Here is a 43,296-nt window from a genome sequence, read left to right on the forward strand (position 1 = left end):
TCATTCAACCCTCCTTCGGCTTTTCCGGCCGAAATAGAATCGAGCTTCGCCGCAAAGCGCAACCCAGATGTGTGAATGCGATAGCTTCCCCTTGTGGGAGAGGGGAAGAGCAGCTCACTCCGCCGGCCGATCCGCCGGATAGGGCGTGCCGATCAGGATCGCCATGCCGGCGCCGAGGAACAGCACGATCGCCGCCATGCCGAGCCGCGCCGAGCCGCTGGCCAGGGTGATCGTGGCCACCATGAAGGGTGCGGCAAAACTCGTTGCCCGGCCGGCCAGCGCATAGATGCCGAAATAGCGCCCCGATTCGGCTGCTGTGACGCTGCGCGCCATATAGGAGCGCGACGATGCCTGGACCGGCCCGAAGGCAAGCCCGATCAGCAGGCCGTAGAAAATATAGGCCTTTTCCGCCGCCGTGCCGAACAATCCGCCGCCATCCAGTCCGGGCATCACCCAGGCGCCGAAGAGCGTATAGCCAGGTCCGGTCGAGACGATGCCGATCGTGGCAACGCTCAGCATGACAAGCGAAATCATCACTATGGTCTTGGAACCCAGTGCTGTGTCGAGGCGTGCGGCAACCAGGCAGCCGATGATGGCAACGACGTTGAGGATGATGCCGAACAGGCCGATCTCGGTAATCGACCAATGGAACATCGCCGCCGCAAACGTTCCGCCTAGCGCCAGCAGCGCGTTGACGCCGTCCTGATAGATCATGCGGGCGACGAGAAAGCGAAAAATGCCGCTGCGCTTGCGCACTTCGGCCAGCGTCGACTTCAGTTCCGACAGGCCCTCGCGTACCGCCGGCCCGATTGGAATGCCTTTGATCGCATCAGGCGTGAAGAAGAACATCGGCAGAATGAACAGGAAATACCAGGCCGCCGACAACGGTCCGGTGGCGCGTGCGTCCTCGCCTAGCCTGGGGTCGAGGCCGAAGATCGGGTCGAGCCCAACGACGGTCTTGCCGGTTTCAGGCGAGCCGGCCATGACGGTAACGACGAAGATCAGTGCGATCATGCCGCCGAGATAGCCGAGCCCCCAGGCCATGTTCGAGATCCTGCCGATGTCGCTCTTCGGCACCAGGCGCGGCATCATCGAATCATTGAACACGGTCGAGAATTCCGCCGCGACCGACGCCAGCGAGAACAAGGCCACGACCAGAAAAAGATTAGAGCCGGGCGCGGCGAACCACAGCAGGGTGAGGCAGGTGATCTTGACCGCGGCGAAGAAGGCTATCCACGGTTTGCGTGGTCCGGTCTGATCGGCGATCGACCCGAGCACCGGCGACAAAACGGCAATGACAACGCCGGCGGCGGCAATGCCGTAGCCCCAGGCCGCTTGCCCGGTCTCCGGATTGCTGGCCATGCGCGAGACGAAATAAGGACCGAAGATGAAGGTGGTGACGACCGTAAAAAACGGCTGTGCCGCCCAGTCGAACAGCATCCATCCCCAGATGCCGCGTCCCGATGCTCGCTGCACTGCCATCTCAGCCATGTCCCCTCCGCTGGAGCTTGCTCAATGCCGATCGAATCGGAATGGCGCTCCGTCTTCTTGTTGAGCACGATCTTGTCCAAAAGCCGATCGTCACTTTTTGTGATCATGCTCCGGCGCTCCCCAAAGCAGCGCGCCATTTGCTCTATGCCTCAGCCCTTCCCGGCAATCCCGTGTGATGTGAAGACGTCTCACAGCCCTGTCAGGTCGCTCATCAGGCCAGACGCCACCGACAGCCTCGACACGGTGATGTCGCCGCCCTCGGTCAGAGCCTGCAGCCGCTCGCGGATGCGGCCGACCCGTTCGCCGCCGGCCTCCAGCCATGCTGTCACCGGATCCGCCGCCTCGGCATGGCTGGTGAGTGCCGCCACGGCGATGCCGCGCCTGGCCGCGCCGATCGTGTCGGTGGCGCGAGAAAGCGCCAGTTGATCGTAATAATCCGAGGGCGTGATCGAGCGCGCCGCATCTTCGACGCGCGGGATGCGGAAGACATCGCTGACTGCAAAAAACGCCTTGGCGGCAGCGACAATGCCGGCATTTGCCGTCCGCGCCGTCAGCGCAATGTCGGGGATGAGTTCCGCCACATCGGTCAACGCCAGTTGCTCGGCAAGGCTCTCGGGCGCGCCGCCCTTTGACAGGCCGTGCCGCCGCTCCTCGATCCGCTCGCGCGAGAAGGCCGGCAGCAGCGAAACGAGCTTCGGCTCCAGCGCCTTGCGCGCATCCTGCAACTCGGCGATCCGCTGGCCGAGCGGTGCCGTGCCGGCATCGTTCTTCAGGTACCAGCCGCTCGTCACATAGATCAGCCGGCTGACCGCCTGATAGAGGTCGAGCTGGATCTGTCCGTCGATCTGGTTGTCGAGCGCGTCGATCTGCCGGTAGAGCGCCGGCAGCGCAAAGCCATCCCGCACCACGGCGAAGGTGCGCACGACATCGGCCGCACTGCGGCCGGTCGTTTCCTGCAGCCTGTTGACGAAGGAGGGGCCGCCGCGATTGACCAGATCGTTGGCGACGACACGGGCGATGATCTCGCGGCGCAGCCGATGGCCGTGGATTTCCGCAGCATATTTCTTTGCCATGCGGTCGGGAAAGTAACCCATCAGGTCGCGGTCGAAATGTGGATCGTTCGGTACGTCGCTGGCGACGATATCGGAAAACAGCACGATCTTGGCATAGGCAAGCAGCACGCCGAGCTCGGCCCGGGTCAGCGGCTCGCCGCGCGCCTCGCGCTCGGCAAGGGCCGCCGGCGACGGCAGCGCCTCGACGGCACGGTCGAGCAGTCCGCGCGCCTCCAGCGCCTCCATGAAGCGGCTCTGATGGGCAATGTCGGCAAGGCCGCGCTTACGAGCAAGGGACAGCGCTAGCGTCTGCTGGTAATTGTTGGACAGCACCAGGGCGCTGACCTCATCGGTCATCTCGGCCAGCAATTTGTTGCGCGCTGTCCGGGTCAACGATCCCTTGCGCATGGCGGAAGCCAGCGCGATCTTGATGTTGACCTCGACGTCTGAGCAGTTCACGCCGCCCGAATTGTCGATGGCATCCGAATTGCATCGGCCACCATTCAATCCGAACTCGATGCGCGCCCGCTGCGTGACGCCGAGATTGGCCCCCTCGCCGATGACCTTGGCACGCAGCTCCAGCGCGGTGATCCGGATCGCGTCATTGGCACGGTCGCCCACGTCCTGGTTGGTCTCGCCCGATGCCCTGACATAGGTGCCGATGCCGCCGAACCACAAAAGGTCGGCCGGCGCCTTGAGGATGGCACTCATGATCTCGACCGGCGTGGCCGTTGTCTTGCCGAGGCCGATCGCTGCAGCCGCGGCGGCCGGCAAGGTGATCGACTTCTGGCTGCGCGAGACGATGATGCCGCCTTCGGACAGCTTCGTCTTGTCGTAGTCCTGCCAGCTTGAGCGGGCGAGAGCGAACATACGCCGGCGCTCGGCCATCGAGGCGGCCATGTCGGGATCGGGATCGATGAAGATGTCGCGATGATCGAAGGCGGCGATCAGCCGGGTCTGCTCCGACAGCAGCATGCCGTTGCCGAACACGTCGCCCGACATGTCGCCAACGCCGACGACGGTGAACGGCGTGGTTTGGATGTCGCGGTTCATCTCGCGGAAATGCCGCTTGACCGCTTCCCAGGCGCCCTTGGCGGTGATGCCCATCTTCTTGTGGTCGTAGCCGGCCGAACCGCCGCTGGCGAAAGCGTCGTCGAGCCAGAAGCCGTGCCTTTCGCTGATGGCGTTGGCGATGTCCGAGAAGGTCGCCGTGCCCTTGTCCGCGGCGACGACGAAATACGGATCATCCTGATCGCGCCGCACGACGCCGGCCGGCGGAATGACGCCGTCCAGGCCGATATTGTCGGTGATCGACAACAGGCTGGAAACGTAATTCTTGTAGGCGGCCGTGCCGGCCTCGAAAATGGCGTCGCGCCCAGCGCTCATCGGCAGCTTTTTCGGGTAGAAGCCGCCCTTGGCGCCAACCGGCACGATCACCGCATTCTTGACCTGCTGTGCCTTGACCAGGCCGAGCACCTCGGTGCGATAGTCCTGCGCACGGTCCGACCAGCGCAGGCCGCCGCGCGCGACCGGGCCGAAGCGCAGATGCACACCCTCGACCTCGGAGCCGTAGACGAATATCTCCCGCCATGGCCGCGGCGCCGGCAGCCCGTCCACCGATTGCGAATCGAGCTTGATCGCCAGCGATTGGCCTTTCTCTTTTGTATCGGCAACGAAATGATTGGTGCGCAGCGAGGCTTCGATCAGTTTCAGATAACGGCGGATGATGGTGTCGTCGTCGATGTTGGGAACGTCTTCCAGCGCATCCGTGATCTTGGCCTTCAGATGTTTGGCCTGGACGACGCCTTCCGTTTCAGCCGCCGGGCCGAGGCGGGCAACGAACAGCGCATGCAGGCCGCGGGCGATCTCGGGATAACGGTTGAGCGCGGCGGCGATGAAATCCTGGCTCTGCGGGATACCGGCCTGCTGCAGATAGCGGCCATAGGCGCGCAGGACAGTGATCTCGCCCGACCACAGGCCGGCGGTCTGGGCAAGGCCGTTATAGCCGTCATTGTCGACATCGCCGCGCCAGACGGAAAGGAACGCATCCTCGAACAGCGCGCCGCCATTGCCGAGGTCGATCGGCCTGCCGTAGCTGTTCTCGAGTTCCATGTCGTGGATGAAGACCATGCCGGGCTGATCACCATTGATCATGCCGGATTGAATGTCGCCGACCTCGAAAGTGCGCTCGCTGATGACGCGGAAACCGATGTTTTCCAGCACGGGCACGCGCCGCGACAGCGCCACCGGGCTGCCATGGTGATAGATCTTCAGCGCCGCCTGATGCGGCTTCTGTTCGGCGTGACGGTAATAGTCGATGGCGATCGGATTTGACGCATCGAGCCTGGCGATGCGCCGGGCGTCGGCCAGCGCCACTGCCGGCGGAAAACTGTCGCGATAACTTTCCGAAAAACGCGAGGCGATGGCCGTGAGTCTGGCATCGGCGCCGGTCTCGGTCGCGGTCTCGCGCAGTGCATCGTCCCAGGTCCGTACGATGTCGCGGATCGCCGCCTCGATCGTCGCCTGCTCGACCTTCGGCGTCTTGCCGCCGGAGCGGCCGATGATGAAATGGACGCGCGCCAGCCCGCCTTCCGGGAAGGCCGGATAATAGGCCGATAGCCGGCCCTCGAAGACGGTCTTCAGGTAGGTGCCGATCTTCTCGCGCACGACGCTGTCGTAGCGGTCGCGCGGCACGAAGACGAGCACGGAGACGAAGCGGTCGAACTGGTCGACACGCACCAATGCCCTGACGCGCGGCCGCTCGATCAAGCCCAGTATAGCTTCGGCATGCTTGCGCAGGATTGGCACCGGAACCTGGAAAAGCTCGTCGCGCGGATAGCTCTCCAGCACGTTGATCAAAGCTTTGCCGGAATGGTCGCTTGGATTGAAGCCGGATTTGGCAATGACGGTTTCCGCCTTCGAGCGCAGGTAGGGGATTTTCATCACCGAGCGCGTGTAGGCAGTCGAGGTGAACAGGCCGACGATGCGGAGCTCGCCTGAAAGCACGCCTTTGCCGGTGTAGGTCTTGACGCCGATGTAGTCGAGGTAGATGCGGCGGTGCACCGATGACTTGGCGTTGGCCTTGGTGACGATCAGCGGTTCCGGCCCATGCAGGAAGGCACGGATTTCCGGCGTCGTGCTCACCGCTTCGGTGCCGCGCCTGAGCACCAGCACGTCGGGATCGGAAAGGATGCCGAGGCCGGGCTTTTCGGCGCGCTCGAGCATGCCGCTCGTCTCGCCGCCGGTGTAGTTGAATTCGCGCATGCCTAGAAAGGTGAAATTGTCGTCGCGCAGCCATTCGAGGAAGGCGATCGCCTCGGTGACATGGGCCTTGTCGAGCGGCACTGGCGAGTAGCGGAATTCCGAGATCGCCCGGTCGAGACGGGCGAGCATCGGCTTCCAGTCGGTGACGGCGGCGCGCACCTGGCCGAGCAGCTTGGTCAGGCGCGCGGCCAGGCCTTCGGCCTGCTCGGCCGAAAGGCGGCCGATATGGACATGGATGACGCTCAGCCGGTCATGGCTGTGGTCGCCCTTGGCATAACCGCCATCGCCGAGGATTTCCTCGACGCCGTTCTTGCCGTGCCTGACGACGATGACCGGATGGGTAACCAGCAGCGGCTCGCCGGCGCTTTCTGTAATCTCGCCGAGGACGGAATCGAACAGGAACGGCATGTTGTCGTTGACGACGGTGATCACCGTCATCGGCCGGCCCTGGCGGACGACACCGGAATCGACGTCTATGGCAACGACGCAGTCGTCCTTCTTGTGCCTGGCGACGGCGCGACCGGCGAGTTCGGCAGCGCGTTCGAGATCGATGACATCGTAGGCGGTGACATCTTCGGCCGGAGCTCGGGCCAGCAAGTAATCGGCAAGCCTGCCGGGCTTTTCGCCGCCCGCGGCTTCACCCCTCGTCAAGCCGGCCTTTTTCAACCGGCTCGCTGACTTTACGCTGGCCATGAATCCCTCCCGTCACATGTTTTTGCGGCTATGCTAACAGATGACCGGTATTTGGCGACAAAGGTTTGACGGCTTGCGACGAAATGTCGGAATTCACCGGCAGCCTGGCGAAAAACGAGGAGAAATCCGCCATGACGGACAAAATCACCGCGCTTGACCTGGCACCGGCGGAACTGAGCGACGCGACCGAGGCTTATTTCGCCAAATGCCGGGAGAAGCTCGGCCTCGTTCCCAATGTGCTGCTCGCCTATGCCTTCGACGAGAAGAAGCTGCGCGCTTTCACCGACATGTACAATGATTTGATGCTGGGTGAATCCGGCCTGTCGAAACTCGAGCGCGAGATGATCGCGGTGGCGGTCTCGTCGGTCAACCATTGCTATTATTGCCTGGTCGCGCATGGCGCGGCGGTGCGCCAGCTTTCCGGCGACCCGGCCTTCGGCGAGATGATGGTGATGAATTTTCGCGCCGGCGAGCTGTCGGACAGGCAACGCGCCATGCTCGAATTCGCGGTGAAGCTGACCGAACAGCCGGCAAAGATCGTCGAAGCGGACCGGTCGGCGCTGCGGCAAGTCGGCTTTTCCGACCGCGACATCTGGGACGTCGCCTCGACCGCGGCGTTCTTTAACATGTCGAACCGGCTGGCATCGGCAATCGATATGCGGCCGAACGATGAATACCACGCGATGGCGCGATAGGGCACCGCCATTGCGAGCCGACCGCACATTATATTAGCTACTTCGCATTCTCGTTGCTTGTTTGCCGGTTTGGTCCGATGATCGGCATGCGGCATGCGGCATGACCGCATGCCGGTTCGATGCCGCCGATCAAAGGAGGAGAACATGGCGAAATTTCTCTACGTCTATCACGGCTCGGGCAAGATGCCGACCGAGGAGGCCGAACGGAAGGCAGCAATGGATGCCTGGAACGGCTGGTACGGCAAGCTTGGCTCAGCCGTGGTCGACGGTGGAAATCCAGTCGGTATGTCGAAGACCGTGCTGCCCGGCGGCAAGGTCGAGAACAATGGCGGCAGCAATCCGACCGCCGGTTACACCATCATCGAAGCAAATGACATCGACGATGCCGTCGGCAAAGCCAAGGATTGTCCTATCCTGACGGACCCGGGTTTCAGCGTCGAGATTGCGCCGATAATCGAAATGGGTTGAGACGCCCGGCTCAAGACCGCGCGGCGATCGCCGCCGCAGCGCCGGCCATGGTACCGGCGCTGACGCGGTTGGCGATCTTCATCGCCCGCTTGCTCCTCAAGAGCTTGCGCGCCTGCGATGCGGCGAGCACCCATGTCAAATCGATGGCGACCAGGACCACGGCCATGGTCGCCGTCAGCTCGACCCAGCCGACCATGCTGACCGAACCGAGGTCGATGATGGTCGGCAGCAGCGCCAGATAGAACATCATGATCTTGGGGTTGCCGAGCGTCACCGCCATGCCGGCAAAGAACAGCCTGGCGGGCGAATCTTCGCGTGGCAGCGAACCTTCCTTCGCCTCGACCGGTGCCGTCCACATCTTCCAGGCAAGCCAGCCGAGATAGGCGACGCCGACCCATTTCACGACGACAAAGGCGAAGTGGAACGTCTGCGCCACCACGGCGAGGCCAAACACCGCCAGCGACAGCCAGATCGCTTCGCCGATCCACATGGCAAGCAGGAACGGAAACACGTCGCGAAAGCCCTTTGCGATGACCCGCGCCACAAGAGCGGCGATCGACGGGCCGGGCGAGCCGGCGGCAACAAGCAGGGCGCCGGCAAAAATCAGCAGCGACGTGAAATGCATGACGCGGTCTCGTGTGAAATGTTTGGGTCATTCAACATAACCCAACTGTTCCGGCGACGGTAGCGTCTACCGAAAGAAGGCTTGTCGGCCAGGCGCCTCACGGCTAGAGATGTCGTCCCGAAATCCTTTCCGAGCTTCACTTTGCCTACGTAACCGCCGGTCTCGTCAACTCCCCCAACACAGAGCAGGGCGTCGCACTCGCGATGCCCGTTTTCACCTCACGTGTTCCTCAGGGTGGCGGTTCGAGACCGGTTTGGCACTGCTGAACCGCTGTCGCGCATAGCCACCCGCGACACCTGATTTCCAACTGCCGCAGTCTCCCGCCACGCCGTGCCCGCAAGGGTTCTCGATATCGCCGATCTGACGAACTTCCCGACGGGAAGGGCTTTTCGGCATGTCTTCGACACTGCGTATCCGCTGGGCGATCGCGCCCAAAACCGCACCTCGACCTCACCTCAATTGCAATCGCTGCGGCGGCCTGAAAGCCTATCGCTGCAGCGGCAAATTCCGGGTCAATGCCAATGGCAAGCGCATTGACGCCTGGTTGATCTACCGCTGCATCGACTGCGACAATTCCTGGAATTTCGGCATTCTGGAGCGCTGCAGCCGCCGCGATATCGAACCGGCAATATTGCAGGCGCTCGAAAGCAACGATCCGGTCCTGGCGCTGCGCCATGCTTTCGATGTTGCCGCATTGCGAAGCAGGATCGGGCGCGTTGAGGAGTTTCCTGAAGCCGCCGTTCATAAGCAGGTGCTCGGGGACAGGCCGGAAAACATCAGCACTCTCGAACTTCAGCTCGGGCTCGAAATGCCGACAGCGCTGCGGCTCGACCGGTTGCTGGCCAGCGAACTCGGTGTCCCGCGATCGCGGCTTCAGGTTTGGGAAGAGAAGCGATTGCTGGTGGTTGGTCCGGACGGGGCCAAAGCCTTGCGCCGGTCGGCGCGGGCGGGAACGGCGATCCGCATCCACCTGTCTGGCGAACCAGACCGGGACGATATCATTTCGGCTGCAGGTGGATGAGGCGACGGCAAGGGAATCCGTAATCAGAGACAGTTGCGGCCAGGGGTCAGTCGCCCTCTTTGGAGGCCGAGCCAATCAAACCCTTGGCCGCATCGAGATCGCTGTCGGCGACTTGCACATGGATCAAGCCGAGCCTGCCAGTGTCGAGAAGATAATTCGCGAGAGCGTAAATTCCATACGCGTCGAGCATCGACACGCAAACTTCGGCCTCGGGTCGATTGTCGTATATGACAGCCGTGACGAGTTTACCGCTCATTGCGCGATATTGCCCTCTACGCCGCGCCGACCACTTTCGCCGACTTCTCAAAACGCTTGCGCTCGTTCGGGTCGAGATAGAGCTTGCGCAGGCGGATGGTCTTCGGCGTCACCTCGACCAGCTCGTCGTCCTGGATCCAGGCCAGCGCGCGTTCCAGCGTCATGCGGATCGGCGGCGTCAGCTTCACCGCCTCGTCCTTGCCGGCGGCGCGGATGTTGGTCAGCTTCTTGCCCTTGAGCACGTTGACTTCGAGGTCGTTGTCCCTGGAATGGATGCCGATGATCATGCCCTGATAGACCTTGACGCCGGGGTCGATGACCATCGGGCCGCGGTCTTCCAGGTTCCACATGGCGTAAGCCACCGATTCACCCTGTTCGTTGGAGATCAGCACGCCGTTGGTGCGGCCCGGCAATTCGCCCTTGTAGGGTTCATAGGCATGGAACAGCCGGTTCATGACGGCGGTGCCGCGCGTGTCGGTCAGCAGCTCCGACTGGTAGCCGATCAGGCCGCGCGTCGGCGCGTGGAAGACGATGCGCTGGCGATTGCCGCCCGAAGGGCGCAGCTCGACCATTTCGGCCTTGCGCTCCGACATCTTCTGCACGACGACGCCGGCATGCTCCTCGTCGACGTCGATGACGACTTCCTCGACCGGCTCCAGCAATTCGCCGTTCTCGCCCTTCTGCATGACGACACGCGGCCGCGACACGGCGATCTCAAAACCTTCGCGGCGCATCGTCTCGATCAGCACGGCCAGCTGCAACTCGCCGCGGCCGGAGACGAAGAACGAATCCTTGTCCGGCGATTCCTCGATCTTCAGCGCGACATTGCCTTCGGCCTCGCGCAGCAGGCGGTCGCGGATGACGCGGCTGGTCACCTTGTCGCCCTCGGTGCCGGCCAGCGGGGAATCGTTGACGAGGAACGACATCGTCACGGTCGGCGGATCGATCGGCTGCGCATGCAGCGGTTCCGTCACCAGCGGGTCGCAGAACGTGTCGGCGACGGTGCCCTTCGACAGGCCGGCAATAGCGACGATGTCGCCCGCCTGCGCCTCGTCGATGGGCTGGCGCTCGAGCCCGCGGAAAGCGAGGATTTTCGAGATACGGCCGGTTTCGACCTGGGTGCCGTCATGATGCAGCACCTTGACCGCCTGATTGGATTTCAGCGTGCCGGATTCAATGCGGCCTGTGATGATGCGGCCGAGGAACGGATTGGCTTCCAGGATGGTGCCGATCATGCGGAACGGGCCGGGATGAACGGTCGGCGCGGGCACGTGCTTGATGACGAGGTCGAACAGCGGCGCCAGAGCCTGGTCCTTTGGACCTTCGGGGTTTTCCGAGACCCAGCCGTCGCGGCCTGAACCGTAAAGGATCGGGAAATCGAGTTGCTCGTCGGTGGCGTCAAGTGCGGCAAACAGGTCGAACACCTCGTTGACCACCTCGACATGGCGGGCATCCGGCCGGTCGATCTTGTTGATGACGACGATCGGCTTTAGTCCAACCTTGAGTGCCTTGCCGACCACGAATTTGGTCTGCGGCATCGGCCCCTCAGCGGCGTCGACCAGAACGATGGCCGAATCCACCATCGACAGGATGCGCTCGACCTCGCCGCCGAAGTCGGCGTGGCCGGGCGTGTCGACGATGTTGATGCGGGTATCCTTCCAGTCGACCGAGGTCGCCTTGGCCAGGATGGTGATGCCGCGTTCTTTTTCGAGATCGTTCGAATCCATGGCGCGCTCGGCGACGCGCTGGTTGTCGCGGAACGAGCCGGACTGTTTCAGAAGCTGGTCGACGAGGGTGGTTTTTCCATGGTCGACGTGCGCGATGATCGCGATATTGCGGATTTTCATGTTTCGGTCTCGGGAGCGTTGCAGGCAGCAGGCCAAAAGGCGCTGCCTCTTTCGGTTGGGCGGCTCATACAGGGTTTTTCGCAATTGCGAAAGAGGAGGCGAGCCACCAAATAAAGTCACCAAATCTTAAATGTCTTGGTGTGAAGTGGAATTATTAACCAAGGCGGAACCTTTCATGGTCCGGACAGTTCGAATTTCATGATCGAGATAGGCATCAAACTCAGGCCGATTTTGGCATGTACCGCGCTCGCCGTCCTCCTCGCGGCAGGCGCGGCGCAGTCAGCGGCGTCGTTCAAGGAGACGCGGTCTGCTTTGCCGTCCGACAAGCGGTCGGCGGAGCAGCTTTTTGCCGATGCACCCGACGGTGTCGACCCGGTGGTGACTGGGCCGGTCAGCGCAGCGTTCAAGCAGCGGCAGCAAAATGCCGGATGCGACAGCGCCGTCTGGCCCAACATTCCCGTCGTCTGCTATCCCGATTGATACACGTCCTACCCTCGGGCTGGCCCGAGGGTAGTGGCGCAGTTGCTCACGCCGACCGCACCGGATCGAGCGTGACCTTGTAGAGTTCACTGTCGTCGCGATCCATCAGCCGCACCGTCAACTGCTCGGTGGCGCCATCGATGTCGACGAGCCCGAAGAACTGCAGGCCAGCCGACGGCGGCAGGTTTTGACCCTGTTCGGCAGTCGGCGCCTTTATGAACTTCAGCTCCGGGCCGAATGTCATGTCGAAACCATTAGGCCCGAACGTGCCGGAATGGATCGGACCCGAAACAAATTCCCAGAACGGATTGAAGTCCTGGAACTGCGCCTTGTCCGGATTGTAGTAATGCGCGGCTGTGTAATGCACGTCTGCGGTGAGCCAGACGGTGTTGCTGATACCCGCATTCTTTATATAGCGAAGAAGGTCGGCAATTTCCAGCTCACGCCCCTTGGCCGGGCCATTGTCGCCATTGCTGACCGCCTCGGCCCCTACCTTCTTGCTGCCGTCATTCCAGACGACGAGGCCGAGCGGCATGTCGGCGGCGATGATTTTCCAGGTTGCGTTGGAATTCGCCAGTTCACGCTTCAGCCACTTGATCTGCTGTTCCCCGAGAATGCGCGATTGCGGCGTCATCGTCTCCTGCATATCCGGACCGTTGGGGCCGCGGTAGGAACGCATGTCGAGGAAGAACACGTCGAGCAGCGGACCATAGGCGATCTTGCGGTAGACGCGACCGGGCTCCGACGGCTCGTAACGGATCGTCGTCATTTCGTGGAAGGCGCGCGCCGCACGTGCCGCCAGCACATGGATGGATTTTTCAGTGTAGCGATCGTCGGCGCTCAGGTCTTTCGAGTCCGACCAGTTGTTCAGCACCTCGTGGTCATCCCACTGATAGAAAGTCGGACAGATGGCGCTGAGCGCCAGCACATGCCTGTCCATCATGTTGAATTTCCACTGCCCACGGTATTCGTCCAGCGTCTCGGCAACCTTGCGCTTCTCGTCGATCAGCACTGTGTTTTTCCATTTGCCGCCGTTGGGCAGGTCGACCTCGTCCTTCATCGCGCCATCGGCATAGATCGTATCGCCCGAATGCAGGAAGAAGTCGGGCGTGTGCTTGGCAATGGTGGCGTAGGTCTTCATGCCGGTCTCGTCGATGCCCCAGCCTTGGCCGGCGGTGTCGCCCGACCAGGCGAAACGAATGTCGCGCTTCGACGCAGGCGCCGTGCGGAAGCGGCCGACGATTGGCTCTGAAACGGCATTGATGTCGGCAAGATCGGCCGCGACCATGCGGTAGAAGATGTCCTGGTCGGAGGCGAGATCGGTAAGCAGCCGCTTCACCGTATTATCGCTGGCCGGCGAGGTATCGAGCGGCGCCAGGCGGACGGCATTGGCGAAGCTTTCCGTCGACGACACTTCGAACATGACGCGCGACGGCCGGTCGGTGCGCGTCCAGACCATGCCGCTGGTGGCGTCGACGTCGCCGGACTGGATGCCATGGGTGAAGGCGGGACGCTGATTGGCGCGCGAGTAATACGGAAGGGCGAGACCCGAGACGCCGGCCAGGCCAACGGCGCTGGCCGACGTGACGAAAGCGCGCCGCGTCATCGAAATCTTGTTCATGGCTGTCTCCTGGATGGCGTTGAACGTCGCCGCCAAGCTCCAGCTTCAATGTTTCAGGCACATTTCGAAACGATGAAGGTTTGATAACAGTGAACAGGCTGGTGAATCTCCCTCCTTGAGGGGGAGATTCGCGCTCAGCCGTCGCAGCTCAAGCCGCCTGCGGTTCCGGATCAAACGCCGGGCGGGCGGTGTTGATCAGCAGCGAGATGCAGGCGGCGGCTATTGCCGTCATGCCGGCGATCAGGAAGGCAAGCTCGTAATTGCCTTGCAGCTCGCGCATGGTGCCGCCGAAAAAGGCCGCCGTTGCCGCACCCACCTGATGGCCGGCGACGATCCAGCCGAAGACGATCGGCCCGCTGCGGTCGCCGAACGCCTCGTTGGAAAGCCGCAGCGTCGGCGGCACCGTGGCAATCCAGTCCAGTCCGTAAAACACGGCGAAGATGATCAGGCTGGTCGCCGAGAAGCCGGAATAGGGCAAATAGATCAGCGACAGGCCGCGGATGCCATAATAGACGCCGAGCAGCTTGCGTGGGTCGAACCGGTCGGTGAGCCAGCCCGACAGTGTCGTGCCGATCAGGTCGAAAATGCCCATCATCGAGAGCAGGCCTGCGGCCTGCACTTCGCCGATGCCCATGTCGCCGCAAAAGGCGATCAGGTGCGTGCCGACCAACCCGTTGGTGGTGAAGCCGCAAACAAAGAAGGTGGCGAACAGGTACCAGAACACACGCGTACCGGCGGCGCGGCGCAACGTGCTCAGTGTATGCGCGAGGAAATTGCCTTGCGCGGCCGGCGGCGCCGGCGGCACGTCGTCGGCCTCGGCACCGTAACGCACCATGCCAATCGCGGCCGGACGCTCCGGCACCAGCATATAAACCAGCGGCACCAAGGCGGCGGTGGCCACGGCAATGGCAATGGCGACCGGCTTCCAGCCGCCCGACTGGGCGAGCGAGGCGAGCAGCGGCAGGAAGACCAGCAGCCCGGTGGCGCTGGAGGCCGACATCAGTCCCATCACCAGGCCGCGATTGGTCTTGAACCAGCGGTTGACGATGGTCGCGCCGAGCACGGTGGCGACAGCGCCCGAACTGATGCCGGAAAACACGCCCCAGGTGAGGAGCAGATGCCATGGCTTGGTCATCAGCAGGCTGAGCGCGGTCGATCCGGACATCAAAAGCAGCGCGGCAAGCAATGTGCGGCGCAGCCCGATCCGCTCCATCAGCGCTGCGGCAAAGGGCCCGGTCAGGCCATAGAGGAAGATGCCGGTGGCCGCCGCCAGCGAGACGACGTCGCGCCGCCAGCCGAAACTGTTCTCCAGCGGCAGCATCATGACTGCCGGCGCCGAACGCAGGCCCGCCGCGATGAGCAGGCAGAGGAAGATGACGGCGACCACGACGAAAGCGTAGCGCTGGCCAAACGGACGGGATTGAGCTATCATGTTACTGACCGGTACGTTGCAGGAGCGCGAAACATACGTACCGACCGGTAACATTGTCAACCAGGCAATCGGCAGACCAGGCATGAAAAGCATTGAACCAACGATCAAGGCGAATGACGCACCGCCGCCTCGCGCCGCCGAACGGATCCTCCAGGTGGCGCGCGACCTGTTCTATAGGCAAGGGATCAGGGCGATCGGCGTCGATGAGATCGTGCGGCGTGCCGGCGTCACCAAGCCCAGCCTCTACCGCAGCTTCCCGTCCAAGGATGAGCTGGCCGCATCCTACCTCCGGCACTATGACCTCGAATTCTGGGAGCGTTTCGACGAGGCGGTGGATGCCCATCCCGGCGATCCGCGCGCGCAGATCGTCGCCTTCCTGACGCGTGTCGGCAAGCGCACGCAAAGGCCCGACTATCGCGGCTGCGGCATGACCAATGCCGCGGTCGAATATCCCGAACATGGCCATCCGGCCCGCGTCGTGAGCGAGGCCAACAAGCAGGAACTGCGCCGGCGCCTGCGCGCCATGGCGGCAGCGATGGGCGCCGGCGACGCCGACACGCTGGGCGACGGGCTGCTGCTGCTGATCGAGGGCGCCTATATTAGCGGCCAGCTGTTCGGTGCCGGCGGACCGGCGCAGTCGGTGGCCCGCAACGCCGACCTTCTGATAGAGGCAAGCTTGAAGAAATAGTGTTCCGTTTACCAGACCACTGTGAGCAGCCTGGCTTCGTCTAGGCTGCTGTTAAATTTGACGGTACGCTGCGGCAGCCGAACCGAGTTGTCCGCCATGCGCGCTCTTTTGATCCTGCTTGTCCTCGCCGGTTTCTGCCAGGCGGCCCGGGCCGGCGAGATATCCAGCGTCTATACCGATCTCGATTGGGAAAAGGACTGCGTCACCTATGCCCAGGCGGAAGAAGGCGACGGCGACTGGGCCGATCTCGCCTGTTCGGGCTACCGCGGTTACCCGGTGCTGGTTTCCTATGACGACGCGCGGGAATCGCTGTTCTACGGCTTTCCACCTGGCGATATGACCACGGTCTGGGAAAGCTTTTCCGGCCTCAATTCGGCTGGACCCAAAGTCGAGTGGCGGATCGAAACCAACGGCAACACTGCCATTCCCTTCGCCGTCATTCATCGTCGCTCGATCAGCGATACCGAGGGCGAGAACAAGTCGACGGAAGTGCTGATCGTCGCCAAGGTTGCCCAGCCTGACGCCCACGAAGGCTGCACGATCGGCCTTGTGCTCGCCACCGGCAATCCCGCCGCCAACGATCAGGCGCGCAAGCTTGCCGACGAAAAGGCACGCACCTTCGCCTGCGGCAAGGACAAGCGTGAACTGCTTGGCAACACGCCCGCTTTCGGCCGCGTCGACAACTGATTATTTGCGCCGGTCAATTACTTGCGCTTGGCCCGCTCGATTGCCTCGACGATCATCTTCTTGGCATAGGCGGCATCGTACCAGCCCTCGATCTTGACCCATTTGCCGGGTTCGAGATCCTTGTAGTGCTCGAAGAAGTGCTGCACTTGCTGGCGGGTAATGTCAGGCAGCTGCGTGTATTCGTGGACGTCCTCGTAGCGCAAGGTCAGCTTGGGTGAAGGCACCGCGATCACCTTTTCGTCCTGGCCGGCATTGTCCTCCATCACCAGCACGCCGATCGGCCGCACATTGATGACGCAGCCCGGCACCAGCGCGCGTGTGTTGCAGACCAGCACGTCGATCGGGTCGCCGTCGCCCGACAGCGTGTGCGGCACGAAACCGTAATTGCCGGGATAGCGCATCGACGTGTGCAGGAAGCGGTCGACGAACAGCGTGCCGGCTTCCTTGTCCATCTCGTACTTGATCGGCTCGCCGCCGATCGGCACCTCGATGATGACGTTGACGTCCTCGGGCGGGTTCTTTCCGCTGGCAATCGCTTCGATACGCATCGCTTTATCCCTCTCTCGATTGAAGATCGATAGCGGGCGGCGGCGAATGGTGCAATGCGGCGAATGGTACTGGGGAGATCGTCCGACCGGGAACCGGCCGGATCATGCGCTGGCCGTCATTCCCAGACGAAAGCGACCTTCTTCAGCGCCTTCTGCTCGAAGATCTCGACGCCCTCGGCAACATCGCGGCCACCGGCGCCGGCATAGAAGGCAAGCGCGTTCTGATTGTCTTCCAGCGCCCAGACCACCATGCCTTTCAGGCCATGGTCGGCCAGCCGTGCCCGTGCAGCCGAGAACAGCCGGCTGCCGAGCCCGATGCCTTGATATTCCGGCCGCAGGTAAAGTTCGTAGATCTCGCCCTGCTGCCTGAGTTCGCGGGCGCGGTTCTTGCCGATCGTCGCATAGCCGGCAATTTTGCCGCCGATTTCGACGACCAGGACGGTGGCGGCGCGGCGAATGGCATTCGCCCACCAGTCGGCGCCGCGACGGTTGATCATCGATGTCAGCGTGCGGTGCGGGATGATGCCCGAATAGGCGCCGCGCCAGGCCTCGAGATGCACGTCGGCGATGGCGGCTGCATCGCGCGGTTCGGCTTTCCTGATGTCGATGCTCAGCGTATTCATGATTGGTTAACCATAAACCCGCCGCGCCCGATTGCAAGAGTCCGGTCAGCCGCCGCGATGCTTTCACACAGCCGAACGGTGCGTCCTTGAGACGCTGCAAACTGCTTTCAGCGAGATCAAATCTCGACCAGATGGTCGTCCAGTTCGTTGCTGTCGCCGGTCGAGACCGGAAAATGCTCGGCCAGTACCGCGCCGACCGCTTGGATCGCCTTGACGAAGCCCTCGGCAAGCCGATCGTCGCCGGCATGCGCCGTAAGGTCGCGGACGACACCGTCCCAGACATGCTGGCCGACAAGAGAATCGATGCCGCTGTCGGCGACCACCTCGGCGTAGCGCTCCGCGATCGAGACGAACACCAGCACGCCGGTGCGCGCCGTGGTGCGGTGGACGTTGCGGGCAAGGAACTGCTTCATCGCATTGGCGTGGGCGGCCTGGTAGCGCAGCCGCCTCGGCACCAAATGGATGCGCAATGCGGGCAAAGCCCACAACAGGATGAGCACACTGGCAAGCGCCAGAAGCTCGGCGATGACGAAATGCGGCAAGCGGATCGACAGCCACCAGGCTTCCAGCCCGTAACCGACGCCGAGACTGACGACGAGCATGCCGAGCATCGCCATGAAAGCGGCCGGGAAGAAATAGCCGTCGCTGGCATGCGCCACGACGCAGTAGATCTCACCGTCGGTCTTTGATTCGGCAGCGCGGATCGCATCGGCGATGCGCTCATGATCCTCGGGGCTGATCGGTCGTGTTGCCATGATTGATGTCTCACCAGCTTCCTGAAGAACCGCCGCCGCCGGACGAACCGCCGCCGCCTGAAAACCCGCCGCCGGAACTTCCGGACGACCAACCGTTGCCGGAACTTCCAGACGACCAGCCACTGCCGGACGAGGTCCCCGACGTCCAGCCACCGCCACCGGAGGATGACGAACCTGGCCCACGGCCGTAGCGGAACGTCATGCCCAGCCACTTGTACACGCCCGGCGACAGTTTCGTGCCGAAGATCGGCGGCAGGAACGCCATTGCCAAGCCGCCGAAGAACATCGTCGCCCACAGGACGATGAACAGCATGAAGATAGGATCGACAGGATTGTCATTCGCCGGATTGCGCTTGCCGCGCGCCTCCAGTTCTTCGGGATTGCCTTCCAGCACCATGATCATGTCATCGACGGCCTTGCTGATGCCGCCGGAGAAATCGCCGGCACGGAAGGCCGGCACCATGTCGTTTTCGATAATCAGCTTGGTGTGCAGGTCCGTCAGCGTGCCTTCCAGCCCATAGCCGACCTCGATGCGCATCTTGCGGTCGTTCGGCGCCACCAGAAGCAGGACGCCGTTGTTCTCCTTGGCCTGGCCGAGTTTCCAGGCGCGGAACAGCCGGTTGGCGTAAGGCTCGATTTCCTCGCCGTCGAGGCTGGGGATGGTCGCGACGACGATCTGGTCGGAACCCTTGGTCTCGAACTCGGCAAGCTTCTGCGTCAGCGCCGCCTCGGTCGCGGCATCGATGATGCCGGCATTGTCGACAACCCGTCCGGTCAGCGCCGGCAGCTCGGCCGCGAAAGCCGCGAAGCCGACCAGCAGCACAGCCATGGCCATAAGCGCGGTGCCGATCATTTTGATGAAACGGCCGGATTCCACCGGGCTGATGGCGTGTCTTGTCATCTCGTCACCAACTTCCCGAAGAGCCGCCGCCGCCGGACGAACCGCCGCCGCCGGAAAACCCGCCACCGCTTGAACCCGACGACCATCCCCCGCCGGAACCTCCCGACCAGCCGCTGGACGACCGCCGGTTTGGCTCGAAGGTCATGCCCAGCCAGCGATAGCGGCCGGGACCGATCTTCTGGCCGAAGATCGGCGGCAGGATGGAGGCTGCGAGGCCGCCGAAAAAGATGATTGCCCAGATGGCTATGAAGATCGTGAAGAACAGATCGTCGCTGTTGAACGGCGGCTGCTGGTTGCGCTCGCCGCGCGCCTCCAGTTCTTCGGGATTGCCTTCCAGCACCATGATCATGTCGTCGACGGCCTTGCTGATGCCGCCTGAGAAATCGCCGGCACGGAAGGCCGGCACCATGTCGTTTTCGATGATCAGCTTGGTGTGCAGGTCGGTCAGCGTGCCTTCCAGCCCATAGCCGACCTCGATGCGCATCTTGCGGTCGTTCGGCGCCACCAGAAGCAGGACGCCGTTGTTCTCCTTCGCCTGGCCGAGTTTCCAGGCGCGGAACAGCCGGTTGGCGTAAGGCTCGATCTCTTCACCGTCGAGGCTGGGAATGGTCGCGACGACGATCTGGTCGGAACCCTTGGTCTCGAAATCGGCAAGCTTCTGCGTCAGCGCCGCCTCGGTCGCGGCATCGATGATGCCGGCACCATCGACAACCCGTCCGGTCAGCGCCGGCAGCTCGGCGGCAAGGGCGGTGAGCGGGAGGAGGAGAAAGGTTAGAACGAAGCCAAAAAAAATCAGGCCGGCGTTTCTTCCCATCCCCCTCTGTGGGGAGATGGCCGGCAGGACAGAGGGGGGCGCGACGGAATACAAGGCCAACAGGCCCAGGCTCAACAGGCGCCGTTCACCCGCCTTGCGTGGTGTTGGTGCCGAAATCGACCTTCGGCGGCTGCATCTTATCCTCCTCGATGGTGAAATTCGCAAACGGCTGGTTGCCGCGGAACCACAAGGTCGCCCAGATCACCGACGGGAAGGTCCTTAGCGTCAGATTGTACTCTCTCACTGCCTGGATATAGTCGCGGCGGGCGACCGTGATGCGGTTCTCGGTGCCTTCGAGTTGTGCTTGCAGCGCCAAAAAGTTCTGGTTGGCCTTGAGATCGGGATAGTTCTCCACCACTGCCAGCAGGCGCGACAGCGCGCTGGTCAGGCCGGCCTGGCTGTCCTGAAATTTCTTGAAGGCTTCCGGATTGTTCAGCGTTTCCGGCGTCACGGTCACCTGCGTCGCCTTGGCGCGCGCTTCGACCACAGCATCGAGCGTATCCTTCTCGTGCGCGGCGTAGCCCTTGACCGTGTTGACCAGATTGGGGATGAGATCGGCGCGGCGCTGGTATTGATTCAACACCTCGCTCCATGCTGCCTTGGCGTTTTCCTCAGCCGTCGGGATGGTGTTGTAGCCGCAGCCGGCAAGCAGCGGCAGCATGACGGCCATGACCAGGAATGCAGCTAAATTACGGAAGATTGGCGGTGAAGAAAGGCGCTGGGCAAGCATGATAAGGTCCCCTCGATAGCATTGGCAGGCGAAGCATTAGCACAATCCTTGCGTAAGAAAACGACTTCGGCCGAGAAGTGTTACTGGTTTCTGCCATTCACCGTCGGGCCCTGTGACAGACGAGGCGAAAGGGTTAAGCTCGGCATGAAACGGGACATCACCATGGCGAAACGCCACGACAGCGACGCGGAATCGCGCCGCATCATCGAACGGGTGGCGCGCGAGACCGACCCGGGCGGCACCTCGTTCTTCGCACGAACAGCCAGAGGTGCGCGCGACCACGTCACCGCGGCCGATGCCGACCGGTCGGATCCGATCGAATACTGGGGCACCCGCATCGGTCGGGCAGCGGGCTTGCTTATTGCCATCGGCCTGTTGATCTGGCTCGTGCTTTTCGTCACCAGGGGCGGTTAGGAAAAATCAATGAGTGCCGAAAAAGCCGACGCGCCGCGCGCGGTCATCGTCGTCTCCAGCCATGTCGCACGTGGCTCGGTCGGCAACCGTGCCGCCGTCTTTGCGCTGGAGACGCTCGGCTTTCCGGTTTGGGCGGTGCCGACCGTCATTCTGCCCTGGCATCCGGGCCATGGCCGGGCCACCCGCATCGTGCCGCCGCTGGACCAGTTCAAGGCGCTGATGGCCGACCTCGAGCGAGCACCGTGGCTGGGCGAGGTCGGCGCCGTGCTGTCCGGCTATCTCGGCGAGGCTGGCCAGGCCGAAGTCGTCGCTTCGCTGGTCGGCGCGGTCAAGGCGAAGACGCCGGACGCCCTATATATCTGCGACCCGGTGATGGGCGATTCGGGCGGGCTCTACGTACCTGAGCCGACCGCAATCGCCATGCGCGACCGGCTGATGCCGATCGCCGATATCGCCACGCCCAACCGCTACGAGCTGGAATGGATGGCCGGAGCGCCGCTGCCCGACCTGAAATCGGCAATGGCTGCAGCCCTGCAAGCCGGCCCACCGGCCATGCTGGTCACTTCGGCACCAGCGATGATGGCCGGCGGTACCGGCAATTTGCTGCTCGCCGGCAGAGAGGCACTGCTTGCCGAACACCGGCTCATCGACAAGCCGCCGAATGGGCTCGGCGACCTGACGGCGGCCGTCTACCTGGCGCGGATCCTGTCCGGCCAGCCGGCGGCCAAGGCGCTGCAATCGACCACCGCGGCGGTCTACGAGATCCTGGCGCGCACCGCCAAGCGCGGCGGCGACGAATTGCAGCTCGAGACCGATGCCCAGAGCCTGTCGCACCCGATGGCGATGGTGCAGCTTCGCCATCTCCTGCATCCGGAACGGGACCGCCGAGCGTGACGCAGGCCGAAGACGCCGCGCGCCAGGATGTTGCGCCCGACGATGTTGTGCCCGCGGATGTTACCCTTGTCGGCGTCGACGGTTGCAAGGCCGGCTGGATCGCCGTCCGCCGCGATCCCGGTGCGGCACCGTCGACAGCTGTTTTCCCAAGCTTTGCGGCGTTGCTCGACCAACTGCCCGCCGATGCGATAGTAGCGGTCGATATGCCAATCGGCCTGCCCGATTTCTCCCAAAAAGGCGGTCGCGGCCCGGAGGCGCTGGTGCGGCCGCTGCTTGGAGCCCGGCAGTCCAGTGTCTTTGCCATCCCCTCCCGCGCCGCGCTCTACGCGGAGGTCGAAGCCTACACCACGGTCGACGCCTGGTACGCCGCACATCGCAAGGCAAGTGAGGTAGCCAAGACGACCTCAGATCCGCCGCGCGGTGTCTCGATCCAGGCCTTCGGCATCTTCGCCAAGATCCGCGAGATCGATTCGCTGCTGATCGCGCGCCCCGGACTGCGCAGCCGCGTCTTCGAATCGCATCCGGAAGTTGCCTTCTGTAAACTGAACGGCGACCGGGCGATGCGCCTGCCAAAGAAGATCAGGGGCAACATCAATCCGGCCGGCATGGCCGAACGCAAGGCGCTGCTTGCCCGGCATGGTTATAGCCAGGATTTTCTCGACCAGGCGCCGCCGCGCGGCGCGGCCGCCGACGATTTCCTCGATGCCGCGGCGATTATGCTGGTTGCCGGACGCATTGCCAGAGGCGAGGCAATGCCGTTTCCGGATCCGCCGCTCGCCGATCGTTTCGGCATTCCCGTCGCCATTTGGGCCTGAGGACCAGGGCGTCAGGAGCGTGATCTGAGCGCCTCGTTGAGTGCCCACATATCCTTCTCCTCGGGCGCGGTCTCCAATCCGAGCACGGGAATTTGCTTGCGCAAATGGTCGTGGTGGGTGCGCACGCCATATTCGAGATCGGAGAAGTAAAAACCTCCGAAGGCTTCGGACAGCATGGATTCGTTGGACCATATCGAAAGCTGCACATCTTCGGCCAGCGTGTCGCGGTCGATCCGGTAGGATAGGTAGCGGGCAGCCGCCTGCTCCCTGGTCTCGTCGCGATAGCGGTAGATGGCGCCGCGCAGCAGCGTCTCACCCGTCGACAGCGGGAATTCCTGATAGAACTGCACCGATTCCGGCATGATCGACAGCGCGTTGTTCGGGAAGATGCCGTAGTAGATCCAGGCCTTGCGCAGGTGCTTCGGCAGGTGCTTTGCCTCGGGTGCGAGCTTGATATATTGCGCGACGCTCCAGCGCCGTCCGGCATGCGGGTTGTACGTGGCGAACGAGCGCGACACGCCGTTGACGAACGGCTCGTCGAAATAGGTCGCGCCGTAAAGATCCTGCAGCGCCGGATGCGCCATGGCGACGTGGTAGCCTTCATTGTCGACGTCGCGCACGGACTTCCAGTTGACCGGCGTCTTTTGGGTCCAGATGCCCCAGGACGGCACCATCTCGGCGACGCCGTAATGGGCAATCTCGGCTTCGATCGGCTTCAACAGCTCGGCCACCGATGGCTGAGGGCCGCCCTTGCGGAAGCGGATGAAGATGAAGCCCATCCAGATTTCGAGCTCGAGCGGCATCAGGCCGAATTCGGTCTTGTCGAGGTCGGGGAAGGAACGCGGACGGGCAGCGCCGCGCAGCGTGCCGTCGAGATTGTAGACCCAGCCATGAAAGGGGCAGACCAGCGCATTCTTGCAAGTGCCCTGGCTGTCGGCAACGACGCGACTGCCGCGGTGGCGGCACATATTGTTGAAAGCGCGCACAACGCCATCCTTGCCGCGCACGACGAGCGCCCGCTCGCCAACCACATCCATCGTCAGATAGTCCCCGGCGTTGGGCACGTCGCAGACATGGCCGGCGATCTGCCAATGGTTGCGGAAGACGTGCTCTTTCTCGAGCTCGAGCAAGGCGTCGGAATGATAGCTCCAGCCCGGCAGGCCCCGCCGATCCCAATCGTTGGGGATTGCCACGTCACGCAGATGCGGGTTCATAAAAGCTCTTTAGTTATTGAATGCTCGTTCAATAAAAGCATATTTTCCATTGAAATGCAATGGCTTGCGAAAATGGAGCGAATTCTTGACGAGAAATCGAGCGAGATTTGAGAGCCGCGTCCGAACGATCGAAGCCGGGAAAATCCCGGGAATTCCAGACGTTAATCCCCTTACGCTTGTTGAGCGCCCGACGCTCCGTGGGCCTGGAAAGGCGACGTGGATCTGGTGCCGTGGGTAGCGGAAAACGACCACGGAATGCCACCGGTGCTGCCAGCTACGCCTGATCGGTTTGCCCGGGAATGGCCGCGGGCTTGGTTTCATGCCGGTTACACAATCGTTAATCCATCATCGTTGGCCGGTTACAAGGTGCGATTAAGTTCGTTTCAACAGGGAAAAGAAGAAGACCGAAGGAAACGACGATGCCTACGAAAATCCAGATCACCGATACCGACCTTCGCCAGCAGGGTCCCCAGCGTAACGACCGGCGCCCGAAGCTGGCGCTGCGCCAGCGCGCCAGTGATCATCCAATGGCGATGTTCATGCTGTTGGCGGCTGCCGCATTTGCCGGCATGGCGTTGACGCCGACCGTCGGTCCGGCCTTCGCCTCACTAAACCCGCCGGCCAACCTCATCGATGGCGCGATAACCACCACCAAGACGGCGCGCCTGGCGATGCCGGAGATAGATTTTGCCTGCAAGGGGCAGGCCTGGGGCGCCGAGAGCCTGGATTGCCTGCGCGTCATCGCTGCCCAGTCGGGCAAGGCACGACCGGTCCGCATGATCGCCAATGCCGCCCCGCTGGCTGATACGCCGAACGTTTTTTGATTTTTTGCGAGCGCCCTCCAGCACTCCAGTCAGGCTCCCGCCGCAATGTCGGCCGGGAGCCTTTTTTCTTCCGGGGGGAGATCGCGGAGTCTAGCCGCCCAGAGCGGCCTGCTCGGCAATGGCCGAGAGCACGCCGCGCACATCCAGCGTGCTGAACGGTTTTTCGAGGATTGGCGGCCGCTGCTGCGCCGGCAGCGCCTCGATCTCGCCTTTCGCGCCGATCAGATCGCCGGTGACAAGCACGAAGCGCCGCGCCAGACCCGGCATTTCGGCGAGTAGCTCGCGATAGGCGGCTATGCCGCTGGTACCGGGCATGCGCAAATCGGAAAACACGATGTCCGGCGGCACATGGCCGCTCAGCGTCGCGGCGGCCGAGACCCAGGCCGGCACAATCCGCGACTTGATGCCCATCAGTTCCAGAATATCGGACAGCGACGCCGCGACATCCGGCTCATCGTCTATGATCAGCGCGTGACGCAAGCCGCTCGACCGCGACGGAGCTTCGCCGGCGGCGGCCGCGCCGGCAGCGATCGCCGGCAGCTGCACGACAAAACGCACACCTCTCGGCGAAACCTCCTCGAACCAGATATTGCCATTGTGCCGCTCGATGATCGATTTCGAGATCGACAGACCGATGCCGGTACCGACGCCGACCGGCTTGGTGGTGAAATAGGATTCGAATATGCGTGAGCGTATCGCTTCCGGCACGCCTGGTCCGTTGTCCTCGACCGAGAATCCGGGATTGCCGCGGTCGCTGCGAAAGGTCCGGACCTTGATCCGGCGGTCGCCGGCAACGCCGGCCAAGGCGTGCTGGCTGTTGATGAGGAAGTTGGCGGCCACCTGCGTCACGTGGTCGGCATCGGCCATGGCCAGCAGCGGACCGCTGGCGAAATCGGTGTCGATGATGATGCCGCTCGACCGTGCACCATAGGCGGTCACTTCGAGTGCGGCGCGGATCACCTGGTTGAGATCGGTTTCGGCCTGTGCCGCCGGGTGCAGGCGGACCATCGACAGGAAGCTTTTGACGATACGGCCGCAGCGCTCGGCAGCGGCGCGCACCTTTTCGGCGCGCACCTTGGTCTGCGGATCGGCGGCGAATTCGTGCAGCAGCGTCGACTGGGCGACAACCACGGCCAGCGGATTGTTGAGCTCGTGCGAAACGCCGGCAAGCAGCGAGCCCATTGCCGCCATCTTCTCGTTCTGGTGCAGTTTTTCGCGCTGGCGGTTGATTTCCTCCTCAGCCCGCAACTTGTCGCGCAGGTCGCGGATGGAGCCGAAGATCAGCTGGCGATCGGCGACGCGCATCTCGGTTGCGGTCAGCTCGATCGGAAAAACCTCACCGGCGGCATTCTGGGTGACCGTTTCAAGCCGTTGGCCGACCATCGGCGCGCCGCGGCCCGACATGTATTCGGCACCCGACGCATAGCCCTTGCGGTAATATTCCGGCACGACCGTATCGAGCAGGTCCTTGCCGAGGATATCGCTGCGCCGATAGCCGAACATCTTCTCGGCGGCCGGATTGAATTCGATGATCGAGCCGGTCTCGTCGATGACGATGATGGCGTCGAGCGAGGCCTGCAGCATGGTGCGGCGAATGACGTCGCTGGCATGCGCGTCGGAGGGCGACCGTTCGATGGCATCGCCGATGGCGAGTGCCACCATGTGCAGCGCCGCCTCTTCCTGGTCGGTCCATTCGCGTTCGTGGATGCAGTCGTTGACCGCCAGCGTGCCCCACAAATTACCATGCGAAAAGACCGACACCGACAGGAACGACTTGATGTTCTGCTTTTCGAAATCCGTCCGCAGAAAGCCTTCGAGATCGCGTGTGTGCCCGGCGAAGATCTTGCCTTGACGCTCGTCCTCCGCCAGCCGTTCCAGCAATGGGTCCGAATCGACGACCGACTGCACGATGACTGTCGGTGACGCCAGTTCGCGGCCAAACCGGGGGGCAATCCAATAAGCGGCGACCGACTGGGCGAAGCCCTGGCCTGGCAGTTCGCGCAGGCGAAACAGGATGCCGCGGTGACAATCCATGGCTTCGCACAGCGTTTGGAGAATACCCTCCATCTCGCGCTGCCAGTCGCCGGCTTCGCGTAGCCGGCGAACCACATGCACGGCCGCCATCGCCGCGCCCTGCCTGGCGCCCTGCACGTCCGCGCGTGTTGTTTCAGCTGTCATGGTCAGCCGTCATTTCCTGGCCGTGGCTTGCTCAAGCCGCCGGGCCTTAGTTGTTTTCCCCGGCTGGCAGCGAGAAGATATAGCCTTCGCCGCGCACCGTGCGCAGGAATTTCGGATTGGCTGGATCTGCCTCGATCTTCTTTCTCAGCCGCATGATGCGGATGTCGACGGCGCGGGACGATTCCGGGTCCTCGACGAAACCGATCGCCTCGGAGATCGCCGCCCGCGTCAACAGCCGGTTGGCGCGCGTCAGGAACACCTCCAGCACGTCGAACTCGCTCTTGGCCATGTCGATGACCGCGCCGTTGGCGCCGGTGACGAGCCTGCCGTCGAGATCGGCGTGAAAGGGTCCGAAGCTCACGGACCGGCGGCCGCCGGATGTTTCAGCCTTGGCCTTTTGTGGCTCGGTCGGCTCAGGAACGCGACGCAGCACGCTGCGCACCCTGGCCAGCACTTCGCGCAATTCGTAAGGCTTGACGATGTAATCGTCGGCGCCGAGCTCCAGTCCGACGATGCGGTCGAGCGCGGTACCGGCGGCCGTCGCATAGATGATTCCGATCGGCATTTTCGACCGCATCCAGCGGCCGAGCGACAGGCCGTCCTCGCCCGGCATGGCGATGTCGAGAATGGCCAGATGGAAAGACTGGGTTTCCAGGAGGTCGCGCGCCGCCGCCGCACTTTCGGCCGTAGCGACATCATAGCCGCTGGCGCCGAGATACTCGGCGACCGCGTCCCTCAGGTCGGGCTCGTCCTCGACAATGACAATTCGTGCCCGCACGATGCTTTCGCTCCCGCTTTCAGCGGAAAGTAGATTGGGTATAAACATGATGTCCAGCACTCTTCTTGGGTTGCCGCATGCGGGGTAGAAAAACATGGCTGCACGATCCGTTATCGCGCTTGTTTCCGTCGCTGAAGTAATCGCGACCGATCTCGCCGATCATCTCGAGCGGCGCGGGCATGACGTCCGCGCGGCGCGACAGCCGTGGGAAGCCGAATCGCTGCTTTCGGAAAAGGGTATCGATGTCGTGGTTGTCGGCGACAGCGTCAGCCAGGCGGAGGGGCGCGACCTGCTCAGGCGACATGGCGGCGAAGGTGGACCGGATTTCATCCTGATCTGCCGCCCGGCCGATCTGGTCGACAAGGTTCTGGCACTCGAACTCGGCGCCGCCGACGTCGTCGAAAGCCCGCTCAATGTCAGGGAGCTTGCCGCTCGCATCGGCGGCCTTCTGGCTCGGCGCGGCAGGAGCGCCGGGGAACTGATCGTGCTGGAGAACGCGACCGTCGATCTCCGATCGGCAATTGTCATGCACCGCTCGGGCACGGAAGAACAGCTGTCCCCCGGGCAGGTGGCGCTGCTCAGGCTGTTCCTGGCCAGCCCGCGCAAGGTGCTGACGCGGGACGACATCATCGCCGCCGCGCCCGCCGAAAATGCCGAAGCCTTCGATCGGTCGATCGATTCGCGCATCGTGCGGCTGCGCCGCAAGCTCGATACCGAAACCATCACCACCATACGGGGTGCGGGTTACCGGTTCGATCCGCCGACGCAATTCGCCGATTGAATGCAGGACGGCCACCCTTTTGTCTTGAGCATCGGGTTTTCGCAAAACCGGTTTTCCACTCTTGGAGTCCCGATGCTCTTTCCTCAGCGCACCACGAGAAGCGACGGGCCGGACGGCATATCACTGTTCGTGCTGACTTCGCCGGCATGGGCACGTTCCTTCAGCAGCACGGTGGCGAGGCCGGCAATGCCGAGCAGGCCCTGCACGTAGAGCAGGGCGGAAAGCACGGAAGCAGCGAATTTCGTTTTCATCCTGTTCGTTCCTCAAGATTGGAATTTGCGGGCACTTCAGGGGAACCCCCGAAGCGCCCGCGCCGCCAGCGGAGCCCCCCGTTGCGGCGCGGGCCTTCGGTCCTCTCGGCTGCAAGTTGCCGGAGGCGCCGCGCATCCTCAACGGCCCTAAGCCGCCCCCGCCAGAGGGGCTTGAGCCGGCCGACGCGCAGGCTGGAAACTGTCCAGACCAATCCAGACCGTAGCGAAAACAGTGTTGGCTTCCGATCGTTCGTTGCCGGCTGTTTTCGTTAGGTCAACTTTCTCTGTTCGCTGTATCCGGATCATGCCGCCGAAGCCGCGCTTTGTTGCAGCTTGGTTTCGGAGTCAGGTGAATTCCTCTCAAACGAAAAGAAATCGCGTATTCGTGCCGCGGTTTGGCCGATCCGCCTAGGCAAACACGCCGCCGTCATGACGACGTCGTGCAACTGCAAGCCGCTTTGCACGGACCTTTTCTGTTAACCACGGGAAACAGAATCGAAACACAAACGAGCATCTAGCGAAATCGGCTTGAAACATGACGTCCCGATAAGCCGGTCATCGAATTGAGCCGGCCCCGACCGGCAGAATAAGGGGGACATCATGTGCACTGCCATTTCCGCCAAGCTCATCAACATCGCCGCCGCCGTCATCACCGGTACTGCCTTGCTTGTCAGTGCCGGCAACGGCGCAGCCCACGCCGCCAACAAGATCGTCGCGCGTGTGTCGCTGTCACAGCAGACCATGGAAATCCTGGTCGACGGCCGGCCGACATTCGCCTGGAAGGTCTCGACCGGCGACAGGACGCACGTCACGCCGACCGGTTCGTTCAAGCCGACCCGCATGCATGAAATGTGGTATTCGAAGAAATACGACAACGCCCCGATGCCGCATTCGGTGTTCTTCAGCGGCGGCTACGCCGTACATGCGACAAGCGCCATCAAGCGCCTCGGCCAGCCGGCCTCGCATGGCTGCGTGCGTCTGCATCCAGACAACGCCGCCGATTTCTACCAGCTCGTCGAGGTCTTCGGCCCGGCCAACACCAGCATCGTCATCGTCAAATGAGCGATGCCTCTCGTCGCTCTCAAAAAAGGCCGGAGATCCGGCCTTCTTTATTAGCGGAATCTAATCTGGCATTACCGGCATCAGCTTCGGATCCGGCTTTTCGGCATGATGCGGCAGGTCCTTGCTGGCGATAAAGGTGTAGAACATCGGCACCACGAACAGCGTGAACATGGTTCCGACCAGGATGCCGGTGAAGATCACCAGGCCCATCGAATAGCGTGCCGCGGCACCAGCGCCGCTGGAGATGATCAGCGGCACCACGCCGAGCGCCATCGCCGCCGTCGTCATCAGGATCGGCCGCAGCCGCACCCTGGCGGACGCGATGATCGCATCGCGCCGCCGCATGCCGTGCATTTCACGCTGCTGGTTGGCGAACTCGACCAAAAGGATGCCGTGCTTGGTGATCAGGCCGATCAGCGTGATCAAGCCGACCTGGGTGTAGATGTTGAGCGTGCCGAGCCCGATATTAAGCGGCACGATCGCGCCGAAGATCGAGAGCGGCACCGCCATCATGATGATCAGTGGGTCGCGGAAGCTCTCGAATTGCGCCGCCAGCACCAAGTAGATGACGAGCACAGCCGCCGCGAAGGCGATGATGATCGTGTAGCCCTGTTGCTTCTCCTGCCGCGACTGGCCGGTATAGTCGATGAAGAACGTGTCGGGCAGGCTTTCCCTGGCAATGTCCTCGATGGTCTTCAGCCCGTCACCGGTGGTGACGGTGGGCAATGGCAGAGCGGAAATCGTGGCCGAGTTCAACTGGTTGAACTGCTCGATGGCGGCCGGCGACGCGTTGGTCGAGATCTTCACCACCGCCGAGAGCGGCACCATCTCGCCCGACACGCTGCGCACGAAATACTCGCCCAGCTTTTCGGGATTGTCGCGGAATTGCTGCGGTACCTGCGGGATGATGTCGTAGCTGTTGGATTCGCGGTCAAATTGCGCCACCTCGGCGCCACCGACCAACAGGGTCAGCGTCCGGCCGATGTCGGCGATCGGCAGGTTGAGCGCCGCTGCGCGGTCGCGGTCGATCGTCACCGTCACTTCCGGCGCGTCGTAGGACATCGAATTCTGCACGGCGAGGAAGCGACCGGAGGCCTGCGCCTTGTTCTTGATGTTCTCGGCCGCCTCGTAAACCTGGGAGGCCTCGCCGGTCGAGCGCACCACCATTGTGATTGGCAGGCCGCCGCCGGAGCCGGGCAGCGTCGGCGGCGCGAAGACGAAAGCCTCGACGCCTGCCACCTTGGCAAGGCGGGCAGTGATGTCTTCCTGAAGTTCCTTCGAGCTGCGCGCGCGCTCGGCCCAGTCCTTGAACGCAAAGCCGACGAAAGCGCTGTTCGTCGGGCCTTGGAACGCGACGGCGGAGAACCGCGCCCTGGTTTCGGGGATATCATTCACCAGCCCGAGAATCTGATTCACATAGGTCTCGGTGTAGTCCGACGTCGCATAGCGCGGCGCGTTCACAATAGACAGCAAGAAGCCCTGGTCTTCTTCCGGCGCCAGTTCGCTCGAGGTCTTGGTGAACATGAAACCGGTCGTGGCGACCAGCGCGAGGACGATCATCAGCGTCACCGGGCGATAGTTCAACGAACCGGTGACCAGCCGCTCATAGACGTGTTCGACGCGCCCGAACGTATTGTCGACGATGCGCTGGAAACGGCTGTGCGAGCCGGACCTCAGGATACGTGCCGACATCATCGGCGTGATGGTGAGGGCGACGACACCCGAAAGCACCACCGAGCCGGCAAGCGTCACCGCGAATTCGCGAAACAGTGCGCCTGTCAGACCGCCGGTGAAGGCCAGCGGCGCGAACACCGCGGCCAGCGTTATCGTCATGGCGACGACGGCGGACGAGATCTCCCGCATGCCATTGAAGGCCGCCTGCATCGGCGACAAACCGTCTTCCTCCATGTGGCGGTGGATGTTTTCCACCACCACGATGGCATCGTCAACAACCAGTCCGATCGCCAGCACCATGGCCAGCAAGGATAAGAGGTTGATCGAATAACCCAAAGAAAACAGCAGGAAACAGACGCCGATCAGCGACAGCGGAATGGTCACGATCGGCATCAGCACCGAGCGGAACGAGCCGAGGAAGAGCAGGATGACGACGATGACGATGGCGACCGCCTCGCCGATGGTCTTGAACACCTCCTCGATCGACGCGCTGATCTGCTCGGTCGAATCATAGACGATCTCGATCGTCATGCCGAGCGGCAGCGTCTCCTGGATGGTCGGCACGATCTTGTGGATCGCCGCCGCGGTGGTCAGCGGATTGGCGGCCGGCGTCGGAAAGATGGCGAGAAAGATGCCGGGCTTGCCGTTGAAGGTGACCCTGGTGTCGGTGCTCACCGCGGCGAGCTCGACGCGGGCCACGTCGCGCAGTCTCACCACATTGCCGTCTTTCGAGCGGAGCGGAAGGGCAGCGAAAGCCTCCGGCGTCTGCAGGGTCGAGCGAACCGTGATCGAGGAAGCCACATATTTGTTTTCGGTATCGCCGGGCGCGGAGAGGAAATTCGATTCGTTGATGGCCGTCAGCACTTCCGCCGCCGTCACGCCGCGCGCCGCCAGTTTGATCGGGTCGATCCAGACACGCATCGAATATTCGGCGGCGCCGAAAATCTGCACGTCGGCAACACCTTCGACCGTCGAGATACGCGGCCGCACGACACGCTCGATATATTCGGTGAGCTGTTCCGGCGTCATGTTCGGGTTCTGCATCGAGATGTACATCATCGCGAACTGCTGGCCGGTGCCCTTGACGATCACCGGGTCTTTGGTTTCGTCCGGCAGATCGCCGCGAACGCTCTGAACCTTCGACAAGACTTCGTTCAGCGCGACGTCGGGGTCGGAGCCGAGCTTCATCTGCACCGTCACGGTGCTGGAGGACGGCCGGCTCGACGACGTGACATAATCGATGTTTTCGGTCGAAGCGACGGCACGCGCGATCGGCGCGGAAATGAACCCCTGGATCAGGTCGGCGCTGGCGCCGGGATAGGCCGTGGTGATCGTGATGGCCGTTTCTTCAACCTCTGGATACTGGCGGATCGAAAGGTTGAAGATGCCCTGAAAACCCAGAAGCAGGATCATGCAGGCAAGCACGGTCGAAAGGACCGGGCGGCGGATGAAGAGGTCGGAAAAGCTCATTGCTGGGCTGCCTGCTGGTTCCCTGGCTTGCTCGGATCGATCGTGTTGTCGACGGCAACGGACATGCCGTTGGAGAGCCGGTTCTGGCCGGCGGTAACGACTTCGTCGCCGGGCTCGATACCCTCCAGGATCTCGACCAGGCCGGCGTTGTGGCGGCCTGGCTTGACGAACACCTGGGCGAGCACGAGCTGTGGCTTCTGTTCTTCCGCTGCCGGTTTGGCTTCCGCTGCCGGTTTGGCTGGGGTAGCGGCCGGCTTTTCTTCGGGTTTTGCCGCGGGTGCTTCGGCTGCGGGCTTGGCAGCATCTGCAGCCGACTTTTCCTCCGGCTTCGCCTCGGGAGCCGCCCCGTTGGCTTCGCCGGATTTGGCCGGGCGCACCACGAAGACGAAGTCACCGTACAGGCTGGAAGTCAGCGCCGTCTGCGGCAGCGCCAGCACGTTGTTCTCCTCGGGCAGTTCGACGCGCACCTGGACGAACTGACCGGGTGTCAGCTTGCCTTCCGGATTGCCGACCTCCGCCCTCACCGTCACCAGCCGGCTGGTCGGGTCGATCTTCGGATCGATACCGCGGATGCTGCCGGCGAACGGCATGTCGTCGCCGCCGACGCCGAGCCGTACCGTCTGTCCGATCTTCAGCTGCGGAAGCTGCTGCTCCGGCACGGTGAAATCGACACGCATCGTATCCATGTCCTGCAAGGTCACGACGGCGGTGCCGGGTGTGAGATACTGCCCAAGGTCGATTTTCGGAATACCGACGGTGCCCTTGAAGGGCGCCGTCAACTGCTTTTGGTCGAGCACCGCTTGCAGCTTGTTTACCTGCGCAGCGGAGACCGATGCCGCTGCCTGTGCCGTGTCGAGCGTAGCGTCGGTACCGACCCCACGCTTCTGCAGCTCGAGAGCGCGCATCAGCGTCGTCTGGTCGGATGTGGCTTGCGCCTTCGACGCCACGAGATCGGCTCGCTCGACTTCATCGTCGAGCTGCAGCAGCACGGCGTTGGCGGCGACTTTCTGATTGGCATGGAACAGGATGTCCTTGACGATGCCGGCGGTTTCGACCGTGAGGTCGACACCGCGCACGGCACTGACAGTGCCGATCGCCTCGATGCCGGGCGTCCAGGACATCGGTTTGACGATGACCGTCGACACGGTCGTGGCCGGCGGCTTCATGGTGGCGAAGAACTGTTTGATCGCATTGTCGCGAAACAGGTTGAAGCCGACGATGCCGCCGCACACCAGCACGAGCAGAATGAAGGCGATGATGAAGCGCTTGATCACGAACAGTTCCCTCGGCCATGGCCCAGCATAACGGTCGGACGACCGGAACACATACCTGTGACTGGTCCCAATTTCAAATGACGGCGATCTTACTGTACCGTCTGGACGGTCTTGTCAATTCCGCCTAAGCTAATGAATGGGGAACGCTTGATGAAGGCCCGCAGAGCAAATTCGCGCGAGAAAATTCTCGCCGCCGCCGCCGCCGTGGCGCGCGAGACGGGTCCTGGCAGCCTGTCGCTGGATGCGGTCGCCAGCCGTGCCGGCGTGTCGAAGGGTGGTCTTCTCTACAATTTCCCGACCAAGGCGAAATTGATGCAGGCGCTGGTGGAGGATTACCTCAGTGCGTTCCAGCAGGCGCTTGAGGCCGCCCGCACCAACGGCGTCAGCGGAGAGAGCCCGCTTGCGGCCTATATCAGGCTTTCGGCCGAGCATGCGGAGGAGTCGAAACCGTCGGCGTCCTGGATTTTTTCGGCGATTGCCGAGGATCCCGATTTCCTGACGCCGATAAAATCGTTCAGGCGGCAGCTGTTCCAGCAGCTGAAGGGGGAGACTCCTAACCTCAGGGCGCTGCTGGTCTGCTATCTCGCCATCGAAGGGCTTCGCAGCATGAACCTGTTCGGCTCGGACATTCTCTCCGCCGAAGAGCGCCGGCTGCTGATATCGACGCTGCTGGAGATAGCGGAATAGTCCAGGAATGCGCCGGCCGGGTTCAGTTGCCTCGGTCGCTTCGATCGCCCGTTTGCGTCAACCCAAAGTGCCTGCCGTCACACAGGCTTCATTGTACCGACATAGCGTCCTCCCATTCTTTGCTGCAACGCAGGAGGAGTGGGATATGGTCGATATTGTTTCAAGCGAGGCAGGAATTCCAAGGCCGGAGCATCCGCTTGACCGGCCAAACGGCACCGGCAAATGGTTTCTGCCGGCCTTTGCCACCATCATTCTGGGCAGCCTTGCCTATGTCGGCTACGCGCTCAGCCAGGACCTGACCAGCACCGTCGCGGTGCCGTGGATCCTGCTTGGGCTGGCGCTGCTGATCGCGCTCGGCTTCGAATTCGTCAACGGTTTCCACGACACCGCCAATGCGGTGGCAACCGTGATCTACACGCATTCCATGCCGGCCGAGCTTGCGGTGATGTGGTCCGGCTTCTTCAACTTCCTCGGCGTGCTTACCGCCAGCGGGGCGGTCGCCTTCGGCATCATTTCGCTGCTGCCGGTCGAGTTGATCCTTCAGGTCGGGTCGAGCGCGGGGCTAGCCATGGTCTTCGCGCTGCTGGTCGCAGCGATCATGTGGAACCTCGGAACCTGGTATCTCGGCCTGCCTGCCTCGAGCTCGCACACGCTGATCGGTTCGATCATCGGCGTCGGTCTCGCCAACCAGTTCATGGCCCCGGCCGGCTCCGTCACCAGCGGCGTCGACTGGTCACAGGCATCCAATGTCGGCCTGTCGCTTCTGATCTCGCCGCTGGTCGGATTCGGCCTGGCCGCGCTGCTGCTTCTGCTGATGAAGCTGCTGGTCAGGAACCGCGAGCTCTACGAGGCGCCCAAGTCGAGCGCGCCGCCGCCACTGTGGATCCGCGCGCTGCTTATCTTTACCTGCACCGGCGTCAGCTTTGCCCACGGCTCCAATGACGGGCAAAAGGGCATGGGCCTCATCATGCTCATCCTGATCGGCGTGGTGCCGACCGCCTTCGCGCTCAACCGCACACCGGACGTGAACTATCTCGAAGCTTACAAGTCCGCGGCGACGCAGGTCGAAACGGTACTCGGCAAATACGTCAAGCCCAGCGTCGCCGTGACCGACGCGGCGACCGTGGTCGGTGACGCCGTTCGCACCAAGACATGGAAGGACGAGACCACGCCTGCCCTGCAGAGCTTCATCCACGACACCAGCGCCATGTTGTCGCCCTATCCGTCCGTGGAAAAGCTGCCGACAACGCTGGTCAGCAACGCCCGCAACAACATCTATCTTATTGGTGAAGCGCTGAAGCTGATAGACAAGAAGAAGCTGCTGCCGATGGAGGCAGACGACCTGAAGGCGGTGACGACCTATCATAAGGCGGTCGACAACGCGACGAAGTTCATCCCGCTCTGGGTCAAGGTCGCCATCGCGCTTGCGCTCGGCCTCGGCACCATGGTCGGCTGGAAGCGCATAGTCGTCACTGTCGGCGAGAAGATCGGCAAAAGCCATCTGACCTATGGTCAGGGTGCGTCCGCCGAGCTTGTCGCGATGGCGACGATCGCATCGGCCGACTATCTCGGCCTGCCGGTCTCGACCACCCATGTGCTGTCCTCGGGCGTTGCCGGCACCATGGCGGCGAATGGTTCGGGCCTGCAATGGTCGACGGTGCGCAACATGCTGATGGCCTGGATACTGACCCTTCCGGCCTCCATCTGTCTTGCCTTCGTGTTGTTCGTCATCTTCCGCCAGGTGTTCTGAGCGGGGGCAGGGTTTTGACCAGAATGTCGCGGCGCCGGCCCCGGCGCCGCCCGGATCACCTGAACGTGCATTGTTTCGGCGGCGGCCATGAATGACGCATCGCATCTGACATTGCTTGCCGCGGACGATCAGCACCATACTCCTGGGCTGGTCTGGGCCTATCATGCCGCTCCCGGCAAAGCTCCCGAACCGCTGGCGCCCCGAGACATAGAGGCCGCGCTAGCCTCAGCGGACGGCTGGGTCTGGCTGCATGTCGACCTTGTCGACCGGCGCGCCCATTCCTGGGTCAGCCACGCCTGCGCGCTGCCGGCGTCGGCTCATGCAATCCTCGAAGGACATGAGGACAGCCTGGTGCTGGCGCATGAGAATGGCGTCGTCCACGGCATTTCGGCCGACCTGCATGGCGAGATCGCTCATCAGTCGACGACCATCGGCAGATTGCATTTTGCGGTCTCGGAGCGGCTGCTGGTCACCGGCCGCCGGCATCCGCTGGCGGCGGTGGAGGAAGTGCACACTGCCCTTGCCGCGGGGCTGCGGCCGGCCACGGCATTCGAACTGTTCGAAACGCTGGTCATGGCTTTTTGCAAGACCACCAGCCTGCGGCTCGCCGCGGCGACGAAGCGGCTGGATGCGGTCGAGGATCATCTCGTGACCGAGCGGCTTGCCGACGAAAGACGGCAGCTGAAGGATGTGCGCCGCCTTGCCGTATCCCTGCATCGGCCGATCTCGGCCCTGGCGGCCCTTTTCCAGGATGAAGACCGTTCCGTCTGGAACCTTTCCGCCGGCGCACATGAAGTTTTGCGCCGGCTTGCTGCGCGCCTTGAACGGCTCGACCGCGAGGTCGTCATGATCAACGACCGGGCAAGGCTGCTGCAGGAGGAGCTTGCGGCTGAGCTTGCCGACGAATCGAACCGCAGCCTCAAGGCGCTGGCGGTGATGAGCGCGCTGCTTTTGCCGGGAACGCTGATCGTCGGCATTTTCGGCATGAACACGGGCGGACTGCCATTTGCCGAGAGTCCTAGCGGCTTCTTCCTGGCGATGCTGCTGGCGGTTGGCGCGACCGGCCTGTTCTACTGGCTTCTGCTGCGCGCCGGCGCCAATCTGCGGTTCTGAGGCCGATTAATGGCGCCGTTCGTTCACCCGTATGCAAAGTACGGGCTGGCACGTCGAAACCACGCCATCCCGCCCTCCGAAAATCGGTTCCGATTTTCGGGCCGATGCGCTAGAGCCTTTCGGGATTGAACCGTGCCTTTAACCCGGAAAGGCTCCCATCGCTGCCCATGCCTCACCTTCCCGAGCATCTTCTCACCGGCTACCGCAACTTCATGAGCGGTCGGTATCTCACCGAAAGCGGGCGTTATCGCGCGCTGGCGCGGGAGGGCCAGGCACCGGAAACGATGATCGTCGCCTGCTGCGATTCCCGCGCCGCGCCTGAAGCGATCTTCGATGCCGGGCCAGGCGAGTTGTTCGTGCTGCGCAATGTCGGCAATCTGGTGCCGCCCTATGCGCCCGACGATCAGTTCCACTCGACATCGGCGGCGCTCGAATTTGCCGTGCAGAGCCTCAAGGTCAAGAACATCGTGGTGATGGGTCACGGCCGCTGCGGCGGCATCCGCGCGGCACTCGACACCACGGCCGCGCCGTTGTCGCCGGGTGATTTCATCGGCAAATGGATGAGCCTGATCGCGCCGGCGGCCGAGACCGTATCGTCGAGCACCTTCATGACCGCGACCGAGCGCCAGACGGCACTGGAGCGCATCTCGATCCGCTATTCCATTGCCAATCTGCGCACCTTCCCTTGTGTTTCGATCCTCGAAGGCAAGGGGCGGCTGTCACTTCACGGCGCCTGGTTCGATATTTCGACCGGGGAGCTTTGGGTGATGAACAAGGACACCGGCGATTTCGAGCGGCCCGACACGGAGTAGGAGGCTGGGCATGGTGCGACTTCGGGACGCGTTCGCGGCTGCGGCACTGCTCTGCTCGGCGGATTTCGCCCGTGCCGACGACAGCGCGATCATCGACCGCTGGTATTCGGCACTGCTCGTCGCCGACCGCAGCGAATTGTCGGACCTGCTCGCCGACAACGTCCGCATCAAGCTCGACGACCTCGGCGTCGTGCAAAGCAAGCAGGAATTCATCGCCTCGATCGCCGAGTGGCAAGGCGCCGTCGCCGGGGCCGAAATCCGACACCGGATCGAGAAATCGGAGGGCGGCGTCACCACTGTGATCGCCTGCTATGATTTTCCCAGCAACGACATGCTGATGCAGGAGACCTTTGCGGTCGCCAACGACCAAATCACCGCCAGTTCGCAAGCCGCGATCGCCGAAAATTGCGATGGCTACTGAGGAAATCATGAACGGGGCGCGCTGTTGCGTGGAGCCGGCCGGCGCCTTACATCGGTGACGATCCGCTTCCCCCACCCACTCAGCGAAAGTTTGCCCATGCCGTCCACCGTCGACCTCGCCGCCCATCCGCTGACCGCGTGGCAAGGGCCGCTCGGCCTGCCTGATTTCACGCGCATCGGCGACGGCGATTTTTCTCCGGTCTTCGACGCGGCCCTGAAGGCGCATGAGGCCGAGATCGAGGCGATTGCCGGCAACGGCGAGACGCCGACCATCGACAATACGCTTGCCGCACTCGAACTCGCCGGCGAGGCTCTCGACCATGTTTCGTCGATCTTCTGGTGCCGCGCCGGCGCCCACACCAATGAGGCGATCCAGGCGCTGGAGCGCGACATCTCACCAAAAATGTCGCGGCATTTCTCGGCGATTTCGATGAATGAGGGCCTGTTTGCCCGCATCGACGACCTCTATCAGCGCCGCGAGGCTTTGAAGCTCGATGCCGAAACGCTGCGGGTCTTGGAAAAGACCTGGAAAAACTTCGTCCGCTCCGGCGCCAGGCTCGACGCCGAAGGCAAGAAGCGGCTGGCATCGATCAACGAGGAATTGTCGTCGCTCGGCACCAATTTCGGCCAGAACGTGCTTGCCGACGAGCGCGACTGGGCGCTATTCCTCGATGAGGCCGATCTTGCCGGCCTGCCGGAATTCCTGAAAGGCTCGATGGCGGAAGCCGCCGAGATGCGCGGCCAGAAGGGCCGCTACGCCGTCACCTTGTCGCGGTCGATCTACGAGCCGTTCTCGACCTTCTCAGAACGCCGCGACCTGCGCGAGACAGCGTTCCGCGCCTTCATCATGCGTGGTCAGAATGGCGGCGCCACCGACAACACGGAAGTGGTGCGCGACATGCTGCGCCTGCGCGCCGAGAAGGCGAAGCTGCTCGGCTATCCTTCCTACGCCGCATTGAAGCTCGACGATACCATGGCCAAGACGCCGGAGGCGGTGCACGCGCTGCTCGATCCGGTCTGGGAAAAGGCGGTGGAAAAGGCGGCAAGCGACCGGGCCGAATTGCAGCGGCTGGCGGCGAAGGCCGGCAGCAACGAGAAATTCGCCGCCTGGGACTGGCGCTTCTATCAGGAGAAGCTGCGCGCCGAGAAATTCGCCTTCGACGAGGCCGAGCTGAAGCCATATCTGCAGCTCGACCGCATCATTGACGCTTGTTTCGACGTGGCGACACGATTGTTCGGCATTTCCTTCGAGGAAAAGAAGGGCATTGCCACCTGGCATCCGGACGCACGTGTTTTCGTCGTGAAGAATGCCGACGGCAGCGAGCGCGGCCTGTTCCTCGCCGATTATTTCGCGCGACCCTCGAAGCGCTCCGGCGCCTGGATGAGCGCGCTGAAATCCGGCTACAAGCTTGGCGATGGCTCCAGGCCGGTCATCTACAACATCATGAATTTCGCCAAGCCGCCGGCCGGCGAGGCAGCCTTGCTGTCGGTCGACGAGGCCAAGACCTTGTTCCACGAATTCGGTCACGCGCTGCACGGCATGCTGACCGACGTTACCTGGCCATCGGTCGCTGGCACCTCGGTCAGCCGCGATTTCGTCGAGCTGCCTTCACAACTCTACGAACACTGGCTGACGGTGCCGGCAGTGCTGGAAAAGCATGCGCTGCATGTCAAGACCGGCAAGCCGATGCCAAAGGCGCTGGTCGACAAGATGCTGGCGGCGCGCACCTTCGGCGCCGGCTTCGCCACAGTCGAGTTCACCGCCTCGGCCTTGGTCGACATGGCCTACCATGCGCGGCCGGATGCGCCGGACCAGCCGCTTCGTTTCGAAGCCGAAACGCTCGAAAAGCTCGACATGCCTGACACCATCGCGATGCGTCACCGCACCCCGCATTTCGGCCATATCTTTGCCGACGATGGCTATTCGGCCGGCTATTACTCCTACATGTGGTCGGAAGTTCTCGACGCCGACGCTTTCGCCGCCTTCGAGGAAACAGACGATCCCTTCAACCCGGCGCTGGCCGAGCGGCTGCGGAAGAACATCTACGCCGCCGGCGGCTCGAAGGACCCGGAAGAACTCTACACCGCCTTCCGCGGCAAGATGCCTTCCCCGGAAGCAATGATGGCCAAGCGCGGGCTGGTGTGATGCATGCCCGCTCTTGTAATCGTTCTCTTTCCATCCTGATTGATGTCGGCTGTCATCGCGTCGGGTTGCGCACCGCCTGATCCGGTTTCCGCCGGTCCGGCTCGGCCTCGCTGGCTGCGGCCGCATCGTTGAGGTGACTGCACTTAATGCGGTCTCCATCGTTCCGGCCAAAGGAGCCGCGTTCATTGCGGCGCTACGGGCTGTGCGGGGGTACAACGACAGCTTGCCCGCTATGCTGATCGGCGCTGCCGCATCTGGACCGCGCCTTGCGACGACCGCTACGGAAATAAATCTCTCAGTCGAGCTGTCAGCCCCGCCAACGGAAGGCGGGGCTGGTAAGTTGATTGTCCCGGCAAGCTTTTTTGCCGGGGCGATTGGCCTAGGCAGGCACAAAGCCAAAGTAGGCTTTGTAGGAAGCCCCATCGCCGGAAATCAGGGGCGTTTCCACTTTGAACCCAATCCCGCTGAAGGTGGTATTGTTCGTGCGTGCCGCGAGCAACACCATCTGCTTTGCGGAGATGGTCACTGTCGCGCTCCCGATCCTGTCATCGCCCCAATCGAAGAGATCGCTGATGGCGCCGCCGATCGATGGCATCAAGGATCCCAGGGCCGGGCCGGCTATGGCGGCAATGATAGGTCCCGCTACCGGAATGAGGCCCAAAGCCAGCGTACCGGCCGTATGGACGCCCATGACGATCTTCTGCACCTCGTCCTTGTACTTGTTGGGATCGCCAAAATCATTTTCCATCAGCACCGTACCGATATTGATGCCGTAGGGCTTGCCTCGATAAATTTCCATAAGGTCGGGTCTTGTATCTCCGGCATCAACGTCGCCATAGACCTGGCTGCGCTTGGTGTCGGCGACCTGCGGCGTTGTCACGCTGACGATGACATAGGGTTCATCCGCACTCGACCCCTGATCCCAGTCGGTCTCGCCGAAGCAATGGAGGCCGGTATAGTGGACGACGACATCTCGAAGGTCGACCGCGCCGGTGTCGGGCCACCAGTATATGCCACCGTTTTCAAACAGATTGGCACGGCCACCATCGGCAAATTCGGTCTCGTCGGTCGTGGGATAGCCCAGATATGACTGTTCCCAGCCCAGGCTCTCCCACTTCTTGCGGATGTCACCGTACACCACGTTGGCTCCTGTGTTCGGTGTCCAGTAGATCGAGCCGGCATTGGCAAAATGGTTGTAGCGCCCGACGCCGTCGGGAGTTCCAGTTTCGTCGGTCACCGGATAGCCGAGAACCGAGCGCTCCCAGCCCATTGCTGCCCATTTGCCGCGAATGGCCCCCCAAATCGCTTGAGCACCGGTGTTCGGTGTCCAGTAGATCGAAGCGGTATTGTTGTTGAAGTGATTGTATCGGCCGACGCCGTCGGGAGTTCCGGTTTCGTCGGTGCAGGGAATGCCCCACGCGAGACCGCCAAGCGCAATCCACTTCTTGTAGATTTCGCCATGGATCTCAAAGGCGTCGTGCATGGCATCGTTGTAGCAAATGCATGAGCCGTTCTTGAGATACCAGGCTTTTCCAGTGTCCTTCCTGTCGATCTCGGCGAAGCCGGCGCCTCCAAGGGAGTTGTACTTTTGCTGTATGACAGCTTCGGGCGAGAGGAGCGACCAAGGCCCGATCCTGAGCTGGTCGGCAAATCTTGTGGCTCCAGCGCGGACGGCGCCGGCACGCACTCTCGAAGTTGCTCTGGCAGTATACGGCATGACCTTTTCCTTCCTGTGAGTGTTGGTATCGGGGGCTTCAGGCCTCCGGCGATCGGTTTTGATCGACGGGCTGAGGTTCCCAGACCGCGACTTACGGACGGCTTACAGAGTTCCGAGCTGCGCCAAAGCAATTCCCGGAAAAGTGTGAAACGGTTTTCCCGGGAAAATCGCGTAGCGCTTTCCCTAGGGAATTGCGCAAAAATAAAGAGATAGAGCGGTTCGGCGTTTCCGTGAAACGATGAACCGGTCTAGATGTTTAGTCCCGGCATTTGCTGGAGCGGATTGAGAGTGAAGCGCTCGGGCTGGGAAGCCCATGCCTTGCAGATGAACTC

The 43,296-nt window shown here is 62.7% G+C and carries 38 protein-coding genes; 18 read left to right on the plus strand and 20 right to left on the minus strand.

Annotated elements, in window-relative coordinates; translation table 11 throughout:
* Window positions 1-114: 114 nt before the first annotated feature.
* Complete coding sequence (locus NKJ46_RS30575; RefSeq protein ID WP_352670394.1) at window positions 115-1,491, minus strand: MFS transporter; 1,377 nt, start codon at window positions 1,489-1,491, stop codon at window positions 115-117.
* Window positions 1,492-1,679: 188 nt separating this feature from the next.
* A complete protein-coding gene (locus NKJ46_RS30580; RefSeq protein WP_352670397.1) occupies window positions 1,680-6,500 on the minus strand; it encodes an NAD-glutamate dehydrogenase in 4,821 nt (1,606 codons plus the stop codon).
* 131 nt (window positions 6,501-6,631) lie between these two features.
* On the opposite strand from NKJ46_RS30580, the gene NKJ46_RS30585 reads away from it, so the two are divergent.
* Together NKJ46_RS30585 and NKJ46_RS30590 are read left to right on the plus strand one after the other, a co-directional pair.
* Window positions 6,632-7,195, plus strand: a complete 564-nt coding sequence (locus tag NKJ46_RS30585; RefSeq protein ID WP_352670400.1) for a peroxidase-related enzyme — start codon at window positions 6,632-6,634, stop codon at window positions 7,193-7,195.
* 144 nt (window positions 7,196-7,339) lie between these two features.
* Window positions 7,340-7,663, plus strand: a complete 324-nt coding sequence (locus tag NKJ46_RS30590) for a YciI family protein (RefSeq protein ID WP_352670401.1) — start codon at window positions 7,340-7,342, stop codon at window positions 7,661-7,663.
* A 10-nt stretch (window positions 7,664-7,673) separates the two neighbouring features.
* Here the strand turns inward: NKJ46_RS30590 and NKJ46_RS30595 are convergent, their stop codons facing one another.
* Window positions 7,674-8,288 (minus strand): LysE family translocator, encoded by a 615-nt coding sequence (locus NKJ46_RS30595; RefSeq protein ID WP_352670404.1) that lies wholly within the window; start codon window positions 8,286-8,288, stop codon window positions 7,674-7,676.
* A 394-nt stretch (window positions 8,289-8,682) separates the two neighbouring features.
* Here NKJ46_RS30595 and NKJ46_RS30600 point away from each other — a divergent pair, with 394 nt between their 5' ends.
* The gene (locus NKJ46_RS30600) at window positions 8,683-9,309 is read left to right on the plus strand and encodes a DUF1062 domain-containing protein (RefSeq protein WP_352670407.1); all 627 of its coding nucleotides are present in this window, start codon (window positions 8,683-8,685) and stop codon (window positions 9,307-9,309) included.
* A 46-nt stretch (window positions 9,310-9,355) separates the two neighbouring features.
* Here NKJ46_RS30600 and NKJ46_RS30605 read toward each other — a convergent pair whose 3' ends face one another.
* Complete coding sequence (locus NKJ46_RS30605; RefSeq protein ID WP_352474675.1) at window positions 9,356-9,565, minus strand: hypothetical protein; 210 nt, start codon at window positions 9,563-9,565, stop codon at window positions 9,356-9,358.
* Window positions 9,566-9,581: 16 nt separating this feature from the next.
* Window positions 9,582-11,411, minus strand: coding sequence for a translational GTPase TypA (gene typA / locus NKJ46_RS30610; protein ID WP_352670410.1), 1,830 nt, complete (start codon window positions 11,409-11,411; stop codon window positions 9,582-9,584).
* A gap of 198 nt (window positions 11,412-11,609) precedes the next feature.
* On the opposite strand from typA, the gene NKJ46_RS30615 reads away from it, so the two are divergent.
* The gene (locus NKJ46_RS30615) at window positions 11,610-11,891 is read left to right on the plus strand and encodes a hypothetical protein (RefSeq protein ID WP_352670413.1); all 282 of its coding nucleotides are present in this window, start codon (window positions 11,610-11,612) and stop codon (window positions 11,889-11,891) included.
* 46 nt (window positions 11,892-11,937) lie between these two features.
* Here the strand turns inward: NKJ46_RS30615 and NKJ46_RS30620 are convergent, their stop codons facing one another.
* Window positions 11,938-13,512, minus strand: coding sequence for an alkaline phosphatase D family protein (locus tag NKJ46_RS30620; protein ID WP_352670416.1), 1,575 nt, complete (start codon window positions 13,510-13,512; stop codon window positions 11,938-11,940).
* A 148-nt stretch (window positions 13,513-13,660) separates the two neighbouring features.
* Entirely contained in the window at window positions 13,661-14,944 is a 1,284-nt protein-coding gene (locus NKJ46_RS30625) for an MFS transporter (RefSeq protein WP_352670418.1), read from the minus strand.
* 82 nt (window positions 14,945-15,026) lie between these two features.
* Here NKJ46_RS30625 and NKJ46_RS30630 point away from each other — a divergent pair, with 82 nt between their 5' ends.
* A complete protein-coding gene (locus NKJ46_RS30630; protein ID WP_352670421.1) occupies window positions 15,027-15,632 on the plus strand; it encodes a TetR/AcrR family transcriptional regulator in 606 nt (201 codons plus the stop codon).
* A gap of 96 nt (window positions 15,633-15,728) precedes the next feature.
* Window positions 15,729-16,319 carry a hypothetical protein gene (locus tag NKJ46_RS30635; RefSeq protein ID WP_352670423.1) on the plus strand — a complete coding sequence of 197 codons (591 nt, stop codon included), beginning with the start codon at window positions 15,729-15,731 and terminating at the stop codon, window positions 16,317-16,319.
* 17 nt (window positions 16,320-16,336) lie between these two features.
* Here NKJ46_RS30635 and ppa read toward each other — a convergent pair whose 3' ends face one another.
* From ppa to NKJ46_RS30665, 6 genes are all read right to left on the minus strand, one after another.
* Window positions 16,337-16,867 carry an inorganic diphosphatase gene (gene ppa, locus NKJ46_RS30640; RefSeq protein WP_023721304.1) on the minus strand — a complete coding sequence of 177 codons (531 nt, stop codon included), beginning with the start codon at window positions 16,865-16,867 and terminating at the stop codon, window positions 16,337-16,339.
* 116 nt (window positions 16,868-16,983) lie between these two features.
* On the minus strand, window positions 16,984-17,490 hold the full coding sequence (locus tag NKJ46_RS30645; RefSeq protein ID WP_023678138.1) for a GNAT family N-acetyltransferase: 507 nt from the start codon (window positions 17,488-17,490) through the stop codon (window positions 16,984-16,986).
* Window positions 17,491-17,606: 116 nt separating this feature from the next.
* On the minus strand, window positions 17,607-18,245 hold the full coding sequence (locus NKJ46_RS30650; protein ID WP_352670425.1) for a TPM domain-containing protein: 639 nt from the start codon (window positions 18,243-18,245) through the stop codon (window positions 17,607-17,609).
* A gap of 10 nt (window positions 18,246-18,255) precedes the next feature.
* The gene (locus tag NKJ46_RS30655) at window positions 18,256-19,098 is read right to left on the minus strand and encodes a TPM domain-containing protein (protein ID WP_352670466.1); all 843 of its coding nucleotides are present in this window, start codon (window positions 19,096-19,098) and stop codon (window positions 18,256-18,258) included.
* Window positions 19,099-19,150: 52 nt separating this feature from the next.
* Window positions 19,151-19,960: a TPM domain-containing protein gene (locus NKJ46_RS30660; RefSeq protein ID WP_352670428.1), complete on the minus strand. Its 810-nt coding sequence runs from the start codon at window positions 19,958-19,960 to the stop codon at window positions 19,151-19,153.
* An 85-nt stretch (window positions 19,961-20,045) separates the two neighbouring features.
* Complete coding sequence (locus tag NKJ46_RS30665) at window positions 20,046-20,690, minus strand: LemA family protein (protein ID WP_352470713.1); 645 nt, start codon at window positions 20,688-20,690, stop codon at window positions 20,046-20,048.
* A gap of 162 nt (window positions 20,691-20,852) precedes the next feature.
* On the opposite strand from NKJ46_RS30665, the gene NKJ46_RS30670 reads away from it, so the two are divergent.
* The 3 genes from NKJ46_RS30670 to NKJ46_RS30680 are packed head-to-tail and all read left to right on the plus strand — an operon-like array spanning window position 20,853 to window position 22,813.
* The gene (locus tag NKJ46_RS30670) at window positions 20,853-21,104 is read left to right on the plus strand and encodes a hypothetical protein (RefSeq protein ID WP_352670469.1); all 252 of its coding nucleotides are present in this window, start codon (window positions 20,853-20,855) and stop codon (window positions 21,102-21,104) included.
* A gap of 9 nt (window positions 21,105-21,113) precedes the next feature.
* Window positions 21,114-21,998, plus strand: coding sequence for a pyridoxal kinase PdxY (gene pdxY / locus NKJ46_RS30675; protein WP_352670430.1), 885 nt, complete (start codon window positions 21,114-21,116; stop codon window positions 21,996-21,998).
* Between the two features lie 47 nt (window positions 21,999-22,045).
* A complete protein-coding gene (locus NKJ46_RS30680) occupies window positions 22,046-22,813 on the plus strand; it encodes a DUF429 domain-containing protein (protein WP_352670471.1) in 768 nt (255 codons plus the stop codon).
* A gap of 11 nt (window positions 22,814-22,824) precedes the next feature.
* On the opposite strand, the gene NKJ46_RS30685 is transcribed toward NKJ46_RS30680, so the two are convergent.
* Window positions 22,825-24,027 (minus strand): aromatic ring-hydroxylating oxygenase subunit alpha, encoded by a 1,203-nt coding sequence (locus tag NKJ46_RS30685; RefSeq protein WP_352670432.1) that lies wholly within the window; start codon window positions 24,025-24,027, stop codon window positions 22,825-22,827.
* Window positions 24,028-24,446: 419 nt separating this feature from the next.
* Here NKJ46_RS30685 and NKJ46_RS30690 point away from each other — a divergent pair, with 419 nt between their 5' ends.
* On the plus strand, window positions 24,447-24,851 hold the full coding sequence (locus NKJ46_RS30690) for a hypothetical protein (protein WP_352670435.1): 405 nt from the start codon (window positions 24,447-24,449) through the stop codon (window positions 24,849-24,851).
* A gap of 90 nt (window positions 24,852-24,941) precedes the next feature.
* On the opposite strand, the gene NKJ46_RS30695 is transcribed toward NKJ46_RS30690, so the two are convergent.
* A complete protein-coding gene (locus NKJ46_RS30695; protein ID WP_352670437.1) occupies window positions 24,942-27,029 on the minus strand; it encodes a PAS domain S-box protein in 2,088 nt (695 codons plus the stop codon).
* A 46-nt stretch (window positions 27,030-27,075) separates the two neighbouring features.
* Window positions 27,076-27,855 carry a response regulator gene (locus tag NKJ46_RS30700; RefSeq protein ID WP_352492215.1) on the minus strand — a complete coding sequence of 260 codons (780 nt, stop codon included), beginning with the start codon at window positions 27,853-27,855 and terminating at the stop codon, window positions 27,076-27,078.
* Between the two features lie 46 nt (window positions 27,856-27,901).
* Here NKJ46_RS30700 and NKJ46_RS30705 point away from each other — a divergent pair, with 46 nt between their 5' ends.
* Window positions 27,902-28,588 carry a winged helix-turn-helix domain-containing protein gene (locus NKJ46_RS30705; protein WP_352670440.1) on the plus strand — a complete coding sequence of 229 codons (687 nt, stop codon included), beginning with the start codon at window positions 27,902-27,904 and terminating at the stop codon, window positions 28,586-28,588.
* An 83-nt stretch (window positions 28,589-28,671) separates the two neighbouring features.
* Here the strand turns inward: NKJ46_RS30705 and NKJ46_RS30710 are convergent, their stop codons facing one another.
* A complete protein-coding gene (locus tag NKJ46_RS30710; protein WP_023721318.1) occupies window positions 28,672-28,839 on the minus strand; it encodes a hypothetical protein in 168 nt (55 codons plus the stop codon).
* A 600-nt stretch (window positions 28,840-29,439) separates the two neighbouring features.
* Here NKJ46_RS30710 and NKJ46_RS30715 point away from each other — a divergent pair.
* On the plus strand, window positions 29,440-29,901 hold the full coding sequence (locus tag NKJ46_RS30715; protein WP_352670443.1) for a L,D-transpeptidase: 462 nt from the start codon (window positions 29,440-29,442) through the stop codon (window positions 29,899-29,901).
* A 60-nt stretch (window positions 29,902-29,961) separates the two neighbouring features.
* Here the strand turns inward: NKJ46_RS30715 and NKJ46_RS30720 are convergent, their stop codons facing one another.
* Together NKJ46_RS30720 and NKJ46_RS30725 are read right to left on the minus strand one after the other, a co-directional pair.
* Window positions 29,962-33,045, minus strand: coding sequence for an efflux RND transporter permease subunit (locus tag NKJ46_RS30720; protein WP_352670446.1), 3,084 nt, complete (start codon window positions 33,043-33,045; stop codon window positions 29,962-29,964).
* Window positions 33,042-34,319 carry an efflux RND transporter periplasmic adaptor subunit gene (locus NKJ46_RS30725; protein WP_502903482.1) on the minus strand — a complete coding sequence of 426 codons (1,278 nt, stop codon included), beginning with the start codon at window positions 34,317-34,319 and terminating at the stop codon, window positions 33,042-33,044. The genes NKJ46_RS30720 and NKJ46_RS30725 overlap by 4 nt, the downstream gene beginning before the upstream one ends.
* Window positions 34,320-34,469: 150 nt before the next feature.
* On the opposite strand from NKJ46_RS30725, the gene NKJ46_RS30730 reads away from it, so the two are divergent.
* The 6 genes from NKJ46_RS30730 to NKJ46_RS30755 all read left to right on the plus strand — a co-directional run bounded on the left by NKJ46_RS30730 (window position 34,470) and on the right by NKJ46_RS30755 (window position 41,247).
* On the plus strand, window positions 34,470-35,006 hold the full coding sequence (locus tag NKJ46_RS30730; protein WP_352670449.1) for a TetR/AcrR family transcriptional regulator: 537 nt from the start codon (window positions 34,470-34,472) through the stop codon (window positions 35,004-35,006).
* 145 nt (window positions 35,007-35,151) lie between these two features.
* The gene (locus NKJ46_RS30735; RefSeq protein ID WP_352670451.1) at window positions 35,152-36,756 is read left to right on the plus strand and encodes an inorganic phosphate transporter; all 1,605 of its coding nucleotides are present in this window, start codon (window positions 35,152-35,154) and stop codon (window positions 36,754-36,756) included.
* 87 nt (window positions 36,757-36,843) lie between these two features.
* Window positions 36,844-37,869: a transporter gene (locus tag NKJ46_RS30740; RefSeq protein ID WP_352670453.1), complete on the plus strand. Its 1,026-nt coding sequence runs from the start codon at window positions 36,844-36,846 to the stop codon at window positions 37,867-37,869.
* A 167-nt stretch (window positions 37,870-38,036) separates the two neighbouring features.
* Window positions 38,037-38,681 carry a carbonic anhydrase gene (locus tag NKJ46_RS30745; RefSeq protein ID WP_352670456.1) on the plus strand — a complete coding sequence of 215 codons (645 nt, stop codon included), beginning with the start codon at window positions 38,037-38,039 and terminating at the stop codon, window positions 38,679-38,681.
* Window positions 38,682-38,691: 10 nt separating this feature from the next.
* Window positions 38,692-39,102: a nuclear transport factor 2 family protein gene (locus tag NKJ46_RS30750; RefSeq protein WP_352670458.1), complete on the plus strand. Its 411-nt coding sequence runs from the start codon at window positions 38,692-38,694 to the stop codon at window positions 39,100-39,102.
* Window positions 39,103-39,192: 90 nt separating this feature from the next.
* Window positions 39,193-41,247, plus strand: a complete 2,055-nt coding sequence (locus NKJ46_RS30755) for a M3 family metallopeptidase (RefSeq protein WP_352670461.1) — start codon at window positions 39,193-39,195, stop codon at window positions 41,245-41,247.
* 379 nt (window positions 41,248-41,626) lie between these two features.
* Here the strand turns inward: NKJ46_RS30755 and NKJ46_RS30760 are convergent, their stop codons facing one another.
* Window positions 41,627-42,964: an LGFP repeat-containing protein gene (locus NKJ46_RS30760; RefSeq protein ID WP_352670464.1), complete on the minus strand. Its 1,338-nt coding sequence runs from the start codon at window positions 42,962-42,964 to the stop codon at window positions 41,627-41,629.
* Between the last annotated feature and the right edge of the window lie 332 nt (window positions 42,965-43,296).

Source organism: Mesorhizobium sp. M0166 (assembly GCF_040322255.1).
GTDB lineage: Bacteria > Pseudomonadota > Alphaproteobacteria > Rhizobiales > Rhizobiaceae > Mesorhizobium.

Excerpts from the sequence above, each read along its gene's own strand:
- NKJ46_RS30595 (WP_352670404.1), bottom strand. The coding sequence starts at position 8,288 with ATGCATTTCACGTCGCTGCTGATTTTTGCCGGCGCCCTGCTTGTTGCC.
- NKJ46_RS30665 (WP_352470713.1), bottom strand. The coding sequence starts at position 20,690 with ATGCTTGCCCAGCGCCTTTCTTCACCGCCAATCTTCCGTAATTTAGCT.
- NKJ46_RS30655 (WP_352670466.1), bottom strand. The coding sequence starts at position 19,098 with ATGATCGGCACCGCGCTTATGGCCATGGCTGTGCTGCTGGTCGGCTTC.
- NKJ46_RS30760 (WP_352670464.1), bottom strand. The coding sequence starts at position 42,964 with ATGCCGTATACTGCCAGAGCAACTTCGAGAGTGCGTGCCGGCGCCGTC.
- NKJ46_RS30605 (WP_352474675.1), bottom strand. The coding sequence starts at position 9,565 with ATGAGCGGTAAACTCGTCACGGCTGTCATATACGACAATCGACCCGAG.
- NKJ46_RS30695 (WP_352670437.1), bottom strand. The coding sequence starts at position 27,029 with ATGACAGCTGAAACAACACGCGCGGACGTGCAGGGCGCCAGGCAGGGC.
- NKJ46_RS30645 (WP_023678138.1), bottom strand. The coding sequence starts at position 17,490 with ATGAATACGCTGAGCATCGACATCAGGAAAGCCGAACCGCGCGATGCA.
- ppa (WP_023721304.1), bottom strand. The coding sequence starts at position 16,867 with ATGCGTATCGAAGCGATTGCCAGCGGAAAGAACCCGCCCGAGGACGTC.
- NKJ46_RS30690 (WP_352670435.1), top strand. The coding sequence starts at position 24,447 with ATGCCTACGAAAATCCAGATCACCGATACCGACCTTCGCCAGCAGGGT.
- NKJ46_RS30630 (WP_352670421.1), top strand. The coding sequence starts at position 15,027 with ATGAAAAGCATTGAACCAACGATCAAGGCGAATGACGCACCGCCGCCT.
- NKJ46_RS30670 (WP_352670469.1), top strand. The coding sequence starts at position 20,853 with ATGGCGAAACGCCACGACAGCGACGCGGAATCGCGCCGCATCATCGAA.
- typA (WP_352670410.1), bottom strand. The coding sequence starts at position 11,411 with ATGAAAATCCGCAATATCGCGATCATCGCGCACGTCGACCATGGAAAA.
- NKJ46_RS30620 (WP_352670416.1), bottom strand. The coding sequence starts at position 13,512 with ATGAACAAGATTTCGATGACGCGGCGCGCTTTCGTCACGTCGGCCAGC.
- NKJ46_RS30575 (WP_352670394.1), bottom strand. The coding sequence starts at position 1,491 with ATGGCTGAGATGGCAGTGCAGCGAGCATCGGGACGCGGCATCTGGGGA.
- NKJ46_RS30705 (WP_352670440.1), top strand. The coding sequence starts at position 27,902 with ATGGCTGCACGATCCGTTATCGCGCTTGTTTCCGTCGCTGAAGTAATC.
- NKJ46_RS30720 (WP_352670446.1), bottom strand. The coding sequence starts at position 33,045 with ATGAGCTTTTCCGACCTCTTCATCCGCCGCCCGGTCCTTTCGACCGTG.
- NKJ46_RS30700 (WP_352492215.1), bottom strand. The coding sequence starts at position 27,855 with ATGTTTATACCCAATCTACTTTCCGCTGAAAGCGGGAGCGAAAGCATC.
- NKJ46_RS30580 (WP_352670397.1), bottom strand. The coding sequence starts at position 6,500 with ATGGCCAGCGTAAAGTCAGCGAGCCGGTTGAAAAAGGCCGGCTTGACG.
- NKJ46_RS30685 (WP_352670432.1), bottom strand. The coding sequence starts at position 24,027 with ATGAACCCGCATCTGCGTGACGTGGCAATCCCCAACGATTGGGATCGG.
- NKJ46_RS30660 (WP_352670428.1), bottom strand. The coding sequence starts at position 19,960 with ATGGGAAGAAACGCCGGCCTGATTTTTTTTGGCTTCGTTCTAACCTTT.
- pdxY (WP_352670430.1), top strand. The coding sequence starts at position 21,114 with ATGAGTGCCGAAAAAGCCGACGCGCCGCGCGCGGTCATCGTCGTCTCC.
- NKJ46_RS30715 (WP_352670443.1), top strand. The coding sequence starts at position 29,440 with ATGTGCACTGCCATTTCCGCCAAGCTCATCAACATCGCCGCCGCCGTC.
- NKJ46_RS30735 (WP_352670451.1), top strand. The coding sequence starts at position 35,152 with ATGGTCGATATTGTTTCAAGCGAGGCAGGAATTCCAAGGCCGGAGCAT.
- NKJ46_RS30745 (WP_352670456.1), top strand. The coding sequence starts at position 38,037 with ATGCCTCACCTTCCCGAGCATCTTCTCACCGGCTACCGCAACTTCATG.
- NKJ46_RS30750 (WP_352670458.1), top strand. The coding sequence starts at position 38,692 with ATGGTGCGACTTCGGGACGCGTTCGCGGCTGCGGCACTGCTCTGCTCG.
- NKJ46_RS30740 (WP_352670453.1), top strand. The coding sequence starts at position 36,844 with ATGAATGACGCATCGCATCTGACATTGCTTGCCGCGGACGATCAGCAC.
- NKJ46_RS30600 (WP_352670407.1), top strand. The coding sequence starts at position 8,683 with ATGTCTTCGACACTGCGTATCCGCTGGGCGATCGCGCCCAAAACCGCA.
- NKJ46_RS30585 (WP_352670400.1), top strand. The coding sequence starts at position 6,632 with ATGACGGACAAAATCACCGCGCTTGACCTGGCACCGGCGGAACTGAGC.
- NKJ46_RS30635 (WP_352670423.1), top strand. The coding sequence starts at position 15,729 with ATGCGCGCTCTTTTGATCCTGCTTGTCCTCGCCGGTTTCTGCCAGGCG.
- NKJ46_RS30730 (WP_352670449.1), top strand. The coding sequence starts at position 34,470 with ATGAAGGCCCGCAGAGCAAATTCGCGCGAGAAAATTCTCGCCGCCGCC.
- NKJ46_RS30590 (WP_352670401.1), top strand. The coding sequence starts at position 7,340 with ATGGCGAAATTTCTCTACGTCTATCACGGCTCGGGCAAGATGCCGACC.
- NKJ46_RS30650 (WP_352670425.1), bottom strand. The coding sequence starts at position 18,245 with ATGGCAACACGACCGATCAGCCCCGAGGATCATGAGCGCATCGCCGAT.
- NKJ46_RS30710 (WP_023721318.1), bottom strand. The coding sequence starts at position 28,839 with ATGAAAACGAAATTCGCTGCTTCCGTGCTTTCCGCCCTGCTCTACGTG.
- NKJ46_RS30615 (WP_352670413.1), top strand. The coding sequence starts at position 11,610 with ATGATCGAGATAGGCATCAAACTCAGGCCGATTTTGGCATGTACCGCG.
- NKJ46_RS30625 (WP_352670418.1), bottom strand. The coding sequence starts at position 14,944 with ATGATAGCTCAATCCCGTCCGTTTGGCCAGCGCTACGCTTTCGTCGTG.